The 50,877-nt window shown below is 63.3% G+C and carries 44 protein-coding genes and 1 pseudogene; 18 read left to right on the plus strand and 27 right to left on the minus strand.

Translation table 11 applies throughout. The features are described 5' to 3' along the window. The 16 genes from VN047_RS06410 to VN047_RS06485 form a co-directional block, all read right to left on the minus strand. On the minus strand, positions 1 to 196 hold a 196-nt coding region (locus VN047_RS06410), incomplete at its 3' end, for an FAD-dependent oxidoreductase (protein ID WP_325541210.1). Positions 197 to 271: 75 nt separating this feature from the next. Continuing rightward, entirely contained in the window at positions 272 to 718 is a 447-nt protein-coding gene (locus VN047_RS06415; RefSeq protein ID WP_325541212.1) for an SRPBCC family protein, read from the minus strand. A 4-nt stretch (positions 719 to 722) separates the two neighbouring features. Continuing rightward, complete coding sequence (locus VN047_RS06420) at positions 723 to 1,124, minus strand: YybH family protein (RefSeq protein ID WP_325541214.1); 402 nt, start codon at positions 1,122 to 1,124, stop codon at positions 723 to 725. Between the two features lie 19 nt (positions 1,125 to 1,143). Continuing rightward, a complete protein-coding gene (locus VN047_RS06425) occupies positions 1,144 to 2,187 on the minus strand; it encodes a Rieske 2Fe-2S domain-containing protein (RefSeq protein ID WP_325541216.1) in 1,044 nt (347 codons plus the stop codon). Positions 2,188 to 2,322: 135 nt separating this feature from the next. Further along, the gene (locus VN047_RS06430) at positions 2,323 to 2,766 is read right to left on the minus strand and encodes an SRPBCC family protein (RefSeq protein WP_325541218.1); all 444 of its coding nucleotides are present in this window, start codon (positions 2,764 to 2,766) and stop codon (positions 2,323 to 2,325) included. A 2-nt stretch (positions 2,767 to 2,768) separates the two neighbouring features. Further along, the gene (locus VN047_RS06435) at positions 2,769 to 3,995 is read right to left on the minus strand and encodes an FAD-binding oxidoreductase (protein WP_325541220.1); all 1,227 of its coding nucleotides are present in this window, start codon (positions 3,993 to 3,995) and stop codon (positions 2,769 to 2,771) included. Positions 3,996 to 4,107: 112 nt separating this feature from the next. Beyond that, positions 4,108 to 4,575 (minus strand): SRPBCC family protein, encoded by a 468-nt coding sequence (locus tag VN047_RS06440; protein WP_325541222.1) that lies wholly within the window; start codon positions 4,573 to 4,575, stop codon positions 4,108 to 4,110. A 79-nt stretch (positions 4,576 to 4,654) separates the two neighbouring features. After that, a complete protein-coding gene (locus tag VN047_RS06445) occupies positions 4,655 to 6,787 on the minus strand; it encodes a TonB-dependent receptor (RefSeq protein WP_325541223.1) in 2,133 nt (710 codons plus the stop codon). A gap of 265 nt (positions 6,788 to 7,052) precedes the next feature. Continuing rightward, entirely contained in the window at positions 7,053 to 9,734 is a 2,682-nt protein-coding gene (locus VN047_RS06450) for a LuxR C-terminal-related transcriptional regulator (RefSeq protein ID WP_325541225.1), read from the minus strand. 127 nt (positions 9,735 to 9,861) lie between these two features. Next, a complete protein-coding gene (locus VN047_RS06455) occupies positions 9,862 to 10,569 on the minus strand; it encodes a type 1 glutamine amidotransferase domain-containing protein (protein WP_325541227.1) in 708 nt (235 codons plus the stop codon). A gap of 318 nt (positions 10,570 to 10,887) precedes the next feature. Further along, complete coding sequence (locus VN047_RS06460; RefSeq protein ID WP_325541229.1) at positions 10,888 to 11,556, minus strand: TetR/AcrR family transcriptional regulator; 669 nt, start codon at positions 11,554 to 11,556, stop codon at positions 10,888 to 10,890. A 217-nt stretch (positions 11,557 to 11,773) separates the two neighbouring features. Then, positions 11,774 to 12,622 (minus strand): formyltetrahydrofolate deformylase, encoded by an 849-nt coding sequence (gene purU, locus VN047_RS06465; RefSeq protein WP_325541231.1) that lies wholly within the window; start codon positions 12,620 to 12,622, stop codon positions 11,774 to 11,776. Beyond that, a complete protein-coding gene (locus VN047_RS06470) occupies positions 12,619 to 13,206 on the minus strand; it encodes a sarcosine oxidase subunit gamma (protein ID WP_325541233.1) in 588 nt (195 codons plus the stop codon). The genes purU and VN047_RS06470 overlap by 4 nt, the downstream gene beginning before the upstream one ends. Then, positions 13,199 to 16,123 (minus strand): sarcosine oxidase subunit alpha family protein, encoded by a 2,925-nt coding sequence (locus tag VN047_RS06475; RefSeq protein WP_325541235.1) that lies wholly within the window; start codon positions 16,121 to 16,123, stop codon positions 13,199 to 13,201. Before VN047_RS06475 ends, VN047_RS06470 begins: the two co-directional genes overlap by 8 nt. Then, positions 16,120 to 16,407, minus strand: coding sequence for a sarcosine oxidase subunit delta (locus VN047_RS06480; protein WP_325541237.1), 288 nt, complete (start codon positions 16,405 to 16,407; stop codon positions 16,120 to 16,122). Before VN047_RS06480 ends, VN047_RS06475 begins: the two co-directional genes overlap by 4 nt. Before the next feature lie 9 nt (positions 16,408 to 16,416). Beyond that, complete coding sequence (locus VN047_RS06485; protein ID WP_325541239.1) at positions 16,417 to 17,664, minus strand: sarcosine oxidase subunit beta family protein; 1,248 nt, start codon at positions 17,662 to 17,664, stop codon at positions 16,417 to 16,419. A 375-nt stretch (positions 17,665 to 18,039) separates the two neighbouring features. Here VN047_RS06485 and VN047_RS06490 point away from each other — a divergent pair, with 375 nt between their 5' ends. Beyond that, positions 18,040 to 18,681: a YitT family protein gene (locus tag VN047_RS06490; RefSeq protein WP_325541241.1), complete on the plus strand. Its 642-nt coding sequence runs from the start codon at positions 18,040 to 18,042 to the stop codon at positions 18,679 to 18,681. Positions 18,682 to 18,831: 150 nt separating this feature from the next. Here VN047_RS06490 and folD read toward each other — a convergent pair whose 3' ends face one another. Together folD and VN047_RS06500 are read right to left on the minus strand one after the other, a co-directional pair. Continuing rightward, positions 18,832 to 19,749, minus strand: coding sequence for a bifunctional methylenetetrahydrofolate dehydrogenase/methenyltetrahydrofolate cyclohydrolase FolD (folD, locus tag VN047_RS06495; protein ID WP_325541285.1), 918 nt, complete (start codon positions 19,747 to 19,749; stop codon positions 18,832 to 18,834). A 194-nt stretch (positions 19,750 to 19,943) separates the two neighbouring features. Continuing rightward, complete coding sequence (locus VN047_RS06500) at positions 19,944 to 22,226, minus strand: TonB-dependent receptor (protein ID WP_325541243.1); 2,283 nt, start codon at positions 22,224 to 22,226, stop codon at positions 19,944 to 19,946. 247 nt (positions 22,227 to 22,473) lie between these two features. Here VN047_RS06500 and VN047_RS06505 point away from each other — a divergent pair, with 247 nt between their 5' ends. The 12 genes from VN047_RS06505 (at position 22,474) to VN047_RS06560 (ending at position 38,758) form a co-directional block, all read left to right on the plus strand. Next, positions 22,474 to 23,628, plus strand: coding sequence for an AraC family transcriptional regulator (locus VN047_RS06505; protein ID WP_325541245.1), 1,155 nt, complete (start codon positions 22,474 to 22,476; stop codon positions 23,626 to 23,628). Between the two features lie 157 nt (positions 23,629 to 23,785). Continuing rightward, on the plus strand, positions 23,786 to 24,718 hold the full coding sequence (locus tag VN047_RS06510) for an alpha/beta hydrolase (RefSeq protein ID WP_325541247.1): 933 nt from the start codon (positions 23,786 to 23,788) through the stop codon (positions 24,716 to 24,718). Between the two features lie 115 nt (positions 24,719 to 24,833). Continuing rightward, positions 24,834 to 26,225, plus strand: coding sequence for an MFS transporter (locus VN047_RS06515; RefSeq protein WP_325541249.1), 1,392 nt, complete (start codon positions 24,834 to 24,836; stop codon positions 26,223 to 26,225). A gap of 23 nt (positions 26,226 to 26,248) precedes the next feature. Next, positions 26,249 to 28,042 carry an aminopeptidase P family protein gene (locus tag VN047_RS06520; protein WP_325541251.1) on the plus strand — a complete coding sequence of 598 codons (1,794 nt, stop codon included), beginning with the start codon at positions 26,249 to 26,251 and terminating at the stop codon, positions 28,040 to 28,042. Between the two features lie 328 nt (positions 28,043 to 28,370). Continuing rightward, entirely contained in the window at positions 28,371 to 30,659 is a 2,289-nt protein-coding gene (locus VN047_RS06525; RefSeq protein WP_325541287.1) for a S9 family peptidase, read from the plus strand. 37 nt (positions 30,660 to 30,696) lie between these two features. Continuing rightward, the gene (locus VN047_RS06530) at positions 30,697 to 32,310 is read left to right on the plus strand and encodes a gamma-glutamyltransferase (protein ID WP_325541253.1); all 1,614 of its coding nucleotides are present in this window, start codon (positions 30,697 to 30,699) and stop codon (positions 32,308 to 32,310) included. After that, entirely contained in the window at positions 32,307 to 33,089 is a 783-nt protein-coding gene (locus VN047_RS06535; RefSeq protein ID WP_325541255.1) for an SDR family NAD(P)-dependent oxidoreductase, read from the plus strand. Before VN047_RS06530 ends, VN047_RS06535 begins: the two co-directional genes overlap by 4 nt. A 1-nt stretch (position 33,090) precedes the next feature. Further along, positions 33,091 to 34,344: a sarcosine oxidase subunit beta family protein gene (locus VN047_RS06540; RefSeq protein WP_325541289.1), complete on the plus strand. Its 1,254-nt coding sequence runs from the start codon at positions 33,091 to 33,093 to the stop codon at positions 34,342 to 34,344. A gap of 8 nt (positions 34,345 to 34,352) precedes the next feature. Next, positions 34,353 to 34,637, plus strand: coding sequence for a sarcosine oxidase subunit delta (locus tag VN047_RS06545; protein WP_325541257.1), 285 nt, complete (start codon positions 34,353 to 34,355; stop codon positions 34,635 to 34,637). Next, positions 34,634 to 37,591 carry a sarcosine oxidase subunit alpha family protein gene (locus tag VN047_RS06550; protein WP_325541259.1) on the plus strand — a complete coding sequence of 986 codons (2,958 nt, stop codon included), beginning with the start codon at positions 34,634 to 34,636 and terminating at the stop codon, positions 37,589 to 37,591. Before VN047_RS06545 ends, VN047_RS06550 begins: the two co-directional genes overlap by 4 nt. Continuing rightward, positions 37,584 to 38,117, plus strand: coding sequence for a sarcosine oxidase subunit gamma (locus tag VN047_RS06555; RefSeq protein WP_325541261.1), 534 nt, complete (start codon positions 37,584 to 37,586; stop codon positions 38,115 to 38,117). The genes VN047_RS06550 and VN047_RS06555 overlap by 8 nt, the downstream gene beginning before the upstream one ends. Positions 38,118 to 38,119: 2 nt before the next feature. Then, a complete protein-coding gene (locus VN047_RS06560; RefSeq protein ID WP_325541263.1) occupies positions 38,120 to 38,758 on the plus strand; it encodes a glutathione S-transferase in 639 nt (212 codons plus the stop codon). An 84-nt stretch (positions 38,759 to 38,842) separates the two neighbouring features. Here VN047_RS06560 and VN047_RS06565 read toward each other — a convergent pair whose 3' ends face one another. Next, positions 38,843 to 40,078, minus strand: a complete 1,236-nt coding sequence (locus VN047_RS06565) for an amidohydrolase family protein (RefSeq protein WP_325541265.1) — start codon at positions 40,076 to 40,078, stop codon at positions 38,843 to 38,845. 239 nt (positions 40,079 to 40,317) lie between these two features. On the opposite strand from VN047_RS06565, the gene VN047_RS06570 reads away from it, so the two are divergent. The 5 genes from VN047_RS06570 (at position 40,318) to VN047_RS06590 (ending at position 46,664) form a co-directional block, all read left to right on the plus strand. Then, positions 40,318 to 41,841: a carboxypeptidase M32 gene (locus VN047_RS06570; protein WP_325541267.1), complete on the plus strand. Its 1,524-nt coding sequence runs from the start codon at positions 40,318 to 40,320 to the stop codon at positions 41,839 to 41,841. Positions 41,842 to 41,939: 98 nt separating this feature from the next. Next, the gene (locus tag VN047_RS06575) at positions 41,940 to 43,637 is read left to right on the plus strand and encodes a DUF885 domain-containing protein (protein WP_325541269.1); all 1,698 of its coding nucleotides are present in this window, start codon (positions 41,940 to 41,942) and stop codon (positions 43,635 to 43,637) included. 92 nt (positions 43,638 to 43,729) lie between these two features. Then, positions 43,730 to 44,989: a D-amino acid dehydrogenase gene (locus VN047_RS06580; RefSeq protein ID WP_325541271.1), complete on the plus strand. Its 1,260-nt coding sequence runs from the start codon at positions 43,730 to 43,732 to the stop codon at positions 44,987 to 44,989. Positions 44,990 to 45,018: 29 nt separating this feature from the next. Further along, positions 45,019 to 45,363, plus strand: coding sequence for a RidA family protein (locus tag VN047_RS06585; RefSeq protein ID WP_325541272.1), 345 nt, complete (start codon positions 45,019 to 45,021; stop codon positions 45,361 to 45,363). Between the two features lie 149 nt (positions 45,364 to 45,512). After that, a complete protein-coding gene (locus VN047_RS06590; protein ID WP_325541274.1) occupies positions 45,513 to 46,664 on the plus strand; it encodes an aminotransferase class I/II-fold pyridoxal phosphate-dependent enzyme in 1,152 nt (383 codons plus the stop codon). Positions 46,665 to 46,936: 272 nt separating this feature from the next. On the opposite strand, the gene VN047_RS06595 is transcribed toward VN047_RS06590, so the two are convergent. The 8 genes and pseudogenes from VN047_RS06595 to VN047_RS06630 form a co-directional block, all read right to left on the minus strand. Continuing rightward, on the minus strand, positions 46,937 to 47,182 hold the full coding sequence (locus VN047_RS06595; RefSeq protein WP_325541276.1) for a hypothetical protein: 246 nt from the start codon (positions 47,180 to 47,182) through the stop codon (positions 46,937 to 46,939). Further along, the gene (locus VN047_RS06600; protein WP_325541278.1) at positions 47,166 to 47,384 is read right to left on the minus strand and encodes a hypothetical protein; all 219 of its coding nucleotides are present in this window, start codon (positions 47,382 to 47,384) and stop codon (positions 47,166 to 47,168) included. The genes VN047_RS06595 and VN047_RS06600 overlap by 17 nt, the downstream gene beginning before the upstream one ends. Continuing rightward, positions 47,381 to 47,584, minus strand: coding sequence for a helix-turn-helix transcriptional regulator (locus VN047_RS06605; protein ID WP_325541280.1), 204 nt, complete (start codon positions 47,582 to 47,584; stop codon positions 47,381 to 47,383). The genes VN047_RS06600 and VN047_RS06605 overlap by 4 nt, the downstream gene beginning before the upstream one ends. Continuing rightward, the gene (locus VN047_RS06610; RefSeq protein ID WP_325541282.1) at positions 47,581 to 47,805 is read right to left on the minus strand and encodes a DUF2274 domain-containing protein; all 225 of its coding nucleotides are present in this window, start codon (positions 47,803 to 47,805) and stop codon (positions 47,581 to 47,583) included. The genes VN047_RS06605 and VN047_RS06610 overlap by 4 nt, the downstream gene beginning before the upstream one ends. Then, complete coding sequence (locus VN047_RS06615) at positions 47,805 to 48,902, minus strand: TrbI/VirB10 family protein (RefSeq protein ID WP_414712674.1); 1,098 nt, start codon at positions 48,900 to 48,902, stop codon at positions 47,805 to 47,807. Before VN047_RS06615 ends, VN047_RS06610 begins: the two co-directional genes overlap by 1 nt. A gap of 134 nt (positions 48,903 to 49,036) precedes the next feature. Next, entirely contained in the window at positions 49,037 to 49,873 is an 837-nt protein-coding gene (gene trbG, locus VN047_RS06620) for a P-type conjugative transfer protein TrbG (RefSeq protein ID WP_414712673.1), read from the minus strand. Further along, positions 49,870 to 50,553 carry a conjugal transfer protein TrbF gene (trbF, locus tag VN047_RS06625; protein ID WP_054727777.1) on the minus strand — a complete coding sequence of 228 codons (684 nt, stop codon included), beginning with the start codon at positions 50,551 to 50,553 and terminating at the stop codon, positions 49,870 to 49,872. The genes trbG and trbF overlap by 4 nt, the downstream gene beginning before the upstream one ends. A 4-nt stretch (positions 50,554 to 50,557) precedes the next feature. Next, positions 50,558 to 50,877 (minus strand): annotated as a pseudogene (locus VN047_RS06630) (P-type conjugative transfer protein TrbL); the annotation flags it as partial.

Consider the following 50,877-nt stretch of genomic DNA (forward strand, 5'->3'; position numbering starts at 1 on the left):
TCGCGGGACGCAGCTGGATGCGTTCGAATTCCTTCTCGCCTGCGAAATATTCCTTCGACAGCGGCGGGCGCTCATAGGGAAGCTCGGGTTCGTCGCCGATGATCGCGATGCTGCCGGCAAATTTCTGCGTGCGCAGCATCATCGCCACCTGCGCGCCGCCATGCCCCGCGCCCACAATCACCACGTCGAATTGCATTGATCCCTATTCCGCCCTTCGCGCAGTCCGGCAGAGGCGAGTCTCGCCAGCCACCGCGCGGACAATGCGCCTAATTCAGGAGTTGGCGTTCTCGGCAATTTTGCCGCGGATGAAATCGAACACCTGATGTTCGATCGCAAGCCAGGACGCTCGCCACCCATCTTCCGAGATATCGACCAAGGTCGCGTTGTGCCCAAATTTGAGACAACAGCCCTCGCCTGCCGGCGTCACCACCACGACCCCGCTATAGTCGGTCAGAGGGAATGGCCCGGTATCGACCAACGTATAACGGCATATGTGCACCGCTCCACTGCTCTGCTCGACCAGTTGCTCGATAAAGGCCGACCCATCGGGCGTAGTCACGCGGCGCAGCGCCCCGGGGCGCACCTCGGGGCCCGCCGGAAAATCCGCGCTGGTGAAAAACCCGCCTTCCGTCAGCCGGGGCATCCCCTCCCAGCTCACAAAAGACCAGACGAGATCCGCAGGGGCATCGAACCGCGCGGCGACTTCAAAATTGGCCACGGCGTCAAACCAGCGGGCCGGGGGCGAAGAAGTCGGAATCGACGCGCCACGTGTCGTCACACCGCCGCCAGGTTGCGACATAGCGATATTCGACTTCCTCACCGCCGCCTTTCGGCGTCAGATAAGAATTCGAAACCTCATAGGCGAGATCGCCATCGGCGCGGATGAAGCGCGGGACCTGACGCGCCTTTTCAAACGCACCGGTAAAGCCTTCGAACAGCGCGGTGATCGCGGCGTGACCGACGAGCGCGGGACCATCGCCAGCCGAGACGACGGGTTCCAGATCGTCGGAGACATAATAATCGCGCACCAGTCCGGCGGCGTCGCCGGCGGCAAAATTGCGCTCGAACAGGTCGCTACGTTCCTTGATGACCGCCTTGATCGCGTCGGGGGCAGTATTGGACATGCTGGTAACTCCAGAAAAATCAGCGAATGAAATCGGCCGAGGGGTGCGCCCGCGGATAAGTTTGCAGGAAGCGGAAATATTTGCCGAGCGCAGTATCGGCCTTGGTCAGGAAACCCACGCGGTGGTGGATACTGTCGAGGATCGGCTTGTCTTCCGCTGCGGTGCGGGCGAGGAGCATTTTGCCATAGTCGAGCCGCTCCTGAATCGTCTTGCCGCCTTCCATCTCGACATTGCGGACGAGTGCCGAGATGTACACGACGTGCGTCCCCGGGCGCGGCATCGAAAAGCCTGCCGCGATGCCGAGCCACCAGCCGTCGGTCATTCCCTGCTGAAGGAAGATGCTGGTGCCGTAGATGCCGGCTTCCCACGACAGGTCCTCGTCATCCTGATGCCAGGCGTCGATCTTCATGCGAAAGCCCCAATCCTCCCAGGCGCAGGTCTTCGACGGATCGTCGGCCTTGAAACGAAAACCGTGGACAACCGCGACATGCTGGGTATCGGGGGTGTTCGATGCGAAAATCCATGGATCGCAGTTATATAGTTCGGACACAAAGGCGCTGGAGACGAGTTCATCGTCGGCATATTCAAAATCGGGAAGCTGCCACAGCGGCTCGTGACCGTTGAAGACGTAGATGATGCCGAAACGCTCGGTTACCGGAAAGGTGTAGAGGCAGGCGTTCGCGGGGGGCGGAAAGCCCGCGCCGGTTTTCACACACATGCCGTTTGTATCATATTCCCATTTGTGGAACGCGCACTGGACGCGATTTTCTATGACCGTCCCCACCGCAAGGTCGGCCCCGATATGCGGGCAATAAGCACTCTGGATTCGCGCAATGCCGTCGACGCCGCGATAGATGACCACGCGGCCGTCGAGGAAATCGCGGCCGATGATGGTCCCGACCGGAACTTCCTCGGACAGCGCGATCGGGAACCAGGTCTGGCTGAACAGCCCGTCCTCGCCCTCTCGCGGAACGTGCATCCCGGTGACGCGCTTGCGCTCCGCCACGGGAATGGGTTCGCGGATATAGAGTTTGTCCTGCGGATTGGCGGTGGGCGCGTTCATACTGACTCTCCTGACCTTATGGTGTCGAAATCATCGCGCTCCTTTGGCGCGGTGCGGGATGAGCGCGATCATATGGCTCGCGACGAGCGTGCGTAGCCAACCAAAGGGGGGACGCCGCCTCCCCCCTTTCCCCATTCATTCCCCGAAGCGCGGTGCTGCAACGAGGCCGCGGACCTGCTCGATTAACGACGCTTCCATTGCGCGCCATGTTTCCGCCCACTCCTCTTCGGAGACGAGGACGGGCGTGAATTCGCATTCGATCTTGAGGAAACAGGCGTCGGGTCCGCAAGGCGTCACCCGGACATAGCCTGAATAATCGGTGATCGGCATCGAGCCGCAATCAATCACGCGGTAACGATAGGTCCGGTCAGTCTCATTCACCGCCTCGAGCCGTTCAAGCACCGGAAGGCCTTGGGCGAGGTACAGGCGCTTGGTGATCCCGACCTCCGGCACGTCTCCAAAAAATTCGATGCGCTTGAACAAGCCGCCGGCGAGACGTTCGACGCCATGCCAGCTGATATGATTCCACACTGCATCGGCGGGAGCCTCGATACGTTCAGCAACGGTGGCAATGGGCATGATCAATTCTCCAGCGAGGGGGACGGCGGGCGGCGGTATGAGCGATCGATCGAGCGCGCCAGCGGTGCCGCCACATGGCGGACGAGAAAGGGTATTGCGCGGCGCATCGGCAGCGCGCGCGGCTCGAGAATGGGCAGACGGCATGCCGCGGGATCGCCGCCGCCATCGATCAGCCTGGCGTATTCGCGCCCTGCAGCCGTCGCCGCGCCAATGCCCTGCCCCGAAAAGCCCCCGATCGCGTGAACGCCAGGCGCCAGCGACAGCAGGCGGGGGATACGCTCGGCCGATATGGCAACGGTGCCGATCCAGAAATGCGACCAGCGCAGCGCCGGGACATCGCCGTACAGGCGCCGGAGTTTGGCCTCATAGGGCCGCGCGACCTCGGCCGCGCTCACGCTATAGCGACGTGGCGGCAGCAGCGACGCGACGATCCGGCCGTCGGCATCGGCCATCGACCAGAACGGGTTGCTTTTATTGGTATCGCTGACCGGGATGCCAGCCGGCATCATCCGCGCCGCGACTTCAGGCGCCGGTTCCGACGCAATCATTGCCATCGGCACATGATAGCAGCAACGCTCCAGTGCAGGCCACAGCGTGGCGTTCGCCGCATAGCCTTCGGTCGCGATCAGCACATGGGACGCGATCAGTTCGCCCCGGGGCGCTCGCACCCGCCAGCGCTCGCCGTCGCGATCGATGCCGATCGCTGGTTGACCGCAATAAATGGTGACGCCGGCAACACATGCAGCCTCCGCCAGCCCCGTCGCATAAGCGAAGGGGTTGAGCGTTCCGGCGTCGCGGTAGAGCAGCCCTTGGTTGAAACGGCAGCTACCCGAAATGCGGCGTGCCTCTGCATGATCGACGAAATCGACATGGCCGCCGCGCGCGTTCCATGACGCCGCCAACGCACGCAACGCCGCGGCCTCCTTCGGCGCACCCGAGGCAACCAATATCCCCGACCGCTTCATATCGGCAGCTATGCCATGCGCCTCGATCAGCGCGGGAACCAACCGGGCGCCCTCGGCTATCATCATATTGAGCGCCCGCCCCGCCGTTTCCCCCAGAAGCGCCTCGACATCATCGGGGGTGCGATCGAGATAGGCAGGAATCCAGCCGGCGGCATTGCGCCCGGAGGCTCCGCCGCCCGGTCGGCCGGACTCTATGACGGCGACCTCATACCCCAGCGTGGCAAGGTGCAACGCGGACGACAGCCCCGAATAACCTGCACCCACGATGGCGACATCGGCGATAGCTCGCCCCCGGAGAGGCAGGCCTCGCTCAAATGCCGGCGTTCGATGCGTCCACAGCGCGGCAGATAGAGACTGCGGGCCGGCTGCGCCATGATCAGACGGCGGCGTTTTGGACATCTGGAGCCATATTCTCAACGAGCCGCGCAATCTCGTCCATCAGACATGTTTCCATTTCGGTCCATGTCTGATCCCACGCAGCGGCCGCCACACCGACGGGGGTGAATTCGCACTCGATCTTCAGGTGACAGGCATCGGGGCCGGCGGGGGTAACACGCACATAGCCGCAATAATCGGTGACCGGCAGATCGCCGACATCGAGCAACCGGTAGCGGTAGCTGCGTTCCTCGACATTTAATTCCTCAAGCCGTTCGAGGATCGGATGCCCCCCATAGGGATAGATGGTTTTGGTGATGCCGACCTGTTCGATATCGCCGTCGAACTCGATCCTTTCAAAAAAGTCGCCGGAATATTGATCCAGTTTTGCAACGCCATGCCAGCGAACATATTGCCAGACCGCATCGGCGGGCGCGGCAAATTTTCTCGTCAGAGTTGCTTTTGCCATCGCATTCTTTCCTTCCTGAAATATTGCCTGTGCCAGCTTTGAGGGCAACGAAGCTGCCCCCAACCGGGCCGGGCGATATCTAGAAATTGATCCGCGTATTGACGCCGATCTGCCGCGGCGGATTGCGCGCGCCCAAACCCAGGCCGGCAATATGCCCGCTGGATGCGGGCGAGACATATTCCATGTCATATGCGACATCGAACAGGTTGTTAGCGAACACCGCCACCTCGAACCGATCGGTGCGGTAAGTCAGGCGGGCGTTGGCAAGCCATACCGTATCGCGTCGATCGGCATTATCGATCTCCCAGTAATAATGCCCGCCGGATCCGCTGATATCGAAGCGCGGGATCAGCTTGCTGCCGCCGCCGAGTTCGGCCGTGTACTGGACAGCGGCGTTGATGCTCCATTCCGGTACCTGATTGAGCCGGTTGCCGTTATAATCGCCGTTGGTCGAGGTCCCGGCGAACACGCTTGTGTCATATTCATCGATCTTGGTGCGCAGCACCGTGCCGCCAAAGCTGATGTTGAGGCCCTGCACGGGCACCGCCGTCACCTCCAGCTCGGCGCCCACGATGTGCGATTTGGGAATGGGATTGGCGATGAACTGCGCGGCACCGACGCGCAGGTCGAGGCCATAAACCTGACGATCGGTAATCGGCGTGTAAAAGGCAGCGCCGTTCACAAAGAGTTTGCGGTCGGCAAGCGCGGTTTTGAAACCGAACTCATAGTTCCACAATTCTTCTTTCCCGAACTGGCGCGTGACCACCGAATTATTATTGAACCCGCCGCTGCGGAACCCCTTTGCCGCGGTCGCATAGAGGAGATTGCTACCTTCCAGCTTGTAAGCCAGCGACACTTTGGGCTGCAACGACCGGAAGGTAGCATCATAGACCCGGGGCAAGCCCGGTACCACGGCATAGAGCGGCGTATAGTCGGTCTGACGCCGATCATCGATATCGTAGCGCAGCGCCGCGGTGACTTCGAACCGATCGGTTAGAGCATAGACGAGCTGGCCAAAGGCGGCATAGGCATTGTTGTCGTCTTTTGTGGAAAGGCGATCGGCCCGCACCGGAGCGGGGAGTCCTGTGAGATCGGGACGCAGGAACAGACTGGTATCGATCTTCTGGTCGAGATGAAGATAATAGACCCCGGCGACCCAGCGCAGACGAGCCGCCGGGTTATTGGAGGACAGGCGCAGTTCTTGCGTCATGGCATTCACCCTGACGGACTGCGTTGCCGAAAGCAGATCGGCCGGCAACCACTCCAGATCCTCCGAAATATAGGATTGTACCGAAGAATAGGCGGTAACCGACTGAAGGGTCACATCGCCCGTATCCAGTTTGAATTTGACCGACGCATCGCCGAGCTTGCGCGTACCGACACCCAGAATATTGGCGGTAACCGGCTCGCGCGGGGCATTGGCCGGGCCCAAAGCATAATAGGCCGCGCCGCCTTTCTGGTCCAGATAGCTGCCCGAAAAGTCGATCTCGACCTGGTCGTTCGGCTTCAACAACAGCGAACCGCGCACGGTGTATGTTTCATCAAAATCGACATTTTCGTCGAGCGTCGTGTTGTAGATTTGCCCATCGCGGTTGCGATAGCTTGCCGCAATGCGCAGCCCCGCGACGTCGCCGATCGGGGTCGAAATGAAGCCGCCGACCTTGTAATCCTTGCCTTCGGCGTAGCTCGCCTGAACACTGCCTTCGAAATAGTCGCGCGGCTTGCGGGTGACGATATTGATCGCCCCTCCCAACGCATTGCGTCCATAGAGCGCGCCTTGCGGGCCCTTCAGAAACTCGATCTGCTCGATATCGAACAGATCCTGCGTCAGCTGATTCGGCGAAACCTGCTGCACTCCGTCGATCACGACGGCAATCGGCGGTTCGCTGAAACGGCTCTGGCCGATCCCGCGAATATTGACCATTGAAACGCCGGGTTGCTGCGCCTCGACGACATGAAAGCCGGAGACGAGGCTGGACAGATCATTGACCGACGTGACTCCGGCCTGTTCCAGCGTGTCACTGCCAAAGGCCTGAATGGCATCGGGGATATCGCGGATGCTTTCGCTCTGCCGGCGTGCGGTCACGACGATGTCGCCGATTGCTTCGGCGTCGTTGTCCGCCGCGGCGACGGGAGCCTCCTGCGCAAGCGCCGGACCAGAGACGCCAGCCATCAAAGCCAGTGCCGACGACATCATCAGAAACTTCTTCATTGATCCCTCCTTTTAATGCGCGTGTTCCTCCGCGCTTTCGGCCCGGACATGATCTGCGTCATGCCCTGTGTCCCGGGTGCTCCCCCTTTCGGGAGATGCGATTTGGTGACCCTTCAATCACGCCCGCTATCTCTCCCCTAGCCCTCCAAAAGGGGGATGTTGCGGCGCTGCTGCTTTGAGAAAACACGCGACAAGGCCTCCGCCCGACGGGCGGGGCGACATGTCGCCTATTCTGGAATTTTTCGGCGGAACGCTGCCAATTCCGTCAGATTATCAGCAGCTCGCGCGCTCGTGAAATGGCTTGCGATTTGCTGATGACTCCCAGTTTTTCGTGAATTTTCTTGCGATGACTCTTGACCGTGCCTTCGGATATCTGGAGCCGCACCGCGATCTCCTTGGTTAGATAGCCTTCGGCGATCAATGCAATGATTTCGGTCTCGCGCGGGCTGAGCGCAAAATTGGGCGTGACCACCGTGGGCCCGCGCCGCGGGCGCCGCCGCAAGAGTTCGTCGCCTTCGTCGAGTTCGCTCGCGCTGCGCAGCACCTCGTTGACGAAAGCCGCGATAGACTTGGGGACATGGCGGCCGTTGCGGACCGACCAGTCGAACACTTCGATCAATGCCAGCCGGTTGGTGATCGCGCGCCGCATCAATCCTGACTGCATCGCAAGACCGATCGCGACCAGCATATGCTCGACTGCAGCATTATAGCGCCGCAGCCCGAACACCGCGCGCATCGCGAGCAACCGGAAAGTGAAGCGGTGACGCACGTCGCTGTCGTCCAGATAATCCTTGTTCACACGCTCGAGCCAGCCCAGCGCCTCGCCCGGCCGCCCCATTTCCAGCGCGAACCGCGCGGCTTCCATCAGCGCCTGTGCCTGAAGCCGCAGTTCGGGCAGATCGTGACAGTCGCGACCGATCAAGTCTGCAAAGACCGGATCGTCGAACCATAGCGCCGCTTCTTTCCACATCTGCGCGCGCACGAGTTCACGCATGCGCGCGATCGCCATCGACTGCGCGAGACGCGGCAGGTCGCGGCGGCGCGCTATCCCCTCGGCCGCGACGAGATATTCATTCGCAGCATCGTAACTTTGCCGAATTCCGGCGACAGCGGCCGCGACCGAATGGCCAGTCGCGCACAGCGCCATCCAGCTTCCCACATGATTGATCTGCGACATCGTCGCCTCGATCAGGACCTGCGCCGCCTCCAGTTCATTGGCTTCGTAATGAAGTTCGGCACGCAAGATCTGCGTCGCCACAACTTCATAGAGGCCGAAATCTCCTTCCAGACGCGCCAGCCGCAGCCCATCTTCGATACACAGCACCGCCTTTCCGACTGTCTCCTGCGCAAGCGCGATATTCGCCTGCTGGATACGCAGGAAGATCGCAACCTTGGTCGGGCCGATCTGGCGAAGCGCATTAATACCGATGTCGCAAATCGTCGACGCCTCCGCGAAGCGCGACAATTCGATATAGGCCATCGACAGGAGCGAAGCGATGCTGGCGCCGATCACCGGGTCGGACCCCAGATGATCGGCCATCAACTGTTCGAGCGCGGCGATACGGATCGCATCGACCGGTCGATCCTCCGTGATGTCCACGACGATCTCTATGATCCGGGCAAAGCCGCGCACCAATTCGGTATCGGTGCTGCTGTCGAGCAATGTGAAGCCCGCGGTCCGGTCGCGAAACAGTTCGAACGCCTGGCGGGCTTCGTGCACATGCCCTGTCCGCACCTGCAGATAAACCTGGCTGAGAAATACCATCGGCAGTTCGCACGCCTGCTTGAAGACGGCCGGCTGTTCGGATTCCATGAAAGGTCCGCGGCCCAGTTCGGCCAGCAACCCGCCCGCGTCCTCGATGATCCGTGTGGCGAGCTCCCCGTCGGTCAGACGGCTCGCGTGGCGCATCGCTTCCATCGGGAAGCCATTGTCGCGAAACCACAACGCGGCGAAGCGCTGCAATGTGTCGAACCGGCGAGCATCGGCGCAGCGCAGCCGCTGGCGCAGATGCTGTCCGAACGTCGGGTGAAACACGACCCATTGGCGGGCGTCGTCAAGATATTGCAGGAACTGCCCGGCGCGCAGTTGATCCTCGATCACTTGCCACGAGCAGGCCTGATCCGGAATGCTGGCGAAGGCTTCCGGGTTGAACCGGTTCAGCACGCTCGCGTCCATCAACGCCGCCAGCGTCGCTTCGGGGATACCGGTACAGACGACATCGTCAAAGTAATGCGCCATTGCCACAGGGATCGGTCCCTGCGTCCCCTTTTCCAGCAACCGTCGGGTGGCCGCGCCATCCTGCGCCAGAAAACGCAGGCCTGCCGCCCAGCCGTCGACCATGCGATTGATCTGGTTCACCTGCGCACGAGGCCATTCGCTGCCCAGCAGCTCACCCGCGGCCTCGTCGGTAAAGCGGAAATTGTCGTGGGTGACGCAATGCACGACCCCGCGCAGCCTCGCATCGTGCAACATGCCGCTGCGAACGGCATGGGCAGTGATATAACAGCCGCCGTCTTCGGGCAGACCGAGAACGAAGGTCTCGACGAGGGTCCGCGCCGCGGGGCTGTGGATCCGTTCAAATCCGTCGATGAAAATATGGGTGTTATCGGGCAGGCTGGTCCGCTCCGAAGGAGCGCGCGCCGCCGGAAAAGGCCAACCCGTCGTCGCGACAATACCTTCGAACGCTACCGCGAGCTTGTCCGCCAAGGCATCGCGGTCATTGTCCTCGGCGGTAAGGGTGACCCACACGACATTCTTCCCGCGCGCTTCCAGCCGTCGATAATGTTGAAGTAACGCCGTCGATTTACCGCAGCCCGGGGGACCGAGAAGCAGATTGACCGAGTCGACATGATCGTTGAGGAGTTCGCGAATCCGCTCCACCTCGACCGCCGAGGTTTTGAGCCGCGGCGGCCGGAAGAGCGCTGAAGAAATGCCAAGCTCAGGCACTGTGCCAATCCGTCGCGCCGGAGCGGGAATAGCCGTCGGTTTGGTCAAGTCCGTCCCCTTCTGCCGCATCCGCGCCTTCGCACTCACCCGCCAGAACTATGTCATGCCTTGTGCAAGGCGCCAAGCATCAGGCGGCCGCCTCGGCCCGCGCACCGAGCCGCTCCGCCACAGCCCGCGCAACGAGAGGTGCCGAAGCGGGATTTTGTCCCGTCACCAGATTGCCGTCGACCGCGACATGGGCGCCGAAAGGTTCCGACGCGCAGCCATAAAGGCCGCCCAGTTCGACGAGCCGGCTTTCGGGCAGAACGGGTACGACCTTGTCGAAGGTGGTCAGTTCCTCTTCCTTGTTGCTGACCGCCGTCACTTCACGGCCTGCGACCAGGGGCTGGCCATCACGGGCCTGCGCCGACGTCAGGCCGAGAACCCCGTGACATACTGCCGACACGATACCGCCCGCGCGGTCGATGCCCTCCGCCAGCCGGCGCACATCGGCATCGACCGGAAAATCCCAGGCAGCGCCCGCGCCGCCGACGAAATAGATCGCGGCAAAGCTGTCGGGCGAGACATCAGCGAGGCGTGCGGTCGCGGCCAATGCGGCGCTCGCTTTGGCATCCGCCTGAAAGCGCCGCCCGGCGTCGGTCAACCACGGATCGTCGAGACTGGCAGGATCGAGTGGGGCCTCCCCCCCCTGCACCGACGCCAGTTCGACGTCATAGCCAGCATCGACCAGCACAAAATAGGCGGCGGCGAGCTCTTCGAGCCATGTGCCGGTCTTTTGCCCCGTGTCGCCCAGATCCGAATGCGACGTCAGGACGAACAAAACCGAATTAGACATGGCAAATATCCCCTAATCAATGAACCAGCGTCACCCTGGACCATCGGCCAAAGGCCCGCAGCTCAACCAAAGGGGGGATATGATCATCCTCCGGTTGCGCACGTCATTTTGCCTTGGAGGCTGAATGCTTGATCATCACAAGAAAGACAGCTTCTGGCGATTCCGACATAGCGTGATAACGTCCGTATCCAAGCGCTTCCCGACAACTGCAAACATTGGCTGCGGACCTGAACTCGGCATGCGGCCTATCCGTCCATGCCAGCCAGAACGACGACAGCCCTTGATCTATGCTGGACACCGGGCGCGTGATCCGCGAAGTCAGGCTGCGCGGGCTTTCCGGCTCTTCCCGGCGCTCGCCCGGGCCGCCGCGAGCTTTTCCTCGCCGCAGATGATGTCGATGTAGAGATGGGCGTTCTTGCGGCGCTCGGCGATGCTCTGCAGCACCCCGATGGCGTAGTAACCGATCTGGTGATAGTAGAAGACACGCGCCCGGATTGCTGCGTGCGGGCGGTCGTAGCCGAGCGCCTCGAAGAAAGCACGGAGGCGCTCCAGCCGTTCGCGATCGGTTCGTTCCACGGCCCAGCCCGCGCGCTTGTCGCCCCGCGCCCATTCGCGCACCGCGAGATCGAACTGATAGTCGTACCCGTCGGCATCGATGAGCCGAGCCACCGTACGGTCGAGCCAATCGGCGGCGTCCGCGGGTTTCGACGGCGGCGCATCGTCCGGCAAGAACCGGCAGGTCTCTTCCCAATATTGGATGACCTGATCGAAGAACTCGTCGCGATCCTTGAAGTGGTGGTAAAAGCCCCCGCGCGTCACGCCGAGGCGATTGGCGAGGCGGTCGACCTTGAGCCCGGAAATGCCCTCTTCAACCAGCATTCGCTTGGCTGCTTCAATCCAGTCCTGAACTGTATTCTTCGGCGTGCGGCCAACCATGATCCATGCTTCCAGCTGGGCCTTACAAGGCGTCAGGGACGCCCATGCCATATATGCGCCCAGTTACAAAGGGCGGAGGCACGGGAATCTCCGGCTTGGCCGGCAACTCATATTGCCGTCCCACCCACCGCGAAGCACTTTCCCGTCGCGCACCCCACGTTTTCGACAAAGGCGAAACGGCGAGATCACATAGTTCCGCCAGCGCATCAAAACATGCAGACCTGTCCTATTGTCAAAATGGGCCACCGGTTTCGCCGTCAGCAACGCCCTAGATCGACGATAGGACAACGGTCTTGTTGCCGTTCTGGAAAATGCGGTGCTCGGCTTGCCAGCGGACGGCGCGGCTCAGCACCGACGCTTCGATCTCGCGGCCGATGGCGACCATTTCATCGGCCGTCACCGAATGGGATACGCGGCGCACATCCTGCTCGATGATCGGCCCTTCATCGAGTTCGGGCGTCACGAAGTGCGCCGTCGCGCCGATCAGCTTCACGCCGCGGGCATGGGCTTGGTGATAGGGCTTCGCGCCCTTGAAGCTCGGCAGGAAACTATGGTGAATATTGATGCAACGCCCGGAGAGCTTCGCGGAAAAGTCATCCGAAAGAATCTGCATGTAGCGCGCGAGGACGGTCAGTTCGGCGCCGCTTTGCTCGATGATGGACAGAAACGCCTCTTCTTGCGCAGGCTTCCCCTGATCCATCGGCAGATGGTGATAGGGCAGCCCATGCCACTCGACGGTCTTGCGCATGGCTTCGTGATTGGAGACGACACCGACGATGTCGATTGGCAGCTGCCCGATCTCACGCTTGTGAATGAGGTCGACGAGGCAATGTCCGAACTTGGAAACGGCAATCAGGACCTTCAGCCTCGTCCCAAGATCGCGCAACTCCCAGTCCAGTGAGAGATCGCGCGCGGCCGGCTCGATGATCGCCGCGAGTTCCCCGCGTGGCGAAGAGCCGGTCAACACCATGCGGCAGAAGAAGCCGCAGGTATCGTCGTCGCCGTAGACCTCTGCACCTCGCACGTCGCATCCATTGGCCGCAAGCAGCGTGGCGAGGGCGGCCATGATACCGGGGCGGTCTGGCGCGCGAAAGCGCAGCACATATTCTGTAGTCAAGAGTAAGCTCCTGGAGTCAAGGCGGGCCCGCGCAACATTCTGACGGCATAGGCGGCCATGGTTTGATCGACGACGATCCTGAAAACCGGTTGCCCTTCGCTATCGGGCAAGCGTGTTATGAACATTCCCGTGTCGCTCAGCGGCGCCCGCGCGACGTCGCCCACCGTCATCGCAGCATCGGTGACGTCGAGCGGCGTGACCGCGGCGAGCCTGTCGCGCGCTCCGGCACCCGAAAGCCGAAAAGCCTTACGCGCGTGCGACAGGTTCGTCGCCAGACAGGAATCACCGAACATGGCCGCGCGCCCGATCATCGCGAGCACCTCGGCCTCGTCGCCTGTCAGAAGCCATTCGTCAGGTGCGAGCCAGGAAACCTCCACCGTATCCAATGAGAGCGACTGGCGGTCGACCGGGACGGGTTGGCCAAACAGATCGGAAAAATATGCGGCGGTGGCTCCCCTCAGGAACTGCACCTTCCCTACCCCGAGCCCATCCTCCAGCGTGAGCGCGGCGCCTGCCTCGTTGAAGCCGGCCAGCCCAGAGGGTCCACGGCGAACCAGCGGCGCCGAACCATCATGATCAAACATCGAGCCGTGCTCCTTCCGGGTCATAAGCGCGCGGATCCACGATCCGGGCCCGGCGCGTCTGTCCAAGATGCCAGGTGCGGACATCCTCACCCATCCGGGCGGAGCCTGCGGCCACCAGCGCCATGGCCAGCGGTTTCTGCAAGGTCGGGGACATCACGCTCGACGTCACCCAACCCTCGGTGCCGCGCGGCTCGGTCGATCCCCGCGGAAGCAGGTGGGCGCCGATCGGGATCACCCCGCCCCCATCGATGACTTCAAGTCCAACCAGCTGGCGGCGATCGCTGCGCAGCCCGTCGGGACGGGTCGTCGACCGGCGGCCCACGAAGTCATCCGGCTTCTTCGCGATCGCCGGGCCGAAACCCACATCCTGGGGGTAGGTCGTCCCGTCGGTATCGGAGCCGATGTGCAGGAATCCTTTCTCGACACGCATCACCATCAGCGCCTCGATGCCGAACGGTGCGATGCCGAACTTGCGCCCGGCGCGCATGAAGCAATTCCATAGGGAAGCGCCGTAGCTCCACGGCACGGCCACCTCGTAGGAAAGTTCGCCCGAGAAGCTGACGCGCTCGACCCGCGCCTCCACGCCGGCGACGCGCCCTTCGCGATAGGTCATATGCGGGAAGGCCGCGGACGACAGATCGATATCGGTCCCAACGGCTTTGAGGACGTCGCGCGCCTTCGGCCCGGCCACATTCATCACCGCCCAGCCGGTGGTGACATTCTCGACCAGAACGTTCAGATCGCGCCATTCGCACTGCAGCCACTCGTTGAAGATATCGGTGATGGCGGTGGCATGGCCACTGGTGGTGCCGACGAGGAAATGGTTCTCTCCGATCCGCGCGAACACGCCATCGTCATAAACCACGCCATGCTCGTTCAGCATGAGACCATAGCGGCACCGGCCAACCTTCAGGTTGCGCACGCCATTGACATACATCCTCTGCAGGAATTCGGCGGCGTCAGGGCCCTTGACCTCGATCTTGCCGAGCGGCGAAGCGTCGAACAGACCGACCGAATTGCGGACCGCGAGCACCTCGCGGCGAACCGCGGCTTCCTCGGCTTCATCGCCTTTCCTGTACCAGGCGGCGCGCAGCCAGCCTCCATATTGCTCCATTTGTGCGCCGGCGGCCATCTGTTCGTCATGCGCTGCCAGGCGCGCGAACGGCATGAGATCCTGTCCGACAGCCCGGCCGGCAAAGCCGCCGATCGTTACGGGATCGAACGGGGGCCGGAATTTGGTCGTGCCGATTGCTTGCGGCGGCTTCCCCAACAGGTGCGAGAGGACGTCGATACCCGCGACATTGGAGGTCTTGCCCTGGTCCGAGGCCATGCCCAGCGTCGTGTAGCGCTTGAGATGTTCTACCGAGCGGAAACTCTCGCGCGAGGCCAGCTGGACATCTGCCACGGTGACGTCGTTCTGGAAATCGAGCCACGCCCTCTGCGCAGCGACGTCGCCGTCGGCAAAATGGCGTGTCGGACCAACCCCGACGGGGACGGAACGGGTTAGCTTGTCGCCGCGCGCAACGGCGCGCGCGCCGGAAATTGCGGCCTCCATGTCGAACACGCCGGCTGCCGCCCCCACGCATGGAGCCTCCTGGACGGACTGGGAGGGAAGGAACGCCTGCAGCGCCTCGTCGAACGCGAGCGAGCCGCCCGACTGGGAATGCAGGTGGACCGCCGGATTCCAGCCGCCGGCGGTGAGGATCGTGTCGCATCGCAAGGTCTCGCGCGCCGACCCGCCGGCCGGATCGCCGATGGAGAGCGATTTCACCCGGCGCCCGCCGCGCGCCGCGACCGGCGCAGACGTGAGGATGACGCGGATCGAGCGAGAAGCAGCCTTGGCGGCCATGGGCGTTTCGGGCCGCGTGTCGACGATGGCGACGATCGCCGCCCCGGCGTCCTGGAGTGCGAAGGCGGCTTCATACCCGCTGTCATTGTTCGCGGCGACGACGATCCGCTTTCCCGGGACGACGCCATAGCGAAGCGCGTAAGTCTGGGCGGCAGATGCCAGCATGACGCCGGGAATATCATTCCCGGAAAAGGCAATCGGTCGCTCGAAAGCCCCGATCGCCAGGATCGCCCGGCGGCAACGGACCTTCCAGAGTCGCTGGCGCGGCCCGCTGCGCTGCAGCAGCGGCAGATGATCGCTCAGGCGTTCGCAAAGGGCGACGAGGCCATGGTCGTAGAAGCCGAACGCCATCGTGCGCGCGAGAATCTTCACATTGGGAAGCGCCCGAAGCCGCGAGAGCGCGGCGTCGCGCCACTCGGCCGGCGATCGGTCTTCGACCGGCTCGGTCGATGCCAGCAACCCTCCGCCAAGGACCGCGTCGGCCTCGACCAGCAACACCTGCGCTCCGTTCGCCGCGGCGGCCTCCGCAGCGGCAAGGCCCGCCGCGCCTGATCCCACCACAAGCGTGTCCATGTGCTCGAAGCGATGCTCGTACGGGTCGGGGTCGGGATGTTGCGGCGCGACGCCAAGGCCCGCAGCCTTGCGGATCCACCGCTCGAACAGGTGCCAGTTCGGCCACAGGAATGTCTTGTAATAGAAGGCGGCGGGAATGAAGCGCTTCACCAGCGAATTCACTGCCAGGATATCGAATGTCGCGCTCGGCCAGCTATTGACGGGACTGGCCACCAGCCCTTCATATAGTTCGACCTGCGTCGCCTTCATGTTCGGTATCGTTGCTGCACCGGCTTCGAGCTGGACGATGCCGTTCGGCTCCTCGAGGCCTGCGGCGATCAGGCCGCGAGGTCGATGATATTTGAAACTGCGCCCGACGATCGAAACACCGTTGGCGAGGAGGGCCGAGGCGAGCGTGTCACCCTCGAAACCCTCATAGGAACGACCCGCCCAGGTAAAATTCACCCGGCGAGCACGATCGATCGTCGTCCCCGCATTGTTTCGCCATCCGGTCACTGGACGTCTCCCGTCACGGGCATGCTTTCACCCATCATGTAGACCGCATTGATCCGGTGCGTGACGGTATCACGCGCCACATTGAACCAGCGCCGACAGCCCGCGGCGTGGACCCATCTCTCGCGGTGCTCGCCCTTCGGATTCTGCCGATAGAAGAGATAATCCGCCCAAGATTCATCATCGACATCGCCATGGGGGCCAGGCCGCTGGATATGACTCTCGCCGCCGCAGCGGAATTCGAGCTCGGCGCGGGGTCCGCAGTAGGGACAGTTGATCAGCAGCATGTCGGGTCCTTAGTGCGCGATGCCGGCGGCCGACGCTTCGTCGATCAGGGCGCCGGTCCGGAAACGTTCGAGGCCGAAGCCTGCCGCGAGAGGATGCGACTGTCCGGTCGCCATGAGGTGGGCCAGACACCAGCCACCTGCCGGGATCGCCTTGAAGCCGCCCGTCCCCCAGCCGCCGTTGACATAGAGGCCGTCGACCGCGGTTCTCCCGAGGATCGGCGTCGAATCATGGGTGACGTCGACAAGACCTGCCCATTGCCGCAGAAAGCGCATGCGGGAGAAACCCGGGAAGAGCTCGACCACCCCGGCGGCCGCGCGTTCCATCCACGGCAGGCTGCCTCGCTGCGCATAGGACAGGAATATGTCCAGCCCCGCGCCGATCACGAGTTCACCCTTGTCCGATTGGCTGAGATAGGTCCCGGTCGCCGGCGAGAGCAAAACGGTGTCGAGGCAGGGCTTGACGGGTTCGGACACGAAGGCCTGCAAACCGTACGAACTGATCGGTAACCGGACGCCCGCCTTCGCTGCGAGCGCCGTCGAGTGCCCGGCCACCGCCATCCCGACGTTACCGGCGCCAATCGTGCCGAGTGTCGTTTCGATCCCGCGCACCTTGCCGTTCGCGATGAGAAAGCCGGTCACCTCACAATTCTGGATGATATCGACCCCGAGGCGCGAGGCGGCGCGGGCATATCCCCAAGCGACGGCATCGTGACGCGCCGTGCCGGCGCGGGGCTGGTTAAGCGCCCCGTGGATCGGAAAACGCGGATTGTCGTTCAGCCCCGGAATATTCTTTCGCACCGAGGTGGCGTCATGGAGTTCCGCATCGACGCCATTGAGGAGCATCGCATTGGCCGACCGATTGAGCATCTCCATGCCGTGCCGGTCGTGGCCGAGAATCCAGATCCCGCGCTGCGAGAACATGATGTTGTAGTTCAGTTCGCGCGACAGGCCCTCGTAGAGCTTCAGCGCGAAATCGAAAAATTGCGCCGTTTCCGGAAAGAAGTAATTCGACCGGATCACTGTGGTGTTGCGGCCGGTGTTTCCGCCGCCGATCCATCCCCGCTCGATCACGGCGATATTGGTCATGCCGTGATTCTTCGCGAGATAATAGGCCGTGGCAAGGCCGTGTCCGCCGCCGCCGATGATGACCGCGTCATATCCCGCCTTGGGCGTGGCTTCCCTCCACGCGGGCTCCCAGCCTCGCTGGCCGTTCAAACCCTCGCGTATCAGCGACAGTGCGGAATACCGTCTCGTCACAGGCTCTCCCTTCCTTCTATATGAGTTTAATGCACAACTGAATGTGATACCGCAAGAGAAATGCGGCACATTTCTTCCTATATTTTTTCCGGCGATAGTCCGGCGCTCGCGCCTCAGGATGCGAACAATTTTCTTATATTTTCTTGAAGATATGAAGGATTTCCAGGGCAGAGCGGCAACCCTTCCCGCAAAACAATGCAGTGTTGCTTAATTTGTTCATATCATCGATAGGCCACCGGGGGCCGAGGAGGCTTCGACTCGCGGATCACCGAGAGTGCTCACCACCCGCTCGGGCTCGACCCGAAGCCGGACAAAATGGCATGTCCGCGTCGCAATCCGGCATTAGCGGCAAAGCCAGGGGCGTAACGACATCCGATGATGGAGCACATACGAAACGCCGAACCGCCGTCGCTCGACCGCGCCTGGTCGACGCGCGCCACGCTCGAAGATGCCTACGCGATCTTCGTCGGCTCGCTGTTGATAGTCGCCGGCCTCGCCCTGCTTTCTTCCGCTCGCCTTATTACAGGGGGGCTTTCGGGGATCGCGTTGCTGGTCTCCTATTTCGTTCCGGTCGAGGCCGGGATCTTGCTGATGATCCTCAGTGTGCCATTCTTCCTGCTTGCGGGCCGCGCGATGGGCCGGGGCTTCCTGATCAAAACCGTCACGGCGAGCCTGTGCCTGTCCATCCTGTCCGGCCTCACCCCATTGGCGTTCCACATCGACGTGCTCAGCAAGCCGATTGCAGCTCTCGCGGCAGGCGCGATGCTCGGGATGGGAACTCTTTCGCTGGCGAGGCATGGCGCTGGCGTAGGCGGGTTCGGAGCATTATTTCTGTGGATCGAGCGCCGTCACGGCGTGAACCCGGGAAAAATTCAGCTAGGCATAGATACCGTTATTTTCACGGCGTCGTGCGCGATCATCGCGCCGTCCGATCTGCTCTGGTCGGCGCTCGCGACCCTCACTGGAAGCGCTATCCTGATCCTCTGGCAACGGCCACCGCGACTAACCACAGGCTAGGCCGGCTCGGTCGATCGCGTGAAGTCGTCTGCGGCAAACGCGCATGGATTACGCTGATCGCGCAAAGCCATATGCGCTCCGTGGCCCAATAATGCCAAACAACATCGGGACGGCTTGCCCGTCGGACGCCTTTCCAGACCCGCCCGGACATCAATCATGGCGTGCTTCAACGAGCCTCTGCCGCACACTCGCGCGCTCCGCCGATGCAATCGTGTTTTCCAGAAGCATGGTGACCGTCATCGGACCGACCCCGCCCGGTACCGGCGTTATGCCTGCCGCCTTCTGCGCGACGCCGGCGAAATCGACGTCGCCGGTGATTGTCCCGTCCGGCAGTCGATTGATGCCGACATCGATCACGATCGCGCCGGTCTTGACCATCTGGGGCAAAATCAGGTTGGGCACGCCCGCCGCGACGACAAGAATGTCCGCGAGAATGGTGAACTGGGCAAGATCGCGCGTTTTTGCGTGGCAAATCGCGACCGTGGCATCGCGGGCCATCAGCATGAGCGCCATCGGCTTTCCGACGATGTTGCTGGCCCCGACGATAACGACATTCTGGCCCTCTACCGACACGCCCTCGCTTTCGAGCAGCTTGACAACGCCATAGGGCGTGCATGGCGGGAAAACGGTATTCCCGGCTACCAGCGCACCCACATTATACAGATGAAACCCGTCGACATCCTTTTCGATCGCGATCGTTTCGAGCACCCGCGCAACATCGATATGCGCAGGGAGCGGCAGTTGAACCAGGATTCCGTGCACGTCGGCGTCAGCATTCAGTTCGACGATCATGCCGAGCAGTTCGGCATTGGATACCGTCGACGGCAGTCGATGGCTGACGGATTTGATACCTGTCGCCTCGCAGGCCCTGATCTTGTTGCGGACATAGACGGCCGAGGCTGCGTCCTCTCCGACGAGGATGACGGCCAAACCCGGCGGACATGCCCCGGATGCCTCGAGCGCCTGCACGCGAAGAGCAAAAGCCTCGCGCAGTTTCGCGGCCAACTTACGGCCATCGATGATTTTTGCCGCCAACTCGATTTCTCCGGAACCGTTGCGCTTCCGCATGTCACGCCGGGTGCGCAAAAAGCGATCCGGTGCCACCACGCGGATCGCGACACGCCTCCGAACCCGGGGCTTCGCCTGGCCCACCCGCAATATGCGGCACCTATTAAAAAGGGAGCCTGCCGCCGATCCCCCTCGGCGACAGGCTCCGATCGAGCGCGCGTTACCCGGCTGGTGATACCGGGACGCGCCGCCCCCTAGAATTTGGCACCCAGCGACAAGGTGAAGCTGCGCGGACGGTTGATGTTTGCCGTCGCCGGGACCCCGGGCGTGCCGGGCGCGTAGTTGATGACGCCAAACTCGTTCAAAACATTGTCGACGCGGAACTGGACCAGATATTGCCGGAAGCTTACGCCTGCCCGCAGATCGACGGTGCCGATCGACGGGAGCTTCACGTTCGGAGCGGTCACGCTGCTCGGATAGGAGGTGAACATTTCCGACTGGAAGCGCATCGTTGCCCCCAGCTGCCCTTCGACATCGTTTCCGAGCGGGACGCTTTGGTCGACGGTTGCCGCAACAGTCCATTGCGGCGTGTACGGGATCGGGTCGCCGGCCGCGGCGCCGATGACGGCACTCACGCCGGGATCGATCCTGGTGAGCCGCGGATCGGTGTAGCCGGCATTGACGCCAATGCTCAGCCGATCGGACGGGCGCGCCAGAGCCGAGACCTCGAAGCCCTCGACCTTTGCCTTACCCGCATTGGCGAGCACGATCTGGTTCTGGAAGATCGTGTAAAGCTGGATATCCTTCCAATCGATCCGGTAAACCGAAGCCTCGAGGCTCAGCGTCCTGTCGAGGAAGTCGCCCTTGATCCCCGCTTCATAATTCCAGACCGTGTCGGGATTGATCGTGGTTTGAGCGCCCGTCGGCGGGGCTACGGCCGGCTGCGGGCCGCCCGGCCTGAAGCCGCTTGCGGCGCGGAGGAACAGGCTGAGGTTGCTTGTCGGCCGCCAGCGCACCGTCGCGAGATAGGATGCATGATTCTCGCTGGCGTCGAGCCCGGGTGTCTGCTGCGGTCCGCCCAGCAACGCGTCATAATAGACGCCGCTGTAGTTCAGGGTGAAATTTTCCTTGTAGTGGGCCAGTCGCGCGCCGCCGGTGATATCGAAGTTATCCGATAGATAGAATGTGAGGTTGCCGAAAGCCGACAGTTCCTCGTACCGGTCCCTGATGGGTGAAGCCATGAAAGAGCCGAGAGGCGCTGGAAGCTGCGTGTTGGTCGTGGTGTCGCGTGCGACGATGTCGGTGGAGAGCGGGTCGACCCGCTCATGCGTGTAGAAACCGCCGACGAGAAATTCGACCGGGCCAAGCCTGTTCGAGACGAAGCGGAGTTCCGCAGTCTTCTTCTTCTGAGGGATCGTGCTTTGATAGGCAAAGCCCGTGTTCGCCGGATAGTTGTAGCCGAGCAGTGCGAGGAGCGGGAGAAAGGGCACATAGCTCGCCGAAAAGTCATTCTCGGTATGCAGCTTGCTCTCGGAATAGGCGGCAACAGCGATCACCCGGCCGATCCCGACATCATAGGTGCCAGTCGCCGACACCAACCGGTAGCGAGTGCTCGACGGCGCGTCGAAGAACTGACTGTACTTCCGCTTGCCGTAAAGGGGCGTGAAGGTGCCCGTAACATTGTCCTGCAACGCCAGGCCGTTTGTATCGGTATCCTGGAACTGGCCCACGAGATCGATCGTCAGCCGGTCGGTGGGCGTCCATCCGATCGCCAGACGAGCGCCCTTCGAATCGCTTTCGTTGACGTTCTTCGTTCCGGTACCGACGTTGTCGACATAGCCCGGCGCGCGCCGGTAGAATGCCGTTGCCCGCACCGCCAGCCGATCCGCCACGAGAGGTATGTTGACGCTGGCATTAGCCAGATAACCGAAACCACCGCCGTCAACCGCGGTCGCTTCCGCCCGGACACTGGCGGAAAAGCCCGACGGATCGGGCCGCTTCGAGATCATCCGGATGACGCCGCCGAGGCTCGACGCGCCATAAAGCGTGCCTTGCGGACCTTTCAGTACTTCGATGCGATCAAGGTCGACGAGTTCCGGATCGGGCGCAACGAATGCGCCGCCGCCATTGGACGAGCTGGCGGTAAACGGCACGTCATCCAGATAGACCACGGTCGTGGCAGATTGCTGGAGCGCCCCTGTCTGCAGACCGCGGATATAGACCTTCCCCGAGCCGGGAGTTCCATCGTCCTGAACGGTCAGGCCGGGCGTGAGCGTGGCATAGTCGCGAATCGACTGGATGCCGAGCCGCTCGATTGCATCGCCTCCAAGCACGGTAATCGCCGAGGGGACATCGCGCAGCTTCTCTTCGCGCTTGCTGGCCGTCACGACGATTTCACCATCGTTCGGAACCTCGTCGGCAACAGCGGGCAGGACGACGCTATCAGGCGCGACTTGGGCCTTTGCGTGGTTCGCCGTCAAGCATAGCGCAACCACGCTAGCCGAGAAAAGATAGCCTTTTCCGATCGTCCCGGTCATCAAAACACTCCCTCGTCATAATACATAAATGTATGTTTGATATATTGTCGCCGACGGAGGATTCTCGCGTGGCCCGGCCAGCATCTGAAAGCCTTTTCTGCGGGAGAGCAAGCCATCCGCCTTTCGAACACCGCCAAATGGATTTCGCTCGCGGCCAAAATTCCAATTTTTGACGATTCTGTATTTTTACTTGACCAGCTCCGCGAACCGCGCTGAACTGCATCGACACCCAAGAGGACTGTGAGTGATGCAAGCGTCAGACGAATTCTCCGCCGGGCAGGAACACGGACCTCGGCTCGGCGCGGGCTGGATTGCACCGCGGCGACTGGCGCGGACACCCTCCCGACTGCCCCCTGCGCGCCGCTTCCCCTCCCCCGACCGGGATGCCGGACAGCTTACCATCCACTACGCGATCGACGACTACGCGATCGACCCTGTCGTAGCCGAAGGACAGCTCCCCGATGCCTTCGTCCGCTTGAGCGATAACCGTCATTATCGCTTCGGCGCAAGCGGCTCCTTCGGGACCGGCCGGCACGAATTTTGCGGATTTACCGACGGCTTCTACATGGTTTTCAGCGAAACCGAATATTACTTGCCGCAATCGAGTCATGTCCTGTCGCCCGACACGTTACAGCTCTACGTCGCCAGTAGCGGCGATGGAGAATATGTCGCGCATGACGGAGAGCCGGTGAGCTTCGAAGGGCCGGGTACGGCGCTCATCATCGAACCCGAAAACCAGCCACCGGCCGATGTGACGCTCGCGGGGATGGCACGATATATCTACATCGTCATCCATCGGAATGCCCTGAAGGCGCTCTTCGCGGGCGGCGAGCATGAACTGCCGGTCGATGTCCGGGATTTCCTCAACGGCGACCTGCGGCAGACAGCCGGCCGCGCGCTGCCATTGTCGGCCGCGATGTTCCGGTGCCTCGACGACGTGCATGGCTGCCCGCTTGAGGGGCACAGGCGGCGATTGTTCCTGCAGTCGAAGGCAATCGAGATCATCTGCCAGATGTTCGAGGCTTTCGACCACAGCGAAGGCTTCACCTCTCCCGAGACGACGCGGCTGACGGCGCGGGGGGTGTTGAAGGCGCAGCAGGTGCTGGCCGATAATCTGGCCTCGCCGCCTTCGCTCGAGGTGCTGGCGCGCCGCGTCGGGCTTAGCCGCAGCGCCCTGTGCAGCGGATTCCGGCAGATACTCGGCCAGTCCGTGTTCGACTATGTCCATGGCCTGCGGATGCAGCAGGCGCTGGAACTCCTCAACGAGCGGGACGCCTCGATCACGCAGATTGCCTATGCAGTCGGCTACAATCGCGCATCAAGCTTCACGGTCGCCGTTCAGAGGCACTTCGGCGCCACTCCGAGCGAGCTTCGCCGGCGCAGCGCGTTGCCGCGAAGCTGAACGGCCGCCCACGTTTCCTTCAGCATTTTTGCCGAAGTGGACACAACGGCACGGCTCGGCGCCCATTTGGCGGCATGCGAAATCTTTTTGGCGAGGGGCGAAAGACGGGCCGGAAATCGATGGCTAGTCTGACCGCCATTTCATCAAAAGGTGTTTCATGACTGATCCGATCGCCGAGATAGTGCCGTCACCGGCTTCCGCCGCGCCCGTCCGACTGCCCGTTGAGCGCGCCAATTGCGAACAATGGGATATGACCTCCGCGTCCACCGGGCGCACATATCGCATTTATGTCGCCAAGCCCGATTGGGCGGGCGATCCGCCGCCGGAAGGCTTCCCCGTTATATATCTGAACGACGCCGATTTCATCTTCCACACATTTGCCGACACGCTCCTGATGCAGGCGGTCGGCCTGGAACTGAAGCCCGCCTATCTGGTGGGAATCGGGTACGGCAAGGATTGGGCCTATGCGTCGCGCGCGCGTTGCGCCGACCTGCTGCCGACCCAGCCCGACGCGGCTACGCTCGCGGGGCTTGAAGCCTCGCCGATCACCCAGGGCGCGATTTATGGCGATGCGGAGAATTTTCACCGGTTCATGATCGAGGAATTGCGGCCGCTTATCGACGCAACTTACGCGACCGATAGCCGCAACAACATCCTGTGGGGCGATTCGTTCGGCGGGCTGTTTGCCCTGCACGTCCTGTTCAATCATCCTGACGCCTATCAGACTTATCTCGTCGGCAGTCCGTCGATCAACTGGAGCGGCGGCGCGATCCTCGACGACGAGATCAAGCTCACAGCGCCGGTTGCAGCGGGCGAAGTCGCACCGCGTGTCCTGTTCACCTTGGGGGAGCTTGAGGAGAAGCTGGCCGAGCATGTGCCGGTCCATCCCGGCGTGACGCGCGAACAGATGCAGGAGATGCTGACATCGTTCGGGATGGTCACCAATGCACTGGCATTGGCCGACCGCCTGCGCGCGCTCGAAGCGCCGGCGCCATGCGAAGTCGAGGCTATCGTCTTCGAAAACGAAACGCACCTGAGCGTATTCCCCGCGGCGATCAGCCGCGGTTTGCGGTTCGCGCTGCGGCTCTAGTCATCGCGCGCAATCGGGACCGCGGGCAGGTACGCCGCGCGCCCGCCGACCACACCGACTTGCCTGAAGTCCGGACAACGATGGCAGCATCGTTGCAGGAGGGGAAATCAAGATAATGCAATCGCGGGCATCACTCGCATCCTGGTATGCGCTTCTCGTCCTCTCGGTGGCTACACTCTACGCGGTCATCGACCGGCAGGTCATCATCCTGCTCTCGCAGCAGTTGAAGGCGGATTTGCATCTCAGCGACACGCAAATCGGAAGCCTGCAGGGCTTCGGTGCCGTATTGTTCGCCAGTATCGCCGCCTTTCCGCTTGGTTGGCTCGCGGACCGGATGGATCGTCGTGTCCTCCTGTCGCTGTGCGTCATTGTCTGGTCGATCGGGATCGCGACCTGTGGCCTGGCAACCAGCTACCCCTCGCTGCTGGTCAGCGTCGCATTGCTCGGGGCTGGTGAGGCCGGTCTGTCCATCATCGTTTTTGCGCTGATACCCCAGCTGTTCGCCGAGAAGCAGCGGATGACGGCCAACTTCATCTACTATGCGGCGTCGGTCGTCGGCGGCGGCGTCGGCATCGCGCTCGCCGGCCTGATCATCGATCATATCGGTGTGATCAGCCATTTGGTCCCGACTGGAGAGTTCACGCGCGAGACCTGGCGCCTTGTCTTCTTCGCCGTAGCCTTGCCCGGCCCGGTTCTGGCCATCGCGATCGTTTTCCTTCGCCTCAATTCACAGCCTGCTCCGGCGCCCATATCAACGGCAACCGCCATCGAGCTGCCGGTGCTGAATTTCCGCGCCTATCTGGCCGCGAACTGGAAAGCGATCTCCGCCGTGTTCGTGCCCTTCGGCCTGGTCATACTCGGAGCGTCGGCGGTTTTCACATGGCTGCCGATCATACTCATGCGCAGGTTCGAGATGACCCCCGGTGCGGTCGGCGCCGGACTGGGCACGGCGATGGTGCTCGGCAGCGTGGGCGGGCTGGTTCTTGCCGGCGCCGCAGCCAAGACCATGAAGTCGAGGTGGGGCGTCATGACTCCGGTGCGCGTGTCGCAGATCGGATATTCGCTTTATGCCCTCATCATTCCGCTCTACCTTTTCGCTCGAACTCCCGCCGAAATCTTCGTGATCGCGACGATTCAAATGGGCCTCGGCATCGGCGGGAACTCCTTGCTGCCGACCGTCGTCCAGGACCTCGCGCCCCCGCAGCTCCTCGGACGATTCTTTGCGATCTCGACGGTCTCGTCGACGTTGTTCGGCGTGATCAGCCCGGTCATGGTCGGACTGCTGTCCGATCATGTGTTCGGTCCCGCCAACGGACTGCAAATGGCCTCGCTGTCCGTGGCGTTCCCCGCGGTCGTGATCGGCGCAACGATCTACTGGCTCGCTGACCGGCATATCGCCCGAACGATTGCACGGGTTCGCGCCCCTGACACGTCCCTTCCCCTTCCTTCGGGCGAGCTTGCCGGCGATGATCGCTGGCCGCCGAGCACGGCCCGAAACGAAGCGTAGGCAGAAGAACCGTTCCGATCGTCATGAGCAGATATTTTGAGCATCTGATAGTCTTGCGTGCGGAACTGGCAGGGGTAGGTCTGAACGGCTTTTTGCTTGCAACGGGCGACGAGCATATCACCGAATATCCGGCAGCCTATGCCAAACGGCTCGAATGGTTGACGGGTTTCAAGGGTTCGACCGCCTCGGCCGTAGTGTTGATGGATCGAGCGGCGCTATTCGTCGATGGCCGTTACACGGTCGCAGCGCGCGACCAGGTCGACGGCGACTGCTATCAGATCGCACCGGTGCCGCACACCGGCCCCGGCGCATGGCTGGCCGAGCATGGCCGTGACGGTGACCGGATCGGCTATGATCCGCGCCTGCATACCCGCACCTTCATAGACCAGATCAGGTCGACGCTCGCGATATCGGGCGTTCGTTTGGTACCGGTCGCGACAAATCCGCTCGACCGGCTATGGCTCGATCAACCCGGCCGTCCGCTTACGCCGATATTTGTCCAACCGATCGAAAAGGCCGGGAGGAGTTCGGACGACAAGCGCTGCGCGGTCGCTGACCTGCTGAAGGCCCGCAATCTCGACGCCTCGATATTGGTCGCGCTCGACTCCATCGCCTGGCTCCTGAACATTCGCGCAAGCGACGTGGAATTCGCGCCGCTCGCCTATGCCTTCGGCATCTGCTGGCGGGACGGCAGCGTCGACCTGTTCGTCGATGAAAGCAAGTTGAGCTATACCGTTCTCGACCATCTGGGCCCCGGGGTGCGGATCTTCGGTTATGATGAATTTTATCCGGCGCTCGAAAGCATGGCCGGACGGCGTATCGCGGTCGACCCTGACCTTTCGCCCATCGCCGTCTATCAAGCGCTGGCCAAGGGTGGCGCACAGGTTCGCGACATGGCCGACCCGACGCGGATGCCCAAGGCAATCAAGAACCCGGTCGAGATCGAGGGAATGAAGCAAGCGCATCTCCGCGACGGCGCCGCTCTCACGCAATTCCTGCACTGGCTGTCCGGCGAAGCGCCGAAGGGACGGCAGACCGAGATGTCGGCGGCCGAACGCCTCGCCGGGTTCCGTCGCGCGGAGGCAGGGTTTCATGGCCTGTCGTTCCCGACAATCTCGGCGGCCGACGCCAATGCCGCGCTTCCTCACTATGAAGCGACGGCGGAGACCGACCGGCCGATAAATCCGAACAGCATCTATCTCGTCGATTCTGGCGGGCAATATTCCGGCGGAACCACCGATGTCACGCGAACGGTCGCCATCGGCGATGTGCGTAAAGAGATCCGCGACCGGTTTACCCGCGTGCTCAAGGGCCATATCGCCATTGCCCGGCTGACCTTCCCGGCCGGCACCATGGGCTTCCGCCTGGATCCCTTCGCGCGGCGGGCGCTGTGGGAGGTCGGTCTCGATTATGCCCTCGGCACCGGCCATGGCGTCGGGCATTTTCTCAATGTCCATGAAGGGCCCGCCCACATGCTGGCCACACCCCGGCCGGGTGACGCAGGCATCGAGGCAGGAATGATCCTGTCGAACGAGCCCGGCTATTACAAGGAGGGCGATTATGGCATCCGGATCGAGAATCTGGTCGTCGCCGTCCCGCGCGACATCCCCGGCGCGATGAGACCGATGCTCGGATTCGAGACGATCACGATCGCGCCGATCGACCGAATGCTGATCGATACCGCGTTGCTCACCGACGCTGAACTCGATTGGCTCAACGATTATCATGCGACGGTTCTCGGGTCGATCGGTCCACTGGTGCCCCCGGACGTCAGGTCCTGGCTGGAGATCCAGACATCACCGATCGGCCGGGCATGAAGGCCACGCCCGGCGGCGTCTTCGCCGCGCCGCGTACGACAGGACCCCGGATTTTCGCCCTCGGCCAAATCTCTTTTGAAAGCCGCTGAAAGCATCCCGACGGCCTTGATAGGGCCGCGCGAGGGACCCTAGCTTGCCGTCTTCCACCGCCGCTCGCGACCAGTCTGGAACCCGCGCCGGCCCCTTCCCCTCGCGATCAATCGGAGTTCGCTCGATGAACCAATCCCCGGTAGCAGCCGACGACGAGGCATTGGACCGACCCGCCTCCGGCGCCGCGGACATGCTGGCACGATATCGGGCCGCGGAAGCCGTGCTGGATGCCAGCGTGATGCGCCTGGTATTGAACGAGAGCGTGCGGCCGAACTGGGTGGGCGCCAATGCCTTCTGGTATCGGCGCGAGTTGGCCGGAGGCGGCCGGTATATCCGGGTGGAAGGCGAAACGCGCCGCCCGGCGTTCGACCATGCGGCCGCCGCAAGCGCGCTCGAGACCGCAGCGGGACAAGCGGCGAATGCCGACCTGCTGATGGTAGAGTCCATTGCGGCTGACGGGGAATGCGTGCTGCACCATGGCGGGCGGCGCTGGCGGATGGTTTCCGGCGTTGCGGAGGACCTTGGGGTGATCGAGGGCGCAAAGCCCGGGTTGCTGCTGTCGCCCGCAGGAGACCAGGCGCTGGTCGTGCGCGGGCACGATCTTGCCGTGCTCGACATCGCGAGCGGAGCCGAACGCCGCCTCACCGACGATGGCGAGGAGGGTTACGCCTGGGGCAAATATCCCGATGCGGCCTTGCTTGCGATCGCGCGGCGCCAGGCCAACATCCCGCTGATGCCCTTCGGCTGGTCATGGTCGCCCGACGGAAAATATGTCGTCGGCGGACGGGTCGATGAGCGGCATATCGAACCCTATCCCTTTCTGGAATCGGTGCCGCAGGACGGGAGCGCACGGCCGCGCGCTTATCATGTGCAACAGGCGCTTGTCGGGGAGCGAGGCCCCCTGTTCAGCGCCTGTGCGATCGAAATCGCCACGGGCCGGCGGGTGGCTATCGCGCTCCACGACAAGCTTGGGCGTGATCTCGGCGAAGGAATCGTCCATCTCGAACCGCTCGGCTGGTCCGCCGACAGCCGCCGCGTATTCGTCGCCTCGGCGCCCGACAGGACCGGAGCGACAATGCTCCTCGAGATCGATGTCACCTCCGGGGTGCTTCGCATCCCTATCGCTGAACCGACCACGGGATTTCTCAAGCTCGGCGCCGAGCTGTACAAGCAGCCCAACAGCCGGATCATCGCCGGTGGACGCAAGGCGATCTGGTATTCCGAACGCAGCGGCTACGGCCACCTCTACCTGTACGATCTTGCGACGGACGAACTGATCAACCCGATCACCGCAGGCAATTGGCCGGTGCGCGATGTGCTTGAAGTCGATGAAGAAAGGGGGCGTATCTATTTCACGGCTTCGGGCCGCGAACCAGGCAATCCCTACCAGCGCCGCGTGTATCGCGTGGACATCGACGGTCAAAATCTGACGCTCCTCAGTCCCGAGGCAGCCGATCATATGGTTGACGGGCCTCCGGAATCCTTGCTGGCGCGCATCTTCGGCATGGCGCGCCCGGCATCTGCGATTTCACCCGACGGCAGCGTCTTCATAGACAGCTGGTCGACGGTCTCGACGCCCGGCACCACGGTCCTGCGTTCCACCGACGACGGCAGGATTATTGCGCCGCTCGAGGAAGCGGATGCGAGCGCGCTCTATGAAACCGGCTGGCGTCCGCCCGAACCTTTCGTCGCGAAGGCCGCCGACGGGGTCACCGATCTCTACGGCGCGATTTACCGTCCTTACGGTGCAACCGGCGGCGCGGCGCCGGTCGTCACGGCGATATACGGCGGGCCGCAGATCGTGGTTGCGCCGCATAATTTCACGGCCGGACGCTTTGGCGTTGGCTATCATGGTCGCGCAGCCTTCGCGGCGCTCGGGTTCGCCGTCGTTGTCGTCGACGGACGCGGCACGCCGCTGCGATCGAAGGCGTTCCAGGATGCAGGGTACGAGGCCTCGGGCGACGTCTGCCTCGACGATCATGTCGAGGTTCTGAGGCAGCTTTGCGAACGCGATCCAACGCTCGATGGCGATCGCATCGGCGTCTATGGGCATAGTGCGGGCGGATATACCTCGGCGCGTGCCATCCTGCGTCATCCGGACGTCTTCAAGGTCGCCTTCTCGTCGGCCGGGAGTCACAATTTCCACGGCCTCTATTATGCAGGCGGCGGCCCCCTGCCCGATTATGGCAACGGCGTGCGCCTCAAGCCTGACGCCGGAGCCATCCCCGAGAATTACCGGAAGCTGGACAATGGCGTCCTCGCGGCCAACCTGAAAGGCAAGCTTCTTCTCGCCTATGGCGACATGGATGAAAATGCCTTTCCCGCCGTCACCCTGCAGCTTTGCGCGGCGCTCAACCAGGCCAACCGGTCCTATGATTTGCTCTACATACCCAATGGCACGCACTTCTATCTCGCAGAGCCCTACTTTCTGCGGCGGCAATGGGACTATTTCGTCGAGCATCTGATGCGCCAAACGCCGCCGCGCGATTACAGCATCGGTAAAGGCGGCATGAGCGCCTTCGCGTGACCGTTCGCGGCCCTGCGACCAAGACCCCGGGAGTTTGATGATGTTCGACGTCGACGATATCCGCCAGCTTTCCGACCGTGCGATTTTCGGCCGGAAACGCATGGCTTCGGGCAAGGAGGGGGTCGCGGTTTCCTCGCACCCCATCGTGACGCGCGTCGCCACAGAGATCTTGCGCGACGGCGGCAATGCAGTGGACGCGATCCTGGCAGCCTCGCTGGCGCAAACGGTGGTCGAGCCGCACATGACCACCGCCTTCGGCATGCTCAGCATGATGCACCACGATGCCGCGACGGGGGCTACCGAATATCTCAACGGTTCGATGAACGCGCCGCTCGCCGGGCTCGGCGGAATAACAGCGGCGGACCTGACGACAGGGCGCGGAGTCGCGGTCCCGGGCTTTTGGGCGGCATGGGAAGCCGCGCGCGAGCGTCATGCCACAAAATCGCGTGAGGAGCTCGCCGCTCCGGCTATCGAGCTCGCGCGGACGGGCATTCCGATCTACCCGTTTCTCTATGGCATGATGTTCGAGCAGGCGGGCAAGATCGGCCTCAGCGAGGACGGTCGCGAGATTTATTTTCGCGACAATGCGCTGCGCGGACCCGGCGAGGTCGTCGTCAACCACCGGCTCGCCGATACGCTCGAGAAGATGGCAACCGGCGGGGTCGATTATTTCTACCGGTCGCGCTTTACCGAAAAGGTCGTCGAAACCGTTCGTGCCGCCGGCGGCGTGCTGACGATGGAGGATTTCGACCGCTTCGCGCCGCGCTGGATGGAGCCCGCCTGGGGAAGCTATCGCGGGCACAGGATCGCCGGTTCGCCGCCGCCCGACAATGGCGGCACCCACATTATCGAAATCCTCAACCTGATCGAGCAGATCCCGCTCGCTGAATGGGGCATGCCGACCGACAGCGCGGACAGCCTGTACTGGCTGTCGCGCTTCTGCCTCGAGGTCCCGCTCGACGGGGCCGCGCAAGGCGACCCCGACAGCTGGCCGACGCCGCTCGAGACGATCTTGTCCAAAGATTATGCGGCGATGCGTTTCGAGCTCATGAAGATGCGCGACCCTGTGCCGGTCGATCCGGCGCGCTCCCCTTACCCCGGCTCGAATCATCTGACGGTGGTCGATCGCGACGGCAATGTCGCGACCGTCCTCCACTCGGTCATGTCGCTGCCGTGGATGAACGGGCTGATGGTCGACGGCATGAGCCTGTGGTCCGGCGCCGCTCACTTCGCGCGCAACATGCCGAAACCCGGCGACCGCGCGACCTGCTATGTCGCGCCGCACATCATCTTCGGTTCGAACGGCAAGCCCGTGCTTGCGGCCGGGTCGCCGAGCGTGGCTTTGATCCAGAATTGTGTGACCAACGCGCTGAACATCCTCGATTTCGGTATGGATATCGAGACATCGGTGCACCGGCCGCGGATTGGCGGGCCGATCTATGGCGGGAGCACGGCGAACAACGTGGCGATCGAGCTCGATTGCGGAACGCCCGCGATACACGCAGCAGCCGCGGCGCGGGGCCTGCAATTCGAATTGACGAGCCCATGGAGCTTTCATGCCGGCAGCTACGAGGGCATCCATATTTCGCCCGGCGGCGTCGCCAGCGCCTGCGCGGACCCGCGTCGTTCCGGAGCGGCGGAGGCGGTATGAGCGAAGACATCAAACCGCTGGTCATAGTCACCGGCGCCGCCGGGGGAATCGGTCTCGCCTGCGCATCGCGCTTCTTCGATGATGGATATCAGGTCGCGATGTGCGATATTGACCTTGTGAAGGTCGAGGCCGAAGCCGCCCGGCTCGACGCAAGCGGTGCGGATGTACGGGGCTACGGGCTCGATGTATCAAGCGCGCAAGACGTCGAAAGATGCCTCGCGGACATCTTCGAATGGGGCGGACCTGCACATGTTCTCGTCAATGTCGCCGGCATCGTCCACAAGGCTCCGTTCCTCGAATTGGCGGAGGCCGATTTCGACCGCGTGCTGGGCGTCAATCTCAAGTCCGTTTTTCTCATGAGTCAGCCGGTCGCCCGCGAGATGGTCGCTTACGGCGTCAGGGGTTCGATCATCAATATGAGTTCGATCAACGCGGTGGTCGCGATCGGCGATCAACTTGCCTACGCGGTGTCGAAAGGCGGGATAAACCAGATGACACGCGCGATGGCGTTGGCGCTCGCCGCGTCCGGCATTCGCGTGAACGCGATCGGTCCCGGGACCATCGCCACCGATCTGGCTCAGAACACGCTATTGCGCGACGCCGACGCGCTGCGAGCCGTGCTCTCCCGAACGCCGCTCGGCCGCGTCGGCGACGTCGAGGAGATTGCCGGCATCGCCGCGTTTCTGGCCAGCAAGGATTCCTCCTATATGACCGGCCAGATCCTCTACGCCGATGGCGGCCGCCTCGTCCTCAACCACACCGTTCCGGTGCATGAATGACATGCAGCGTTACTCGCTCTTCTCGCTTGTTCGCCACGGACTGCGCAATCACTCGGGATGGCGCGAGCAGTGGCGCGCCGCGACGCCCAAATCGCATTATGACGCCATTGTCATCGGCGGCGGCGGCCATGGCCTCGGCGCCGCCTTCTACCTCGCTCGCGACTACGGGCTCGCCAACATTGCCGTGCTGGAAAAGGGCTGGATCGGCGGCGGCAACACCGGCCGCAACACGACGATCATCCGCTCGAACTACCTCTTCGACGAGAGCTCGTCGCTCTATGATCATGCGGTCAAGAAGTGGGACACGCTGAGCGAAGAGCTGAACTACAACGTCATGTATTCGCGGCGCGGCGTGATGATGCTGGCCCACACGGTTCATGACGAGCAGGTGTTCCGGCGTCACATCCACGCCAATCGCTTGAACGGTGTCGACAACGAGTGGCTGACGCCCGAGCAGGCCAAGGCCTATTGCCCGCCGCTCAACATCGATCCCGGGGTGCGCTACCCGATAATTGGCGCCGCGCTGCAACGCCGCGGGGGCACGGCGCGACATGATGCCGTGGCCTGGGGATATGCGCGTGCTGCCGACGCGATGGGCGTCGACATCATCGAGAATTGCGAAGTGACGGGGATCGACCGCGACCGATCGGGGCGGGTGATCGGGGTCCAGACGTCCCGCGGCCCGATCCGGGCAGCGAAGGTCGGCGTGTCCGCAGCCGGCAACAGCAGCGTCGTGATGGGCATGGCAGGCCTTCGGCTGCCGCTCGAGAGCTTTCCGTTGCAGGCGCTGGTGTCGGAACCTGTGAAGCCGGTCCTGCCCTGCGTGGTCATGTCTAACACGATCCACGCCTATATCAGCCAGTCCGACAAGGGCGAACTGGTGATCGGCGCGGGCACCGACGTGTATACGAGCTATACCCAGCGCGGGGGACTTCACATCGCGCAGCATACGCTGGAGGCGATTTGCGAGATATTTCCGCAATTCCGCAGAATGCGGATGTTGCGCAACTGGGGCGGGATCGTGGACGTCACGCCCGACCGATCGCCGATCATTGCAAAGACGTCCGTTCCCGGTCTCTACGTCAATTGCGGGTGGGGGACAGGAGGGTTCAAGGCGACGCCGGGCGCGGCGCACCTGCTGGCGCACACGATGGCGACCGATGCGCCTCACGCGCTCAATGCGCCGTTCACGATCGAACGCTTCCGCGACGGCCATATGATCGACGAGGCGGCCGCGGCCGCCGTGGCGCACTGAGACCGGCCATGCTTCTCATCCCCTGCCCCTATTGCGGCGACCGCCCCGAAATCGAATTCAGCTACGGAGGGCAAGCGCACATTGCCCGGCCGCCGGTGCCTGCGGCTCTCGATGACGAACAATGGGGTTCGTTTCTCTATGGCCGCGACAATATTCGCGGCCCTCATCGCGAGCGCTGGCGCCATTCGCATGGTTGCGCACGCTTCTTCAACATCCTCCGCGACACGCGCACCGACCTGATTCTGGCAAGTTACCGCGTGGGCGACCCTCTGCCGGAGACCGGTGCGTCATGACCCGGAAATGCCGTCTGGCCGGGCGCGGCCTCGTCGATCGCAGCCGTCCGCTGCGCTTCCGTTTCGACGACCGCATTTACGAAGGCTTTGCGGGCGACACGCTCGCCTCCGCGCTGCTCGCCAATGATGTTCACCTCGTGGGGCGTTCGTTCAAATATCACCGGCCGCGCGGGATATTGGGAGCCTGGGCGGACGAACCAAATGCCCTGGTCACGATCGTTCGCGGTCGGGGGCGGATCACACCCAATCTCCCGGCGACGCAGGTCGAACTGGTCGACGGGCTCGTCGCGTACAGCCAGAACCGCAATCCGAGCCTCGAGCATGATCGCTGGAGCATCAACGATCGCCTCAGCCGCTTCCTGCCCGCCGGCTTCTACTACAAGACCTTCATGTGGCCGCGCCGCGCCTGGGACGCGGTCTATGAACCGCGCATTCGCGCCGTGGCCGGGCTCGGCGTGGCGCCCGACGCGCCCGATCCGGATCGCTACGCCCAGCGTTACGCGCACTGCGAGGTGCTTGTCGTCGGCGCGGGTCCTGCCGGGCTCGCGGCCGCGTCGGCGGCGGCTGCCGGAGGAGGGCGCGTGATCCTCTGCGACGATCGTCCGCGCATGGGTGGATCGCTTCTCGCTGCGAGCGACGCCGTCATAGATGGCGGGGACGCCCGCGACTGGGTGACCGGGACACTCGCGAGGCTCGCCGCGCTTCCCAATGTCCGGTTGCTCCCGCGCACGACGGCGTTCGGCTATTATCCCCACAATATGATCGGTCTCGCGGAGCGCATCGGCGATCATGTCGAGGATGGTGTCGCTCCTGTGCGCGAGCGGCTCTGGCAGGTTCGGGCGGCACGCGTCATACTGGCGACCGGCGCGATCGAACGCCCTCTCGTCTTTCCCGACAATGATCGTCCGGGGATCATGCTCGCCGACGCGGCGCGTACCTATCTCCAGCTCTACGGTGTCGCCGTCGGCGCCCGCCCGGTGGTGGTGACCGCGCATGACGCCGGATATCGCGTCGCCCGGGAGCTGACGAGCGCCGGGCTGGCTACGGTGCTGGTCGACGTACGGCCTGGCGCGGCCGTTGCGGGCGCCCCCTTCCGCATCATCCGCGACGCCCGCATCGAGGGAACGCGGGGCAAATTGCGCGTGAATGCGATGGATATCGTCGTCGACGGTCGCCGCGAACGCCTTGCCTGCGATGCCGTCCTGATGTGCGGCGGCTTCACCCCGGCGATTCACCTCGCCTCGCAGTCACGCGGCCAAATGGCGTGGAGCGCGGACGTCCAGGCCTATGTGCCGTCGGGCTCGGTCGAGGACGAACGAACGGTCGGCGCCGCAAGCGGACGCCTCGAACTGGCAGACGCGTTGAAGGACGGCTGGTGGGCGGGAATAGACGCCGCCAAGACAAGCGGCGGCAAAATCGTGGCAGCCCCGCTGCCGCCGCGAGCAGACGTACGTCAGTCCATCGGCAAGGGCGGCGTTATCGGCGCGCTCCCGCACGGCAGGAACCCCTTGCGCGTCAAGGCTTTCGTGGATTGGCAGAACGACGTGACGGCGCGGGACATCGCCCTTGCGACCCGCGAGGGGTTCCGCTCGATCGAGCACGTCAAGCGCTACACCACGACCGGCATGGCGACCGATCAGGGCAAGCTGTCGAATATCAACTCGCTCGGGATCGTCGCCGCCAGCACGGGGCGAGCGGTCGAAGCCATCGGCTTCACCACCTTCCGGCCGCCCTATACCCCGGTCACCTTCGGTACGCTGGCGGGGAGCGCGCGCGGCGAACTTTTCGATCCCGTGCGACGCACCCCGATCCATGGCTGGGCCGAAGCGAAAGGCGCGGTTTTCGAAGACGTCGGGCAATGGAAGCGCGCCCGCTACTTTCCGCTTGCTGGAGAGACCATGCGCCAAGCGGTCGACCGCGAGTGCCTGGCGGTCCGGAGCGCGGTCGGCATTTTCGACGCCTCGACGCTCGGCAAGATCGAGGTCGTCGGAACCGATGCGGCCGAGTTCCTCGAGCGTTTTTACGTCAACGCCTGGAAAAAACTCGGCGTCGGACGATGCCGCTACGGCGTGCTGCTGCGCGAAGACGGCTTCATCCTCGACGACGGCGTCATCGCCCGGCTTGCGAGCGATCGCTTCCACGTCACCACGACGACCGGAGGCGCGGCGCGGGTGCTGGGCCTCATGGAGGATTATCTCCAGACCGAATGGCCCGATCTCGACGTCTGGCTGACCTCGACGACCGAGCAATGGTCGGTGATCGCGATCCAGGGCCCTCTCGCCCGCGAGCTGCTGGCGCCGTTGGTCGAGCAGCTCGACATCTCGGCTGCCGCCTTTCCCCATATGAGCGTAGGCGATGCCGAAATCTGCGGCGTACCGACCCGACTGATGCGGGTCAGCTTCACCGGCGAACTCGGCTTCGAGGTCAACATCCCCTCGGGTCAGGCGCGACAGGTCTGGGAGGCGATCTGGGCTCGTGGTCAGACGCTCGGCCTCACTGCTTATGGCACCGAGGCGATGCACATATTGCGCGCCGAGAAGGGCTATATCATCGTCGGGCAGGAAACCGACGGCACGGTCACTCCGCAAGACGTCGGGCTTGGCTGGGCCATCGGCAAGGCGAAACCCGATTTCGTCGGGAAGCGTTCGCTCGACAGGCCAGCGCTCCTGGCAAAGGGCCGGAAGCAACTTGTCGGCCTCTTCACGACCGATCCGTCGATCGTGCTTGAAGAGGGCGCACAGCTCATGGCGCTGGCCGGGGGGCCGTCGCTGGGCCATGTGACATCGTCCTACTTCAGCGCGTCGCTCGGCCGATCAATAGCCTTGGCGATGATCAAGGACGGCCGGGCCATAGAGGACCAGCCGCTTGTGGTGCCGATGCCGGATGGCAACATTGCGGTGAAGGTGACCGGGACCGTTTTCGTCGATCCCGAGGGGCGCCGTCTCAATGACTGACCGAAACGACCAGCGCGGCCCGGTCCTGCATTCAGATACCCTGTTGCGCCACATCTTGCGCTGCCGCGAGGGGGTCATCGAGAAAGCCTCGGCGATCCTCGAGCTTTCGCTCCCCCGCACAGCCTGCCGCTCGGCATCGGGCGACGGGTTGCACGCACTATGGTTGGGGCCGGACGAATGGCTGGTTCTGGCGACTGGAGCGGCGGCTTCAAAGATGTCGCAGGCCGGCAAGCGGTTGTCCGATCTCGGCGGGGCCTTTGTCGACGTCAGTCACCGGCAGGTCGCGATCACGCTGGACAGCCCGGAGGCGGAGATATGGCTGGCGACCGGTTGCCCGCTGGATCTGGCGACTGGCGCCTTTCCTGTCGGCACCTGTGCGCGGACCCTGTTCCACAAGGCCGAAATCATCGTGTGGCGGACCGGCCCCGAGAGTTTCCATCTGGAGGTCTGGCGCTCCTTCGCGCCTTATGTCGAGGCGCTGTTGTCGGAGGCGGTTCAAGAAGAGCCGGCGGAAAGCAGGAGCTGACGATGCTGACAATCCATCATCTGGGCATCTCCCAGTCGGACCGTATCATCTGGCTCTGCGAGGAATTGGGGCTCGACTATACCCTCCGGAAATATGATCGCGATCCGGCAACCGGGGCGGCGCCGGCCGCCTACAAGGCGCTGACGCCCTTCGGTACGGCGCCCGTCATCACGCATGAAGGTCTGGTGCTCGGCGAGTCCGGCGCGATCATCGAATATATCATCCATCGCCTCGGCGGCGGCCGGCTTGCCCTGACACCGTCGGATGCGGCGTACCCGGACTATCTGTTCTGGCTTCATTTCGCCAATTCCTCACTGATGTCGGCGCTTATGGTCGAAATGATCATCCCGGCAATCGAACCTGCGAACCCCGATATCGCCGAGGCCTTGCGCGGACGCGGCAATCGCGCCTTCGGCCTCGTCGAGCAGCGCTTGTCGGATGCGCCCTATTTTGCGGGAGATGAATTTACCGCAGCCGACATCATCATGACGTTCCCGTTGACGACGATGCGGCTGTTCGTGCCACGCGAAATCGCCGCCTATCCGAAGCTGAAGGCCTATCTGGCGAAGATAGTCGGGCGCCCCGCCTTCAAGCGCGCGCTCGCGGTCGGCGATCCGGGGCTCAAGCCCGTGATCGACTGAGCCGATGGTGATCGCACGCAAAGCTTCGCGAGCGACGGTTTAAGTTCAGCGCTCACCGCACGCCAAGCGGCGCGGCGGCCGGCCCTACAGCCGGTTCTTGATGATCTCGCCGTCGCGAATGATGAGGTCGAGGCGCTCGCCATTTTGCGACAGCAAGCCGATGTCCTTGAGCGGATCGCCATCGACGACGATGAGATCGGCGAATGCATCGGGCTTGACGCAGCCCAGTCGCCCTTCGTGCATAAGGATTTCCGCGCCCATCGACGTCGCTTGCCGAAGGATTTCGATCGGCTCGAACACTTCACGCCGCAGAGTGAACTCGCGGCATTGTTGGTCATAGAGCTCGCCGAGCAAATCGGTGCCGAGGCCAAGCTTCACATTGGCAGACCGCATATGATCGAGTCCCTCGATGGCCGATTTGTGGGCGATCTTGAGCTTGTCCATCACGACGGGCGAGATTCCCATGGTAGGTCCCGCCTCCATGAGGGCGAAGATGATGGCCAGCGTGGGTACGACATAGGCGCCCTTCCCGGCGACGAATGCGGCCGTTTCGGCATCCATCAGCGTGCCATGCTCGATCACCCTGACGCCCGCCTCCACCGAGCGGCGGACGCCGGTCGCCGGGTGACAATGCGACGAGACATAGGTCTGTCGCTCCTCGCATTCGCGAACGATAGCCCGTATCTCGTCGTCCCGGTACTGGTTCATCCAGATGGGATCGAGGGGCGAGGTCACGCCGCCCGACCCCATGATCTTGATGCAATGGGCGCCGCGCCGAAGCTCTTCTCGCGCCGCCTTGATGCACTCATCGATGCCATCGGCGATCACGCTCATCGTGCCGACCACGCTGCATGAACAGGCTCCGAATTCATGCTCGCTATCGTGCATGTCCCGAAAATCGCCGTGCCCGCCCGTCATCGAGAGGATTTTGCCGGCATAGAAGAAGCGCGGCCCCTCGATGATCTTGTCTTTCAGGGCCTTGGCCAAACTCCAGTCGCCGCCGCCGATATCGCGCATCGTCGTGAAGCCGCAATGAAGGCCGTGGCGCAGCATGCGCCCGGCGTGAAGGGCGTTATAGGGCGTCCCGACCTTTTCCAGCTGCGTCAGGTCAACATCGGCGGTGTAGGCATGGGTGTGAAGATCGATGAGTCCCGGCATCAGCGTCTTTCCGCCGACGTCGATAAGCTGGGCATCCGGTGCACGGATTTCCTTTTCGGAGACTTCGCGAATATGACTGCCGTCGATCAGAACAGACATGCCTTCGGCGCATTCCTCGTTCACGCCGTCGAAGATGCGGGCATTTGTCAGCAGCAGCGTCACGTAAGGCCTCCTGTTCGGGCGGCGATCGCATCACGTCGGCGGTCGTCGCGTTCGGACAAGAATTTCAAACGGCGCCCGCCATGTCAACATGCATTGTTGCATTTTAATATCCCGAAAATCACAAGATTGTGCAACCACGCATCAAATTCGCCGGTTAAAAATCTTGCATTTACGCCTTATAGAATACAGATATGCATGTACGACGAGTGTCGAAATCGATGGGAGTGCGTGGAGAGGTTATGGACATTCCGAATGACAACCGGGCCTATACGGCGCTCGGAGAGCGATTTGGAACGGTCGGGCGGCTGGGTGCCGCCCGCGCGACCCTGTTCTGGGACAGCCAGACGCATATGCCGCCCGGAGCAGCATGGAGCCGAAGCGAGCAAATGGCGGCGATCGACGCGACCTGCGCCGACCTGATCGCCTCGCCCGAAACAGAAGAGCTGCTTGAGACTGCGGCTGCGGCGGCGGGCGCGCTGGAGCCGGTCGAGCGCACCAATCTCGGCGAGATGCGGCGCATCTGGCGTCACGGCACCGCGGTTCCCAAGGAGCTGATGCTCGAAAGGTCGCGCCGGGTTTCTGCCATCCAGCCGATCTGGCTCGCGGCCAAGCAGTCCAATGATTTCGCACCGTTCGGCGCAGCCTTCGCCGAGCTCATGCCGATCTACCGCGAGGTAGCGCAGGCGAAGGGAGAAGCTTTGGGGCTCAGCCCCTTCGACGCGCTGATGGACGAGTTCGACCCCGGCCTGAGCACCCAGATCGTCGACCCCATTTTCGCGGATCTGGAGCACTTTCTCCCGGCGCTTCTCGCCGACGTCATCGAGCGTCAGAAAAGCTGGCCGGACCCGATCCCTTTCGAGGGCGATTTTTCGGCCGACCGACAGCGCGAACTTTCCTACAAGCTGGTCGAGGCCGTCGGGCACGATCTTGCGCATGTCCGCATCGACGCGGCGCCGCACCCCTTTGCGCTGGCGGGATCGCCGGGCGACAACCGCATCACCACGCGGTTCGACGCAGACAATGTGCGCTACGCGATTCTCGCGACGCTGCACGAGGCGGGCCATTCGCTGTACGAAGCGGGGCTCCCGCGCGAGCATGCCTTCACCCCCGTCGGGCAGGCGCGCGGGGCGACCGCCCATGAGAGCCAGTCGACGATGGTCGAGATGCAGGCGGGCCGCAGCCGCGAGTTTCTCTCCTGGCTCGCTCCGCAATGCCAAGCCGCCTTCGGTGGCGGCCCCGAGTGCTGGACTGCCTCCAATCTTCTCAACACCTATCGGCGCGTGGGGAGCGGGTTCATCCGGGTCGAGGCCGACGAGATTTCCTACCCGCTTCACATCATTCTCCGATATCGCATCGAGCAGGCCCTGCTCCGCGACGATCTCAAGGTCGCGGACCTGCCCGCCGCCTGGTCCGAGATGTCCGAGGCGATGTTCGGACGCCGGCCTCCCGATCACGCGACGGGCTGCCTCCAAGACATGCATTGGGCTGTCGGCCTTTTCGGCTATTTCCCGAATTATGCGCTCGGCGTAAGCCTCGCGGCCCAGCTTTTCGAGCAGGCGGTAAAGGACGATCCTGCCGTCCTCGCAAATCTGGCCGAAGGCGACTTCGCGCCGTATCGCGCGTGGGTCGGTCCGCGTATCCACGCCAAGGCGAGCCAGATGCCCTTCAACGAACTGGTTACCGAGGCGACCGGCGCACCCTTGTCGGCATCTGCGCTGGAGCGTCATCTGCGAGCGCGATATCTGGGCGAGGATATGCCCTGAGGCTCGGGCACACCATGCATCGAGGCCTCCTGGCCAAGCCACAATGAATGCCGTCGGTCGTCGTGAAGCATGACGCCTTGAAAATGAACGGATCAGCTATGCAATTCGATACGCGCAACATGAACCTCGCTCTCAAGGTGATCGACGAGGTCACTGCGGAGCGCGGCAAATCACCCTTCGCGGTGCTCGCACAAGGCATCATGCCGACGCGCCTGCCCGATCTCGGATATGACGAGGCTGTCCGCGTCGCGACGCTTGGGAGCGACCTGCTCAAACGGGCGGACGCGGTCGATGCAGCGGCCCTGCCCGGCGATCTCGGCCTGACCTTCGAGATCGCGCGCGGGCAGGCGAAGCTCTGGTCGCGCTGCAGCGACTGGTATTGGCTGATAATCGACGCCTCCTTCCCGGTCGCCTTCCTGCCGACGGTCTATGGCGGCGGTTATCTGCTCAACACCCTGAAATCCGTCTTCTCCGCCCTTAAGGTAAGATCGCGCGGCGATCAGCATCGCTATCTCGCGCTGGCCCATGATTATGCGCGGCTGGTGTCGCAAATGGAGGAACGCACGCGCGGGCAGGCCGAGCGCGGCATTTTCATCCCGAAGGCGCAGCTCGAGCATTGCGGTCCGCTGATGCGGAATGCGCGGGCCGCCGCAATCAACGACCTGGCGATGTCCCCCGACCGCGTGAGCGGCCCCGGCTCGGAAGATTTCGCTGCGCACCTGCAGGCCGCGATCGATACGGCGGTGCTGCCCGCATTCGACTCGCTCATCGCCTATCTCGAGGATTCCGCCTATGCGGCCAATGCGCCCGATACCGTCGGACTAAGCCAGTATCCGGGCGGCGCCGAAGTCTATGCCGAGCTGGTGCATTTGCACACCACGCTCGAGCTTACGCCCGAGGAAGTCCATGCACGCGGGCATGAACGCATGCGCGAGGTCAGGACCCGGATGCAGGCGCTGCTGGACGAGATGGCGTTCGAGGGCGATCCCCAGGCCTATCTCGAAGCGTTGAAGGCCAATCCGAAGTGGCGGGCGGAAACACCCGAGGGCATCGCGGACGTCTTCCAGCGGTACATCGACCGGATGGCGCCGAAGATCGAAGCGGTGTTCCGGTTCAAGCCCAGGGCGGCTTATGGCGTTCGGCCTCTCGCACCCGAGCTGACCGGCTCGATGACATTCGGCTATTATTCGATGCCGTCGCCGCACCAGCCCGACGGGCGCTACCTGTTCAATGCCGTCAACCTGTCGCAGGCTCCGCTGCTCAACATCGGCGCGCTCACCTATCACGAACTCGTTCCCGGACATCATTTCCACATCGCCTCGCAGAACGAGAATGACGAGCTTCATGAACTGCGCAAGAAGTCGAGCTTCTCCTCGTTTAACGAAGGCTGGGCCGAATATGCGGCGACGCTCGCCGGCGAACTCGGGATGTATGAGGAGCCTGCGGAGAAATTCGGGCGGCTGATGATGGATGCGTTTCTGACATGCCGGCTCGTCGTCGACACCGGGATGAATGCGCTGGGCTGGTCCCTTGAGCAGGCTCGCGAATATATGCGGGACCATAGCTTCATGTCGGAGCGCGAGATCGAATCCGAAACGCTCCGCTACTCGTGCGGCATCCCCGCGCAGTCGCTCGCCTACAAGCTTGGCGACACCTTCCTCCTCGATCAGCGTGAGCGGATGAAAGCGGCGCTCGGCGACTGCTTCGACATCCGCGACTTCCACGACTTGGTGTTGAAGCCGGGCGGATTGCCTTTGCCGCTGGTAGCGCGGAATGTGGATGCGGCGATCGGCTGATGGGCATATGCCCGGTATCCGCACCCCACTTCTAATCTCACCCACCCGCAAGGGCCGAATGCAAGCCACCCGATGACACGGAAAGAAGAAGCATGAAGGTCGCTGTCCTTGGCAGCGGCGTCGTCGGCGTCACGTCCGCCTGGTATCTCGCCGAGGCCGGGCATGATGTCGTCGTCATCGACCGCCAGCCCGGACCCGCACTCGAGACAAGCTTTGCCAACGCAGGCGAAATCTCTCCGGGTTACGCTTCGCCATGGGCCGCGCCCGGCATTCCGCAAAAGGCGATCCGCTGGCTGATGATGCGGCATGCGCCGCTGATCCTTCAGCCGGCGATCGATCGCGAGATGCTCGGCTGGCTGTTTGCGATGCTGCGCAACTGCACGGGCGCACGCTATGCGATCAACAAGGCGCGAATGGTGCGGCTTGCCGAATATAGCCGCGACCGGCTCATGGCGCTCCGCGCCGATACCGGCATCGCCTATGACGAGCGGATGCAGGGGACACTGCAATTGTTCCGGACACAAAAGCAGCTCGACGGGACCGCAAAGGATATTGCCGTGCTTCGTGCTGGCGGAGTCCCATTCGAACTGCTCAATCCCGAGGGCTGTATCGCCGTCGAGCCTGGGCTCGCCGCGGCGCGCGAGAAGATCGTCGGCGGTCTCCGTCTTCCGGGCGACGAGACCGGCGACTGCTTCAAATTCACTGGCGCACTCGCTGCGATGGGTGCCGAACGCGGCGTCCGGTTCCGCTATGGCGAAGCAATCCGGTCACTGGCAATCGACGGCGCGCGCATCGTCGGCGTCGAAACCGATCGCGGCCGGATCACGGCCGATCGCTATGTCGTGGCCCTCGGCAGCCATTCGGCGGCGATGCTGCGACCGTTGGGCCTCAAGCTGCCCGTCTATCCGGTGAAGGGCTATTCGATCACCGTCCCGATCGTCGACGCGGCGCGCGCGCCCGAATCGACGCTGATGGACGAAAGCTACAAGATCGCGATCACGCGGCTCGGCGAGCGCATTCGCGTCGGCGGAATGGCGGAGATTTCGGGATATAACAACGCGCTCCCCGAGCGCCGCCGCGCCACGCTCGTCCACTCGCTCACCGACCTCTTCGCGGGCGCCGGCGACATCGACGCCGCCAGCTACTGGTCGGGGCTGCGGCCGATGACGCCCGACGGTACGCCCGTCATCGGGGCGACGCCCTACGACAATCTCTTCCTCAATACCGGTCACGGAACCTTGGGCTGGACGATGGCTTGCGGGTCGGGCCGGCTGATCGCCGATCTGGTCAGCGGCCGCGCGCCCGACATCGAGGCTGAAGATCTTTCCATCGCACGTTATGGCGTGCGCTGAGTTTGCCCTCACCAAATGAAAGGAAAAACATGACGATCACTCGCATCCAGTCCGGCGCGCGCATGAGCCAGGCCGTCGTCCATGGCGACACCGTCTATCTTGCAGGTCAGGTCGGCGCTCCGGGCGAAAGCGTAACCAACCAGACGCAGGCGATCCTCGGCCAGATCGAGGCGCTGCTCGCCGAAGCCGGCTCGGAAAAGGCAAAGATCCTGTCAGCGACGATCTGGCTCGCGGACATGGCGGATTTCGCCGAAATGAACGCGGTCTGGGACAAATGGGTCGATGGGAAGGATGCGCCTGCCCGCGCGACCGGCGAAGCCAGGCTTGCGGCGCCCGCCTACAAGGTCGAGATCATCGTCATCGCTGCGCGATGACGAGCAATTCCTAAGTGAAGCCGAGCCTGTATCGAAAATGCCTTCGATCTGACCGCAAGCGGACAGCAGGCGTCTGACCTGAAATCGGGACGAGCAGACGGGCACCGACACCAGCCATTCGGTGGATATAAAGATGGAGCAAGTTTCCCATGCCGGTCGAGATCGATCCCTTTCATGCCATTGCCATCAGCCGGCTCGCACATCAGTTGCGGGCCGAAGGACGGTCGGTGATCCACATGGAGTTCGGCCAGCCCTCGACCGGCGCCCCGGCGGCAGCGATCAGGGCGGCGCACGACATCCTCGATACCGACGGCATGGGCTATTGGGAAAGCCCAGGGCTGAAAGCGCGGATCGCGGCACATTATGACGAAGCCTATGGGGTAGCGGTCGAACCGGAACAGGTCATCCTCACCTGCGGCGCTTCGCCGGCGCTGGTGCTTGCCCTATCCTGCCTGTTTGCCCCCGGCGCCCGGGTCGCGCTGGCGCGGCCCGGCTATGTTGCGTACAGAAACACCCTCAAGGCGCTCCATCTCGAGCCCGTCGAACTCGCCTGCGGCGAAGCCGAGCGGTTCCAGATCACCGCCGAGGCCGTCGAGCGCATGGAGCCCGCGCCGGACGGGCTGATCGTCGCGAGCCCGGCCAATCCCACGGGCACGATCATCCCGCCAGTGGAGCTCCGCGCCCTCGCCGAGGTTTGCAAGCGCCGCGGCATCGCGCTCGTCTCGGACGAAATCTATCATGGACTGAGCTATACGCTGCCCGCCGAAACCATGCTGAAGCACGCGCCGGACGCGCTGGTCGTCAACAGCTTCTCCAAATATTTCAGCATGGCGGGCTGGCGGCTTGGCTGGCTTGTCGTTCCCGAGAGGCTGATCGACGCCGCCCGCGCCCGAATGGGGAACCTCTTCCTGACCCCGCCCTCGCTCGCCCAGCACGCCGGCCTGATCGCCTTTGACTGCCGCGACGAGCTCGAAGGCCATATCGAAACTTATGCGCGCAATCGCGAACTCCTGCTCAAAGCCCTTCCCAAAATGGGTCTCCGGCGGATCGCACCTCCCGACGGCGCCTTCTATATCTATGCCGACGTCAGCCACCTAACGGATGACAGCCTCGCTTTCTGCGAAGCCCTGTTGCGCGATACCGGCGTTGCCGTAGCGCCCGGATTGGATTTCGATCCCGTCGATGGCAACGGCTTCATACGCCTCAGTTTCGCTGTCTCGACCGACTTGGCCGAAGAGGCCATCCGGCGCGTAGGGCAGTGGCTAATCGACAAGCAGCTTGCAGATACAGCCGCTTCTTGACCGTTGTCCCCGCGCAACCTGAACTGATCGCTATCGTGAACCAAGAAACGGCGGCCCAGAATGCCCCCAAGGGGGAGCCTTCATGCGGGTTTTGGCCGGTAGCAGTCGGGCACCTTTCAGAGCAAAATCGGAAGAAGCGGACTTTCGCGGCGATGTGATCTTAACGCCCAACGGTTGCGCGCGGTTGAACATTGACATCTCGCGAACGCGGCGGGCCGATGACCGCAATATCTTGAGGAGCCGGCGGTAAGGGTCGCCGATCGGCAGAAAGCTCATTCCTTGTCCGGCCCCTCTACCTGCTCTTCGGACGGCTCCTCATCCCAGTGGCGGTGCCAATAGGCAAATTGTTCCGCGATCCGGAGGTCGCCATCCTCGAGATAATCCTCGGCATCGGTCCATTTGGCCTCGTCGAGCCCTCTGCCGAAGCATGTACCTAGTTGGCGACAGAGCAGGTCGGTGTAGAAAATGACGGCGAGCATGTCATATGTATCCCAATCGAGGTCAGCGATCCGGGTCACGCCGACGCTGTCTTGCGATCGCCCCGCGCGGGTTGTCCGCGCCGCCCGCGCCGACGCGCATGTCGATGTCGTCACGGACACAAATCATATGCAGTTTTATGACGGCGAGAAGGAAGTGAGCGACGCCGTGTCGGTACTCGCTCCACTTCTCGGACAAGGTCGCGCCCACACACAACGCCTGGACCGCGATAAGATTCGTCATCCGATGATGGCCCGATAGGAAGGAGGGTCGGCAATCCAAAGATCAAGCTGGGATTCTCGCCAACCGACCGCGTTCTTGCTGAGGCGAATCTGGCTCGGAAAAGTGCCATCGGCGATCTTCTCGTAGATCGTTGATCGCGAGAGTCCCGTGCGCGAAATTACGGTGTCAAGGCGAACCAGCCGGTCGGGTCTGTCGCTCATAGCTTCCTCCGGCGCTGCTTGCTGAATTCGCGATCGCTCGCGACAAAACGCTCGATCATCGGAGGGATGAGCCGCTCGGGCGGGAGCGCCGTGGCCAGCCCGGTCAACTTGGCATGAACGGCGCCATAGTCCTGAAGGTCTCGCATTAACGCGCCCGGGAGCTCAATGGTCAACTTGACCGGCTTCTCGTTCATGAACGGGCCGAGGCGAAGGTTGCTCATCACCTGCCCCCGCTATTTTCAAGAACGAGATCGCGCGTCACGATGACGCGGAACGCGAAGCCAGGGCGCACAGTGAGCGTCGGGGGGACGGAAAGCTCTCGCTCGATAATTCGCCGCCCCGCCTCGTTCGTGCTGTCCTGCAGGCCGGACCGAAGCGCCCGGACAAGATCGCCCTCGCCGCCCGCGGCCAATTCTGTACCGACTCCGAGTAGCGACGAAACCAAGGCGGCGCGCAGCATGCGCCCCCAATGATTGTTCACGCGATCCTCTAGTCCTGCATAGCCGGCCGCATCGGCGCCCGGCTGACGATCAAGGCGAATGGACCGTCCTCCGGGTAAAATGAGCCTGTCCCAAGCGAGCAGTACCCGGCGCTGGCCCGCCGCGACCTCGCTGTCATACTCACCGATCAATCGAGCGCCCTGCGGAACCAGCAACAAGCGTCCCGTAGAACTATCGTAGACATTCTGCGTGACCTGCGCAGTGATCTGGCCGGGCAGGTCCGAGCGGATACCGGTAATCAACGCTGCCGGGATAACGGTTCCTGCCTGAATGACTGCGGCCGAGCTTGGCACAACAATGCGCTCACCGCTTTCGGTCGCACCACGCGGACCACCGGCGAGAAAAGCCTGCCGGCTCGTTTTTGCACCTTCTGGTTCATTTGCGGCCCGGGCTTGTGAAGACAGCGCCTCGGCTGCAGCCGTTCCGGAGATCGTGTCGCCGGTTCCCTCCAGGAATAGCCGACTGCCTTGGGCGGCCTCACGCTCCTGCATAGCGCGCAACCTTGCCTGTTCGCGAGCCGATTGCGCCGGGTCGGCTGGCGGCGGCCCCATCGCCGGCGCGGGCATCGGCTCGCCCGCCTTCTGCGCCGAGACGATCGGTCGGCCTAGATCGCCCGGCAGGGGCGGACCGAGTTTCGGGACGGCGCCATAATCGGCCGGCGCGCCGGTCACGGTCTCCGAGCGGTTCGGCGCCGCGACCTCGTAAAGTTCCTGCGCGGCTTTGGGATCAACTGGCCGCAGCGCCCAGAGCAAGGCGCCGCCGATTGCGATTCCTGCCGCCCCGCCCAGCACGGCGAGTGTCTTTCGCGACAAGCGCATCACGCTCGGCAGCTCGCCCTCGAGACGAAAGCCGTCGGGACTGGGGGGCGCTATCGCCGCCGCCTCCGCTTCGGGAACCGCGATACCTGCCTCCGCGGAATCGAGCTGATCCCCCGGCACGTCTTCGCGCCGGCTCACGGGCGGCCTCGCTTTACCGGCGTGTCGCGCGAGATGCGAACCTTCTTCGCCGCCTTACCTGCCCCGAGCCGTAGCTCGCCGCGTTCGAACAGCCGGTCGACGATCATGAAGCGGCCATCGACCCGGTAATTCAGGAGCTCGGCCGCCCCTTTCTCACCGACCGCAAACAGCGGCGGCATTTCGCCGGTCGCAACCGAAGGGCCGAACTCGACGAAGAGCTGCCGGCCGTCGTCGAACGCGCGCAACGGTCGCCATGCGACCTTGTCGCCGCTGATCCGATACGCGAAGTTGAGCGACGGCAGGTCGATCCCGCCGGCGACCGGCGCGGCCCGCACACGCTCGGCTTCGGCGGCGCGAAGCGCGATCAGCTCGTCCCGCGGATAGCGCCACGAAACAGCGGCCATATAGGTCGATGGCGTCGCGCGAAGCTCGACGTGATAAGTCCTGCGGCTCGTGTTGATGATCAAATTCGTGACAATGTCGGGCCGCGTTGGTTTCACAAGGATATGAACGCGCCGCGTCGCGCCTTCGCCGCTCAGCGTGTCGCCGATAATCCACCGAACCGTATCGCCGGCGGCGACCGGACCGGGCCCGACCAGCTCCTCGCCTTCCTGTAGCGCGATATCGGTCACCTGGCCCGGCGCGGTATAGACCTGGAACAACGCGCCCTCTGCCCAAGCATATTGCTGGATAGCATTGAGGAAGGTCGTGCGCTCGGGCTGCACGCGCGCTGCATCGTTGGCGCGACCGACCTGCGTGCGCGGATCGCCAGGTGCTGCGTGGAGGGGCAAAGCCAACAGTGCGGCGCCTACGAGCATTGAAATTTTGATCATTGGCTGAGCTCCTTGGAAAGATTGATGGCGGTCACTCGGAGACCGAGGGGATTTTTTTGCAGTGCCTCGGGGGTGCGCGGCGGCTGGATCGTGACGGTCACGATCGCCGACCAGCGCGAGGTCTCGATGAGGCCGCCGTCCTGATAACGGCGCTCGGTCCAGGCGATGCGGAAGCTGTCCTTCGACGCGCGGATCACGCTCGACACATCGACAGCGACCTGCTGCTTGCCGACCTCGGCGAACGGGTCGTTGTTGCGCGCATAATCGTTGAGTGCCTGCGCGCCCGACGTCGCCGCAAAATCATAGGCGCTGAGCCAGTTCGCGCGCAGCACTACGGGATCGGCGGGGATCGAGCGGATATGCTCGATGAAGCGCGCAAGGTGAAAGGCAACCTGCGGATCGGTGGGCGCATAGTCGGCGTCCGCCGGCGCGACCGCCCTCGCCTCGCCGAGCTTGTCGACCTCAACCACCCAAGGGGTGATCGTGCCGCGCAGCGACTGCCAGACAAGCGCCGAGGCGAGCCCGCCCGAAAGCGCGAGGCAGCCGAAGAAGGCGAGCCGCCAATTCTTCGCCTGGATCCGCGCCGAGCCGATCCGATCGTCCCAAATCTGCGCGGCGCGCTGATAGGGGGTCACCGGCTCGGGCGATTTTCCGTAATGTTGGTGTGGTCGTCGGAACATGGTCTCAATCCTTCTGGCTGATATCGGGGGCTGAACCGGCGCCATGGCTGTCGCCTTGCTTGAGTGTCTGCGCGCCGATCGTGGCGCCCGAGGTGATCGCCTGCCGTCGCTTCATGGCGGCGGCCCAAGCCGGCTGGCCGGAGGCTTCCGCACCGGTTGCAGCGGCGGGCGCCGCCTTGCTCGCCTGTCCGTCGGCAAAGTTCTGGCGAAGCTTGGCCGCGGCCTTACGCAAGGGCGAACCCGCGCCGCTCGCTGCGTCGCGCGCGACATTGGCCATGCCCGAACCAAAGGCCCGCATCCCGGAATTGCCCGCAGCACCGCGCG

The sequence above is a fragment of the Sphingopyxis sp. genome (assembly GCF_035565275.1).
Classification (GTDB): domain Bacteria; phylum Pseudomonadota; class Alphaproteobacteria; order Sphingomonadales; family Sphingomonadaceae; genus Sphingopyxis.

What these genes read in the sequence shown, in the direction of transcription:
- VN047_RS06560 (WP_325541263.1), top strand. Translation starts at nt 38,120, where the DNA reads ATGCTGACAATCCATCATCTGGGCATCTCCCAGTCGGACCGTATCATC.
- trbG (WP_414712673.1), bottom strand. Translation starts at nt 49,873, where the DNA reads ATGATCAAAATTTCAATGCTCGTAGGCGCCGCACTGTTGGCTTTGCCC.
- VN047_RS06575 (WP_325541269.1), top strand. Translation starts at nt 41,940, where the DNA reads ATGCAATTCGATACGCGCAACATGAACCTCGCTCTCAAGGTGATCGAC.
- VN047_RS06420 (WP_325541214.1), bottom strand. Translation starts at nt 1,124, where the DNA reads ATGTCCAATACTGCCCCCGACGCGATCAAGGCGGTCATCAAGGAACGT.
- VN047_RS06505 (WP_325541245.1), top strand. Translation starts at nt 22,474, where the DNA reads ATGCAAGCGTCAGACGAATTCTCCGCCGGGCAGGAACACGGACCTCGG.
- VN047_RS06555 (WP_325541261.1), top strand. Translation starts at nt 37,584, where the DNA reads ATGACTGACCGAAACGACCAGCGCGGCCCGGTCCTGCATTCAGATACC.
- VN047_RS06535 (WP_325541255.1), top strand. Translation starts at nt 32,307, where the DNA reads ATGAGCGAAGACATCAAACCGCTGGTCATAGTCACCGGCGCCGCCGGG.
- VN047_RS06600 (WP_325541278.1), bottom strand. Translation starts at nt 47,384, where the DNA reads ATGACGAATCTTATCGCGGTCCAGGCGTTGTGTGTGGGCGCGACCTTG.
- VN047_RS06500 (WP_325541243.1), bottom strand. Translation starts at nt 22,226, where the DNA reads ATGACCGGGACGATCGGAAAAGGCTATCTTTTCTCGGCTAGCGTGGTT.
- VN047_RS06585 (WP_325541272.1), top strand. Translation starts at nt 45,019, where the DNA reads ATGACGATCACTCGCATCCAGTCCGGCGCGCGCATGAGCCAGGCCGTC.
- VN047_RS06530 (WP_325541253.1), top strand. Translation starts at nt 30,697, where the DNA reads ATGATGTTCGACGTCGACGATATCCGCCAGCTTTCCGACCGTGCGATT.
- VN047_RS06460 (WP_325541229.1), bottom strand. Translation starts at nt 11,556, where the DNA reads ATGGCATGGGCGTCCCTGACGCCTTGTAAGGCCCAGCTGGAAGCATGG.
- VN047_RS06525 (WP_325541287.1), top strand. Translation starts at nt 28,371, where the DNA reads ATGCGCCTGGTATTGAACGAGAGCGTGCGGCCGAACTGGGTGGGCGCC.
- trbF (WP_054727777.1), bottom strand. Translation starts at nt 50,553, where the DNA reads ATGTTCCGACGACCACACCAACATTACGGAAAATCGCCCGAGCCGGTG.
- VN047_RS06610 (WP_325541282.1), bottom strand. Translation starts at nt 47,805, where the DNA reads ATGAGCAACCTTCGCCTCGGCCCGTTCATGAACGAGAAGCCGGTCAAG.
- VN047_RS06605 (WP_325541280.1), bottom strand. Translation starts at nt 47,584, where the DNA reads ATGAGCGACAGACCCGACCGGCTGGTTCGCCTTGACACCGTAATTTCG.
- VN047_RS06430 (WP_325541218.1), bottom strand. Translation starts at nt 2,766, where the DNA reads ATGCCCATTGCCACCGTTGCTGAACGTATCGAGGCTCCCGCCGATGCA.
- VN047_RS06480 (WP_325541237.1), bottom strand. Translation starts at nt 16,407, where the DNA reads ATGCTGCTGATCAACTGTCCCTACTGCGGACCCCGCGCCGAGCTCGAA.
- VN047_RS06455 (WP_325541227.1), bottom strand. Translation starts at nt 10,569, where the DNA reads ATGTCTAATTCGGTTTTGTTCGTCCTGACGTCGCATTCGGATCTGGGC.
- VN047_RS06425 (WP_325541216.1), bottom strand. Translation starts at nt 2,187, where the DNA reads ATGAACGCGCCCACCGCCAATCCGCAGGACAAACTCTATATCCGCGAA.
- VN047_RS06520 (WP_325541251.1), top strand. Translation starts at nt 26,249, where the DNA reads ATGAGCAGATATTTTGAGCATCTGATAGTCTTGCGTGCGGAACTGGCA.
- VN047_RS06540 (WP_325541289.1), top strand. Translation starts at nt 33,091, where the DNA reads ATGCAGCGTTACTCGCTCTTCTCGCTTGTTCGCCACGGACTGCGCAAT.
- VN047_RS06545 (WP_325541257.1), top strand. Translation starts at nt 34,353, where the DNA reads ATGCTTCTCATCCCCTGCCCCTATTGCGGCGACCGCCCCGAAATCGAA.
- VN047_RS06580 (WP_325541271.1), top strand. Translation starts at nt 43,730, where the DNA reads ATGAAGGTCGCTGTCCTTGGCAGCGGCGTCGTCGGCGTCACGTCCGCC.
- VN047_RS06440 (WP_325541222.1), bottom strand. Translation starts at nt 4,575, where the DNA reads ATGGCAAAAGCAACTCTGACGAGAAAATTTGCCGCGCCCGCCGATGCG.
- VN047_RS06550 (WP_325541259.1), top strand. Translation starts at nt 34,634, where the DNA reads ATGACCCGGAAATGCCGTCTGGCCGGGCGCGGCCTCGTCGATCGCAGC.
- folD (WP_325541285.1), bottom strand. Translation starts at nt 19,749, where the DNA reads ATGCGGAAGCGCAACGGTTCCGGAGAAATCGAGTTGGCGGCAAAAATC.
- VN047_RS06490 (WP_325541241.1), top strand. Translation starts at nt 18,040, where the DNA reads ATGATGGAGCACATACGAAACGCCGAACCGCCGTCGCTCGACCGCGCC.
- VN047_RS06510 (WP_325541247.1), top strand. Translation starts at nt 23,786, where the DNA reads ATGACTGATCCGATCGCCGAGATAGTGCCGTCACCGGCTTCCGCCGCG.
- VN047_RS06445 (WP_325541223.1), bottom strand. Translation starts at nt 6,787, where the DNA reads ATGAAGAAGTTTCTGATGATGTCGTCGGCACTGGCTTTGATGGCTGGC.
- VN047_RS06615 (WP_414712674.1), bottom strand. Translation starts at nt 48,902, where the DNA reads ATGCGCTTGTCGCGAAAGACACTCGCCGTGCTGGGCGGGGCGGCAGGA.
- VN047_RS06515 (WP_325541249.1), top strand. Translation starts at nt 24,834, where the DNA reads ATGCAATCGCGGGCATCACTCGCATCCTGGTATGCGCTTCTCGTCCTC.
- VN047_RS06590 (WP_325541274.1), top strand. Translation starts at nt 45,513, where the DNA reads ATGCCGGTCGAGATCGATCCCTTTCATGCCATTGCCATCAGCCGGCTC.
- VN047_RS06470 (WP_325541233.1), bottom strand. Translation starts at nt 13,206, where the DNA reads ATGTTTGATCATGATGGTTCGGCGCCGCTGGTTCGCCGTGGACCCTCT.
- VN047_RS06570 (WP_325541267.1), top strand. Translation starts at nt 40,318, where the DNA reads ATGGACATTCCGAATGACAACCGGGCCTATACGGCGCTCGGAGAGCGA.